Source organism: Zoogloea sp. (assembly GCF_030157465.1).
Lineage (GTDB): Bacteria > Pseudomonadota > Gammaproteobacteria > Burkholderiales > Rhodocyclaceae > Zoogloea.
In genome coordinates this window covers 1-56,099 of sequence record NZ_JAOAUU010000003.1, presented here as the reverse complement: position 1 = coordinate 56,099, position 56,099 = coordinate 1, and the positions used below count along the sequence as shown (strand labels likewise).

At 63.8% G+C, this 56,099-nt stretch carries 53 protein-coding genes (1 of these 53 running past the window's edge); 32 read left to right on the top strand and 21 right to left on the bottom strand.

Annotated features, from left to right (window positions below; translation table 11 throughout):
• Positions 1-70 carry the 5' portion of a bifunctional [glutamate--ammonia ligase]-adenylyl-L-tyrosine phosphorylase/[glutamate--ammonia-ligase] adenylyltransferase gene (gene glnE / locus Q1W26_RS00640; protein WP_300434492.1) on the bottom strand. 2,624 nt of this gene lie to the left of the window's left edge, so only the first 70 of its 2,694 coding nucleotides appear in the window; it begins with the start codon at positions 68-70; its stop codon lies off the left edge, out of view.
• A 149-nt stretch (positions 71-219) separates the two neighbouring features.
• Here glnE and Q1W26_RS00635 point away from each other — a divergent pair, with 149 nt between their 5' ends.
• The 6 genes from Q1W26_RS00635 (at position 220) to aroG (ending at position 9,013) form a co-directional block, all read left to right on the top strand.
• Positions 220-4,098: a YhdP family protein gene (locus Q1W26_RS00635; RefSeq protein WP_300434489.1), complete on the top strand. Its 3,879-nt coding sequence runs from the start codon at positions 220-222 to the stop codon at positions 4,096-4,098.
• Between the two features lie 38 nt (positions 4,099-4,136).
• Positions 4,137-4,952, top strand: coding sequence for a carbon-nitrogen hydrolase family protein (locus Q1W26_RS00630; RefSeq protein WP_300434503.1), 816 nt, complete (start codon positions 4,137-4,139; stop codon positions 4,950-4,952).
• A gap of 29 nt (positions 4,953-4,981) precedes the next feature.
• Positions 4,982-6,439, top strand: a complete 1,458-nt coding sequence (gene tldD / locus Q1W26_RS00625; RefSeq protein ID WP_300434486.1) for a metalloprotease TldD — start codon at positions 4,982-4,984, stop codon at positions 6,437-6,439.
• 13 nt (positions 6,440-6,452) lie between these two features.
• The gene (locus Q1W26_RS00620) at positions 6,453-7,250 is read left to right on the top strand and encodes a type IV pili methyl-accepting chemotaxis transducer N-terminal domain-containing protein (protein ID WP_300434483.1); all 798 of its coding nucleotides are present in this window, start codon (positions 6,453-6,455) and stop codon (positions 7,248-7,250) included.
• Positions 7,251-7,263: 13 nt separating this feature from the next.
• Complete coding sequence (locus tag Q1W26_RS00615; RefSeq protein ID WP_300434480.1) at positions 7,264-7,842, top strand: hypothetical protein; 579 nt, start codon at positions 7,264-7,266, stop codon at positions 7,840-7,842.
• Between the two features lie 88 nt (positions 7,843-7,930).
• Positions 7,931-9,013, top strand: coding sequence for a 3-deoxy-7-phosphoheptulonate synthase AroG (aroG, locus tag Q1W26_RS00610; protein WP_300434477.1), 1,083 nt, complete (start codon positions 7,931-7,933; stop codon positions 9,011-9,013).
• A gap of 28 nt (positions 9,014-9,041) precedes the next feature.
• On the opposite strand, the gene Q1W26_RS00605 is transcribed toward aroG, so the two are convergent.
• Positions 9,042-10,973, bottom strand: a complete 1,932-nt coding sequence (locus Q1W26_RS00605; RefSeq protein ID WP_300434472.1) for a diguanylate cyclase — start codon at positions 10,971-10,973, stop codon at positions 9,042-9,044.
• A gap of 248 nt (positions 10,974-11,221) precedes the next feature.
• Here Q1W26_RS00605 and gluQRS point away from each other — a divergent pair, with 248 nt between their 5' ends.
• Positions 11,222-12,136, top strand: coding sequence for a tRNA glutamyl-Q(34) synthetase GluQRS (gene gluQRS, locus Q1W26_RS00600; RefSeq protein WP_300434469.1), 915 nt, complete (start codon positions 11,222-11,224; stop codon positions 12,134-12,136).
• Here gluQRS and Q1W26_RS00595 read toward each other — a convergent pair.
• Positions 12,127-13,062: a MerR family transcriptional regulator gene (locus Q1W26_RS00595; protein WP_300434466.1), complete on the bottom strand. Its 936-nt coding sequence runs from the start codon at positions 13,060-13,062 to the stop codon at positions 12,127-12,129. The two genes, gluQRS and Q1W26_RS00595, sit on opposite strands and share 10 nt — an antisense overlap.
• 80 nt (positions 13,063-13,142) lie before the next feature.
• Here Q1W26_RS00595 and Q1W26_RS00590 point away from each other — a divergent pair, with 80 nt between their 5' ends.
• The 11 genes from Q1W26_RS00590 to Q1W26_RS00540 all read left to right on the top strand — a co-directional run bounded on the left by Q1W26_RS00590 (position 13,143) and on the right by Q1W26_RS00540 (position 21,222).
• Positions 13,143-13,361, top strand: coding sequence for a hypothetical protein (locus Q1W26_RS00590; RefSeq protein ID WP_300434463.1), 219 nt, complete (start codon positions 13,143-13,145; stop codon positions 13,359-13,361).
• A gap of 11 nt (positions 13,362-13,372) precedes the next feature.
• Positions 13,373-13,939, top strand: coding sequence for a glutathione peroxidase (locus tag Q1W26_RS00585; protein ID WP_300434461.1), 567 nt, complete (start codon positions 13,373-13,375; stop codon positions 13,937-13,939).
• Position 13,940: 1 nt separating this feature from the next.
• A complete protein-coding gene (locus Q1W26_RS00580; protein ID WP_300434458.1) occupies positions 13,941-15,281 on the top strand; it encodes an FAD-dependent oxidoreductase in 1,341 nt (446 codons plus the stop codon).
• Positions 15,281-16,051, top strand: coding sequence for a DUF1365 domain-containing protein (locus Q1W26_RS00575; protein WP_300434455.1), 771 nt, complete (start codon positions 15,281-15,283; stop codon positions 16,049-16,051). The genes Q1W26_RS00580 and Q1W26_RS00575 overlap by 1 nt, the downstream gene beginning before the upstream one ends.
• Positions 16,048-17,274 (top strand): cyclopropane-fatty-acyl-phospholipid synthase family protein, encoded by a 1,227-nt coding sequence (locus tag Q1W26_RS00570; protein ID WP_300434453.1) that lies wholly within the window; start codon positions 16,048-16,050, stop codon positions 17,272-17,274. The genes Q1W26_RS00575 and Q1W26_RS00570 overlap by 4 nt, the downstream gene beginning before the upstream one ends.
• Positions 17,261-17,827 (top strand): chalcone isomerase family protein, encoded by a 567-nt coding sequence (locus tag Q1W26_RS00565; protein ID WP_300434451.1) that lies wholly within the window; start codon positions 17,261-17,263, stop codon positions 17,825-17,827. Before Q1W26_RS00570 ends, Q1W26_RS00565 begins: the two co-directional genes overlap by 14 nt.
• A complete protein-coding gene (locus Q1W26_RS00560) occupies positions 17,824-19,086 on the top strand; it encodes an MFS transporter (RefSeq protein ID WP_300434448.1) in 1,263 nt (420 codons plus the stop codon). Before Q1W26_RS00565 ends, Q1W26_RS00560 begins: the two co-directional genes overlap by 4 nt.
• Positions 19,083-19,610, top strand: a complete 528-nt coding sequence (locus tag Q1W26_RS00555; RefSeq protein ID WP_300434446.1) for a DUF3833 domain-containing protein — start codon at positions 19,083-19,085, stop codon at positions 19,608-19,610. Before Q1W26_RS00560 ends, Q1W26_RS00555 begins: the two co-directional genes overlap by 4 nt.
• 2 nt (positions 19,611-19,612) lie before the next feature.
• Positions 19,613-20,398, top strand: coding sequence for an SDR family NAD(P)-dependent oxidoreductase (locus Q1W26_RS00550; RefSeq protein WP_300434444.1), 786 nt, complete (start codon positions 19,613-19,615; stop codon positions 20,396-20,398).
• Positions 20,395-20,850 (top strand): nuclear transport factor 2 family protein, encoded by a 456-nt coding sequence (locus Q1W26_RS00545; protein ID WP_300434442.1) that lies wholly within the window; start codon positions 20,395-20,397, stop codon positions 20,848-20,850. The genes Q1W26_RS00550 and Q1W26_RS00545 overlap by 4 nt, the downstream gene beginning before the upstream one ends.
• Before the next feature lie 138 nt (positions 20,851-20,988).
• Positions 20,989-21,222, top strand: coding sequence for a hypothetical protein (locus Q1W26_RS00540; protein WP_300434440.1), 234 nt, complete (start codon positions 20,989-20,991; stop codon positions 21,220-21,222).
• On the opposite strand, the gene Q1W26_RS00535 is transcribed toward Q1W26_RS00540, so the two are convergent.
• A complete protein-coding gene (locus Q1W26_RS00535; RefSeq protein WP_300434437.1) occupies positions 21,219-23,093 on the bottom strand; it encodes a potassium transporter Kup in 1,875 nt (624 codons plus the stop codon). The two genes, Q1W26_RS00540 and Q1W26_RS00535, sit on opposite strands and share 4 nt — an antisense overlap.
• A gap of 320 nt (positions 23,094-23,413) precedes the next feature.
• On the opposite strand from Q1W26_RS00535, the gene Q1W26_RS00530 reads away from it, so the two are divergent.
• Positions 23,414-24,286 carry a DUF3365 domain-containing protein gene (locus tag Q1W26_RS00530; RefSeq protein WP_300434434.1) on the top strand — a complete coding sequence of 291 codons (873 nt, stop codon included), beginning with the start codon at positions 23,414-23,416 and terminating at the stop codon, positions 24,284-24,286.
• Positions 24,287-24,302: 16 nt separating this feature from the next.
• The gene (locus Q1W26_RS00525) at positions 24,303-26,312 is read left to right on the top strand and encodes a protein kinase (protein ID WP_300434432.1); all 2,010 of its coding nucleotides are present in this window, start codon (positions 24,303-24,305) and stop codon (positions 26,310-26,312) included.
• On the opposite strand, the gene Q1W26_RS00520 is transcribed toward Q1W26_RS00525, so the two are convergent.
• The 6 genes from Q1W26_RS00520 to Q1W26_RS00495 all read right to left on the bottom strand — a co-directional run bounded on the left by Q1W26_RS00520 (position 26,306) and on the right by Q1W26_RS00495 (position 29,553).
• Positions 26,306-26,941: an Hpt domain-containing protein gene (locus Q1W26_RS00520; protein ID WP_300434430.1), complete on the bottom strand. Its 636-nt coding sequence runs from the start codon at positions 26,939-26,941 to the stop codon at positions 26,306-26,308. The two genes, Q1W26_RS00525 and Q1W26_RS00520, sit on opposite strands and share 7 nt — an antisense overlap.
• A 57-nt stretch (positions 26,942-26,998) precedes the next feature.
• Positions 26,999-27,430 carry a four-helix bundle copper-binding protein gene (locus Q1W26_RS00515; protein WP_300434428.1) on the bottom strand — a complete coding sequence of 144 codons (432 nt, stop codon included), beginning with the start codon at positions 27,428-27,430 and terminating at the stop codon, positions 26,999-27,001.
• Positions 27,431-27,444: 14 nt separating this feature from the next.
• Positions 27,445-28,083 carry a BON domain-containing protein gene (locus Q1W26_RS00510; protein ID WP_300434426.1) on the bottom strand — a complete coding sequence of 213 codons (639 nt, stop codon included), beginning with the start codon at positions 28,081-28,083 and terminating at the stop codon, positions 27,445-27,447.
• The gene (locus Q1W26_RS00505; RefSeq protein ID WP_300434424.1) at positions 28,080-28,673 is read right to left on the bottom strand and encodes a phosphoheptose isomerase; all 594 of its coding nucleotides are present in this window, start codon (positions 28,671-28,673) and stop codon (positions 28,080-28,082) included. The genes Q1W26_RS00510 and Q1W26_RS00505 overlap by 4 nt, the downstream gene beginning before the upstream one ends.
• Positions 28,674-28,745: 72 nt before the next feature.
• A complete protein-coding gene (locus Q1W26_RS00500; RefSeq protein WP_300434422.1) occupies positions 28,746-29,114 on the bottom strand; it encodes an HIRAN domain-containing protein in 369 nt (122 codons plus the stop codon).
• Positions 29,104-29,553 (bottom strand): YraN family protein, encoded by a 450-nt coding sequence (locus Q1W26_RS00495; RefSeq protein WP_300434419.1) that lies wholly within the window; start codon positions 29,551-29,553, stop codon positions 29,104-29,106. Before Q1W26_RS00495 ends, Q1W26_RS00500 begins: the two co-directional genes overlap by 11 nt.
• Positions 29,554-29,624: 71 nt before the next feature.
• Between Q1W26_RS00495 and rsmI the strand changes: the two genes are divergently transcribed.
• Positions 29,625-30,410 carry a 16S rRNA (cytidine(1402)-2'-O)-methyltransferase gene (gene rsmI / locus Q1W26_RS00490; RefSeq protein ID WP_300434417.1) on the top strand — a complete coding sequence of 262 codons (786 nt, stop codon included), beginning with the start codon at positions 29,625-29,627 and terminating at the stop codon, positions 30,408-30,410.
• 109 nt (positions 30,411-30,519) lie between these two features.
• Here the strand turns inward: rsmI and Q1W26_RS00485 are convergent, their stop codons facing one another.
• Positions 30,520-30,783: a Txe/YoeB family addiction module toxin gene (locus tag Q1W26_RS00485; protein WP_296408467.1), complete on the bottom strand. Its 264-nt coding sequence runs from the start codon at positions 30,781-30,783 to the stop codon at positions 30,520-30,522.
• Positions 30,780-31,022, bottom strand: a complete 243-nt coding sequence (locus Q1W26_RS00480; protein WP_296408466.1) for a type II toxin-antitoxin system Phd/YefM family antitoxin — start codon at positions 31,020-31,022, stop codon at positions 30,780-30,782. The genes Q1W26_RS00485 and Q1W26_RS00480 overlap by 4 nt, the downstream gene beginning before the upstream one ends.
• Positions 31,023-31,308: 286 nt before the next feature.
• Between Q1W26_RS00480 and Q1W26_RS00475 the strand changes: the two genes are divergently transcribed.
• The 11 genes from Q1W26_RS00475 to Q1W26_RS00425 all read left to right on the top strand — a co-directional run bounded on the left by Q1W26_RS00475 (position 31,309) and on the right by Q1W26_RS00425 (position 45,670).
• Positions 31,309-32,181, top strand: a complete 873-nt coding sequence (locus tag Q1W26_RS00475) for a branched-chain amino acid ABC transporter permease (protein ID WP_300434415.1) — start codon at positions 31,309-31,311, stop codon at positions 32,179-32,181.
• Entirely contained in the window at positions 32,178-33,077 is a 900-nt protein-coding gene (locus Q1W26_RS00470) for a branched-chain amino acid ABC transporter permease (protein WP_300434412.1), read from the top strand. The genes Q1W26_RS00475 and Q1W26_RS00470 overlap by 4 nt, the downstream gene beginning before the upstream one ends.
• The gene (locus tag Q1W26_RS00465) at positions 33,074-34,624 is read left to right on the top strand and encodes an ATP-binding cassette domain-containing protein (protein WP_300434410.1); all 1,551 of its coding nucleotides are present in this window, start codon (positions 33,074-33,076) and stop codon (positions 34,622-34,624) included. Before Q1W26_RS00470 ends, Q1W26_RS00465 begins: the two co-directional genes overlap by 4 nt.
• 28 nt (positions 34,625-34,652) lie before the next feature.
• Complete coding sequence (locus tag Q1W26_RS00460; protein ID WP_300434409.1) at positions 34,653-35,807, top strand: ABC transporter substrate-binding protein; 1,155 nt, start codon at positions 34,653-34,655, stop codon at positions 35,805-35,807.
• Positions 35,808-35,838: 31 nt separating this feature from the next.
• Positions 35,839-38,451 carry a 50S ribosomal protein L11 methyltransferase gene (locus Q1W26_RS00455; RefSeq protein ID WP_300434406.1) on the top strand — a complete coding sequence of 871 codons (2,613 nt, stop codon included), beginning with the start codon at positions 35,839-35,841 and terminating at the stop codon, positions 38,449-38,451.
• Positions 38,448-39,695, top strand: a complete 1,248-nt coding sequence (locus tag Q1W26_RS00450) for a hypothetical protein (protein WP_300434403.1) — start codon at positions 38,448-38,450, stop codon at positions 39,693-39,695. Before Q1W26_RS00455 ends, Q1W26_RS00450 begins: the two co-directional genes overlap by 4 nt.
• Positions 39,696-39,705: 10 nt before the next feature.
• Positions 39,706-40,530, top strand: coding sequence for a hypothetical protein (locus Q1W26_RS00445; protein WP_300434400.1), 825 nt, complete (start codon positions 39,706-39,708; stop codon positions 40,528-40,530).
• 134 nt (positions 40,531-40,664) lie between these two features.
• Positions 40,665-41,054, top strand: a complete 390-nt coding sequence (locus Q1W26_RS00440) for a hypothetical protein (RefSeq protein WP_300434397.1) — start codon at positions 40,665-40,667, stop codon at positions 41,052-41,054.
• Positions 41,020-41,946 (top strand): methyltransferase, encoded by a 927-nt coding sequence (locus Q1W26_RS00435; protein WP_300434395.1) that lies wholly within the window; start codon positions 41,020-41,022, stop codon positions 41,944-41,946. Before Q1W26_RS00440 ends, Q1W26_RS00435 begins: the two co-directional genes overlap by 35 nt.
• Positions 41,947-41,954: 8 nt before the next feature.
• Positions 41,955-43,793 carry a sigma 54-interacting transcriptional regulator gene (locus Q1W26_RS00430; protein WP_300434392.1) on the top strand — a complete coding sequence of 613 codons (1,839 nt, stop codon included), beginning with the start codon at positions 41,955-41,957 and terminating at the stop codon, positions 43,791-43,793.
• Between the two features lie 11 nt (positions 43,794-43,804).
• Positions 43,805-45,670, top strand: a complete 1,866-nt coding sequence (locus Q1W26_RS00425) for a hypothetical protein (protein WP_300434389.1) — start codon at positions 43,805-43,807, stop codon at positions 45,668-45,670.
• A gap of 75 nt (positions 45,671-45,745) precedes the next feature.
• Here Q1W26_RS00425 and Q1W26_RS00420 read toward each other — a convergent pair whose 3' ends face one another.
• From Q1W26_RS00420 to Q1W26_RS00380, 9 genes are all read right to left on the bottom strand, one after another.
• On the bottom strand, positions 45,746-46,879 hold the full coding sequence (locus Q1W26_RS00420; protein ID WP_300434386.1) for an ABC transporter substrate-binding protein: 1,134 nt from the start codon (positions 46,877-46,879) through the stop codon (positions 45,746-45,748).
• Positions 46,880-47,004: 125 nt separating this feature from the next.
• Complete coding sequence (locus Q1W26_RS00415; protein WP_300434383.1) at positions 47,005-48,342, bottom strand: sigma-54 dependent transcriptional regulator; 1,338 nt, start codon at positions 48,340-48,342, stop codon at positions 47,005-47,007.
• A 162-nt stretch (positions 48,343-48,504) separates the two neighbouring features.
• Complete coding sequence (locus Q1W26_RS00410; RefSeq protein WP_300434380.1) at positions 48,505-50,415, bottom strand: ATP-binding protein; 1,911 nt, start codon at positions 50,413-50,415, stop codon at positions 48,505-48,507.
• A 92-nt stretch (positions 50,416-50,507) separates the two neighbouring features.
• Entirely contained in the window at positions 50,508-51,791 is a 1,284-nt protein-coding gene (locus tag Q1W26_RS00405; RefSeq protein WP_300434377.1) for a Glu/Leu/Phe/Val dehydrogenase, read from the bottom strand.
• 32 nt (positions 51,792-51,823) lie between these two features.
• A complete protein-coding gene (locus Q1W26_RS00400; RefSeq protein WP_300434374.1) occupies positions 51,824-52,552 on the bottom strand; it encodes an amino acid ABC transporter ATP-binding protein in 729 nt (242 codons plus the stop codon).
• 16 nt (positions 52,553-52,568) lie between these two features.
• On the bottom strand, positions 52,569-53,258 hold the full coding sequence (gene gltK / locus Q1W26_RS00395; protein ID WP_300434371.1) for a glutamate/aspartate ABC transporter permease GltK: 690 nt from the start codon (positions 53,256-53,258) through the stop codon (positions 52,569-52,571).
• A 1-nt stretch (position 53,259) separates the two neighbouring features.
• Positions 53,260-54,000, bottom strand: a complete 741-nt coding sequence (locus Q1W26_RS00390) for an amino acid ABC transporter permease (protein ID WP_300434368.1) — start codon at positions 53,998-54,000, stop codon at positions 53,260-53,262.
• 119 nt (positions 54,001-54,119) lie between these two features.
• Positions 54,120-55,187 carry an asparaginase gene (locus tag Q1W26_RS00385; RefSeq protein ID WP_300434365.1) on the bottom strand — a complete coding sequence of 356 codons (1,068 nt, stop codon included), beginning with the start codon at positions 55,185-55,187 and terminating at the stop codon, positions 54,120-54,122.
• 54 nt (positions 55,188-55,241) lie between these two features.
• The gene (locus Q1W26_RS00380) at positions 55,242-56,093 is read right to left on the bottom strand and encodes a glutamate/aspartate ABC transporter substrate-binding protein (protein WP_300434501.1); all 852 of its coding nucleotides are present in this window, start codon (positions 56,091-56,093) and stop codon (positions 55,242-55,244) included.
• Positions 56,094-56,099 lie beyond the last annotated feature (6 nt).

Genomic DNA, 56,099 nt, shown 5'->3' with positions numbered 1-56,099 from the left:
GGCGCAGAAAGCGCGAGCAGGCGAGGGCGTCAAGAATGGCTTGGGGCAGGGCGGTGGGCTGTTCGGACATGGCAGGGGCCGATTGGTAGAATGCGAAATTGTCTATGTTCGCCCCGAGTTATGTCTGTCGGACTGATTTTCGTCAAGCCTGATGCCGGATGCGTCCCGTCCGGGCCGCTGTTGCCATGAACCCTGTTGCGGCCGTGCGCCGCCCCGCGCGTGACTGAGCGGCGTTTTTCGCTCCTTCATCTGCCCCGTTTCTGCCTGCGCAGGCTGGTTTGGCTGGGGGTGGTGGCGTATTTCGTCTGCGGCCTGCTGGTCCTTGGCCTGCGCCACGGGGTGTTGCCCAACGTGCCGGCCTACCGGGGCGAGGTGGAGCAGGTCTTGTCGCGGGCGATCGGCCTGCCGGTGGAGATATCCAGCCTGTCGGCCGAGTGGCGGGGGCTGCACCCGAGTTTCCGGATCGGCGGGCTGACCATCAAGGATGCCGCCGGCCAGCCTGCGCTCACCCTTCAGCATGTCGAAGCCGAACCCGCCTGGCGCTCGCTGCTGCTGTTTCGTCTGCGCCTCAACCGGCTGGAGATCGATTCGCCCGATCTGTCGATCCGTCGCCTCGCCGACGGGCAGATCTTCGTGGCCGGTCTGCCGGTCAAAACCGACGGCGGCAGCGGTGGTTTCGCCGACTGGCTGCTCGACCAGCGCCAGATCGTGATCCGCAACGCGCGCCTCGAATGGTGCGACGGGCTGCGCGGGGCCGACGACCTGGTGCTCGACAAGCTCGAATTCCGCCTTGAAAACAGCGGCGCCCATCATCGTTTCGGACTTCGCGCGCAGCCGCCGGCCCGCCTTGCCGCCGCGCTCGAAGTCCGCGGCGATTTGCGCGGGCGCAATCCGGCCCGGCCGGCCGAGTGGCGCGGCGAGCTTTACGCCAGCCTCGATTACGCCGCCCTTGGCGCCTGGCGCCAGTGGGTCGATTACCCGCTGGATGCTGACGGCGCGGGCGGGGTGCGGGCGTGGCTCGAATTTGCCGACGGGCGGGTGAGCGGCGTGACCACCGATTTTGCCGTGCGCGATGCCCACGTGCGGCTGGCCAGTGATCTGGCCGACATTCCGCTCGTCCGCGCCGAGGGGCGCTTGCGCTACCGCGACGAAGGCGGCGTGACCGAAGCGAGCGGCAATCGTTTGTCGCTGCAAACGGGCGACGGCATGACGCTTGCGCCGACCGATTTCTTCCTGCGTCTCGAGGACCGTCGCGGCAGTGCGCCGGCCAGGGGCGAATTCGTCGCCAGCCAGCTCGATCTCGACGTGCTGTCGCGGCTTGCCGGGCGCCTGCCGTTTGCGCCGGCCTTGCGCCAGCGCCTAGCAGCCTTTGCGCCGGCCGGAAATGTGGCACCGCTCAACGTCAAATGGAGCGCCGATGCGGACGAACTGGCGAGCTATTCGGTGGACGCGCGCTTTGTGCGCCTGGGCATCGAGCCGGTGGGGGCGTGGCCGGGTTTTTCGGGGCTGTCCGGGCGCATCGAAGGCACGGAGCGGGGCGGGCGCTTCAGCCTGACCGGCAAGGATGCCGCGCTCGAGTTGCCGCAGATCTTCCCCGAGCCGCGCCTCAGCATTGAAGAGCTGGCCGCCGAAGGCGCATGGAGCCATCCTGGCGGCGAACTGGAAGTGAGCCTTGCCAGTGCCAATTTTGCCAACCGGGACGCCCGTGGCTCGGCCGCCGGACGCTACCGGGCGCGGGCCGACACGCCCGGTGAGATCGACTTGCAGGCGCGGATTTCCGAGGCCGACAGCCGCGCGGTGTGGCGTTACATGCCAACCGTGGTCGGCAAGAGCGCCCGCGACTGGTTGCAGAGCAGCCTGAGCGGTGGCCGCGCGGCGGATGCGCGGCTGGTGTTGAAAGGCAATCTGGCGAAATTTCCGTTTCGCAACCCGAAGGACGGCAGCTTCCGCGTCACCGCGAAGATCGAGGACGGCCAGCTGGATTACGCGCCGGGCTGGCCGAAGATCGAGGGGGTTTCAGGCGACCTGATTTTTGAAGGCGCCGGCATGACCGTGAAGGCCCGGCGCGGGCGCATCTTTGGCGCCGAGCTGAAGGATGTCGTGGCCGTGTTGCCGGATTTCGAAACCGACAACGTGCTCACCATTCACGGCAGCGCCCACGGCCAGAGCCAGGATTTTCTGCGTTTCATCGCCGAAAGCCCGGTCGCCGAAAGCATCAACCACTTCACCGACCCCTTCCGTGTCGAGGGCGGCGGCAGCCTCGATCTGCAGCTGGTGCTGCCGCTGCACAAGCTCACCGATTCGCGGGTCAAGGGCGAGTACCAGTTCACCCGCAACCGCCTTCAGGTCGACCCGGCACTGCCGCCCTTCACCGAGGCGGGCGGGCGCGTCGGTTTTACCGAAAGCCAGCTCACCGTCAAAAACGGCGTTGCGAAGGTTTTTGGCGATGCGATCAGTGTCGCGGGCGGGAGTCGTCCGGACGGCAGCGTGGTGCTCAATGCCCAGGGCAGTTTGAGCGTTGTGGCGCTGCGCCAGGCGCTCGAGTTGCCGTTGCTCGACCACCTTTCGGGCAGCGCGGCGTGGAAGGGCGCGGTGACGGTGCCCAAGAAGGGCGGGGTCGAGTTTGCGCTCGACAGCACTCTGCAGGGCGTGGTCTCCAGCCTGCCCGATCCGCTCAACAAGTCGTCGGCGGCAAGCCTGCCTTTCCGCTTCGAGATCGAGGTGCCGCCCGGCACGGGGGGCGTGTCGGGCGACGTCATCAGGCTTTTTGCCGGATCGATCTTCAGCGCACAGTTTCAGCGCAGTCACGAGGGTGGCCGGACGCGGGTCACCCGCGGCGGGCTGGCGCTGGGCGAGCCGGTGCGCCTGGCCGACAAGGGCGTGCAGGTGACCGCCCGGGCCGACTCCCTCGATGCCGACGCCTGGCGCAAGGCGCTGGCCGGTAATCCCGAACGTTCCGCCGGTGAGGGCGCGGCGGCCGGCAAGGCGGCTGACGACGAGGCGTTTCCGATTTCCAGCGTGGCGCTACGGGCTGGCGAACTCCGCATGCTCGGCCAGCGTCTTACGGATGTGAGCCTGCGCGCCGTGATGGAAGAGGGCGGCTGGCAGGCCAAGGTTACGAGCAAGGAGGCCAGCGGCGATGTCGTGTGGCGCGACCAGGGGCGCGGGCGCCTGCAGGCGCGCTTCCGCCATCTGGCGCTGGGCAGTGCCGGCACCGAAGGCGCGGCAGATACGGCGCGGCCGGACGAGGAACGCCTGTCCGAGCTGCCGGGTCTGGATGTGACGGCCGACAGCTTCGTGCTCCGCGGGCATGCGCTCGGCCGGCTCGAGCTGAAGGCGGCAAACCGGGGCGAGAGCTGGCGCCTGGAGCATCTCGGCATTGCCAGCCCGGACGGCACGCTGTCGGGCAGCGGCGTGTGGCGGCCCGGTGTGAAGGAGGAAACCCGGCTCAATTTCAAGCTCGACGTGAGCAGCGTCGAGAAAATGCTGACCCGTCTCGGCTACCCGGAGGCGGTACGGCGCGGCAAGGGCGTGCTGGAGGGCGAACTGGCCTGGCACGGCCCGCCCACTGCGCTGCACATGCCGAGCCTTGGAGGAAAAATGAGCGTGCAGGTGGAAAGCGGCCAGTTTGCCCAGCTCGACCCCGGCGTCGGGCGCCTGCTTGGGGTGCTCAGCCTGCAGGCGCTGCCGCGGCGCATCACCCTCGACTTTCGCGACGTGTTTTCCCAAGGATTCGCCTTCGACAGCATTTCCGGTAGCATCCAGATGAATAACGGTGTGCTGCGCACCGACGACCTCGAACTCTTCGGGCCGGCGGCGCGGGTCTTCATGAGCGGCGAAGCCGACGCGGTGAAGGAAACCCAGAACCTGCGGGTCAAGGTCCAGCCGACCCTCTCCGAATCGGTGGCCGTCGGGTCTGCCATTGCGGCCACCGGCGCAATCCATCCGGTGGTCGGTCTGGCCGCCTACCTGGTCCAGAAGGCTTTGCGCGATCCGGTGGAAAAGCTGTTCAGCTTCGAATACGCCGTGACCGGGGGCTGGTCCGATCCCAAGGTCGAAAAACTGGCGGCCCGGCCTGTCGCCGTGCCGTCGCCATGAATCCCCAACCTGCAGCCCAGCTCCGCGAGGACATTCCCATGACAAGCAGCCAGGCCTGCCGCATCGCCGCCGTCCAGATGGTTTCCGGCCCCGACGTGGCCGCCAATCTCGCCGAGGCCGACCGCCTGATCGGAGAGGCCGCGGCCGCCGGCGCCGGCCTGGTCGTGCTGCCCGAGTATTTCCCGCTCATCAGCACCGACGAGCGCGCCAAGCTGCGCATCTGCGAGCGTGACGGCGAAGGGCCGATCCAGGCTTTCCTGAAGGATGCCGCGCGCCGCCACAAGGTGTGGCTGGTGGGCGGCTCCTGCCCGCTGACGGCCGACGTGCCGGACAAGGTGCGCAATTCAACGCTGGTTTTCGACGACACCGGCCGGCGCGTTGCCCGCTACGACAAGATCCACCTGTTCGGTTTTCAGCAGGGTGTTGAGCGCTACGACGAATCGGCCACCATCGAGGCCGGCAGCGACGTGGTCACCTTCGAGGCGCCCTGCGGCAGCGTGGGCCTGTCGATCTGCTACGACCTGCGTTTTCCGGAGATCTTCCGGGCGATGGGCGAGGTGAGCCTGATCGTCCTGCCCGCCGCCTTCACCTACACCACGGGGCGCGCCCACTGGGACGTATTGCTGCGCGCCCGCGCCATCGAAAACCAGTGCTATGTGCTGGCCAGCGCCCAGGGCGGCGTGCATGCCGGCGGCCGCCGCACCTGGGGCGACAGCCTCATCATCGACCCCTGGGGCGAGGTGCTGGCGCGCCGGGCCGAGGGCCCCGGCGTGGTCGTGGCCGACATCGATCCGGCACGCATCGCCGAAGTCCGCGCCAGCCTGCCGGCACTCAAGCACCGCAAGATCAGCTGAACCGAACGAACACTTCTCTCCGAGACACCATGAGCCAGAACCTGCACACCAATCCGTTGAAAATCGCCAGCAAGCTGCTGCTCAAACCCTACGATCTGGATTTCGAGGATCTGGACAAGGTTTTCGGCAAGCTCTTCCGCCACAAGCTCGACTACGCCGACCTGTACTTTCAGTACCACCGTTCCGAGGCCTGGAGCCTTGAAGAAGGCATCGTCAAGTCGGGCAGCTTCAACATCGAGCAGGGCGTTGGCGTGCGCGCCATCACCGGCGAGAAAACCGCCTTCGCCTACTCCGACGACATCAGCCTGAAGGCCTTGAAGGACGCCGCCGACGCGACCCGCGCGATCGCCGACAGCGGGCGCCGCAAGCATGCCCAGATCAAGGCGGTCAAAAAGCCGCCGCTGGCGCTTTACCGGGGCGACAACCCCCACGATTCCCTCGATGACGTGACCAAGGTGAGGCTGCTGGAGCGCCTCGAAGCCATGGCCCGCGCTGAAGATCCGCGGGTCAAGGAAGTCATGGCCAGCCTCGTCGGCACCTGGGAAGTCATCATGGTGGCGCGCAGCGACGGCCATCTGGCGGCCGACGTGCGCCCGCTGGTGCGCGTCTCGGTTACGGTGATCATGGAAGAAAACGGCCACCGGGAGCAGGGCTCCAGCGGCGGCGGCGGGCGTTACGACTACGGCTACTTCAGCGATGAAGTGCTCACCGGCTTTGCCAGGGCGGCCGTGCATCAGGCGCGGGTGAACCTGCACGCCAGCCCGGCCCCGGCCGGCAGCATGACGGTGGTGCTCGGCAACGGCTGGCCCGGCATCCTGCTTCACGAAGCCATCGGCCACGGCCTCGAGGGCGACTTCAACCGCAAGGAAAGCTCGGCTTTCTGCGGCCGCATCGGCGAGCGGGTGGCGGCCAAGGGCGTCACCGTGGTCGATGACGGCACCCTGCCGGATCGCCGCGGCTCGCTCACCATCGACGACGAAGGCAACCCGACCCAGCGCACCGTGCTGATCGAGGACGGCATTCTCGTCGGCTACATGCAGGACATGCTCAATGCCCGCCTGATGGGCGTGGCACCCACCGGCAACGGCCGTCGTGAATCCTTCGCCCACCTGCCGCTGCCGCGCATGACCAACACCATCATGCTGGCGGGCCAGCACGAGCCCGCCGAGATCATCGCGTCGGTGAAGAACGGCCTCTACGCGGCCAATTTCGGTGGCGGCCAGGTGGACATCACTTCGGGCAAGTTCGTGTTCTCCACGTCCGAGTGCTACCTCATCGAAGACGGCAAGGTGACCCGCCCGGTGAAGGGTGCCACCCTGATCGGCAACGGCCCGGATTGCCTGACCCGGGTGTCGATGATCGGCAACGACCTGGCCCTCGACCCCGGCGTGGGAACCTGCGGCAAGGAAGGGCAGAGCGTGCCGGTCGGGGTCGGCCAGCCCACTTTGCGTATCGACGGGCTGACCGTCGGCGGAACCGGAAGCTAAGGGAGACCGAACCATGGATCGACGCGATTTTCTCACCCTGGCCTGCCTGCTGCCGGCCGGAGCGGTACTGGCGGCGCCGGCCGCGCCGGTTGCCGCGGGACTATCGCTGCCGGCGGCGATCAACAAGGCCGGGCGCCAGCGTCTGTTGTCCCAGCGCACGGCCAAGGCCTGGCTGATGCTGGTGCAGGGGGTGCTCTCCGAGAAAGCCAAGTCCATCCTCGGGCAGTCGACCCAGCTGTTCGAGCAGCAACTGGTGGAGCTGAAAACCCTGCAGCCCAATGACGATTGCCGTGCCGCATGGCTGCTGCTGGAGCAGGAGTGGGCACGCTACCGTCCGCAGCTCGCCGATATCCGCAGTGATGCCAAAGCGGTGTGGACCGGCAGCGAAGCCGTGCTTGCCGCGGCGCAAAAGCTCACGGTGGCCTACGAGCGGGCCTCAGGTACGGCGGCTGGCCGCCTGGTGAACCTGGCCGGCCGTCAGCGCATGTTGTCCCAGCGCGCGGCCAAGGCTTATTTCTTCCGCAACATGGGGGTCAATGCCGGTGAGGCCGGGCAGATGCTCGACGGGGCGATGAAGGAGTTCGTCAAGGGTCATGAAGAACTCAAGGCTGCGCCCCAGAACACGGCCCAGATCAAGTCCGATCTGGCTCTGGTCGAACAGCAGTGGTTCTTCTTCCAGCATGCCCTGAGCCTGCGCGAAGCCTACGACCAGAAAAAGGGTGCCAGCGACGTGGCCACCACCAGCGAGCGCATTCTCGAACAGATGGAAGCGGTGGTCGGGCAATACGAGAAAGTCGCCCGGGACAGCTGAGCAGGGGGACGCCGTGAATCGCCGAACAGTGCAATTTCTGCTGCCCGTGATGGGGTCGTTGTTGCTGGCAGCGTGCGTCGCACCATCGGCTTCGCCGCAGGCCATCCAGCGTCTCGAACCTGCCGAGTTCGCCGCCAGGGTGGCTGCGATCGACGCGGCGCGCCCGGCCGCGCCGCTTTCCCTCGACGAGATCGTGCGCAAGTGGAAGGCGGGCGCAGGCAGCTCTGCACTGGTCGATGAGATCCGCCGCACCGGAACCCGTCACGCCTTGACGCCGCAGGACGTCGAGCGCCTGCGCGGGCAGGGCGTGGCGCCGGAGGTGATCGACGAGATCCGTGCCGCCCAGGCGCGCTGGGCCGCCGACCAGGCAAGCGCCGACAAGGTGCGCAAGCTCACCGCCGAGGCCGCTGCCGAAGACCGCGCCCGCGCGGAGGCCGCGCGCCGCCGCGCCCTTGCGCCTCACTACTATCCACCCTACGGCTCGCCCTTCTACGATCCGATGCGGCCTTACGGCTACGGGCAGCCTTTCGGTTACCCGGGGTCTTTTGGCCCCCGCGGCGGGTTCGGCTGGGGCATCGGAATCCGGCGCTGAACCGGCTGCGCCGGCCTGTGGCGTGGCCCCGGGGGCGGTCAATGGGCTAGAATTGTCGGCTCATTCAAGACCGCCCACAGGATTCACCATGCCCGCCTCCTCGAAAGTCCATATCGATGATGTCCGTATCAAGGAGATCAAGGAACTGGCCCCGCCAGCCCATGTGCTGAGGGAATTCCCCGCCACCCCCAAGGCCGCGGAAACCGCTTTCGAGGCGCGCGGCGCGATCCACCGTATCCTGTTTGGTGCCGACGACCGCCTGCTTGTGGTGATCGGACCGTGCTCGATCCACGATTACGAAGCGGCGATGGAATATGCCCGTCGCCTCAAGGGCGAGGCTGACCGCCTCAAGAACGACCTGCTGGTGGTGATGCGCGTGTACTTCGAGAAGCCGCGTACCACGGTAGGCTGGAAGGGCCTGATCAACGACCCGCACCTGGATGGCACCTTCGCGATCAACGAAGGCCTGCGCCTGGCGCGCAAGCTGCTGTGGGACGTGAACGAGCTGGGCGTACCGGCCGGCACCGAATTCCTCGACATGATCACGCCCCAGTACATCGCCGACCTGATTTCCTGGGGCGCCATCGGCGCGCGTACCACCGAGAGCCAGGTGCATCGCGAACTGGCGTCCGGGCTGTCATGCCCGGTGGGTTTCAAGAACGGCACCGATGGCAGCATCCGCATCGCCGTCGACGCGATCAAGGCGGCCCAGTCGCCGCACCACTTCCTGTCGGTGACCAAGGCCGGTCATTCGGCCATTGTGTCCACCACCGGCAACGAGGATTGCCATCTGATCCTGCGTGGCGGCAAGGGTCCCAACTTTGACGCGGCCAGTGTTGCCGCGGCCTGCTCCGAGCTGTCGGCCTCCGGCGTGCAGGGCAAGCTGATGGTTGATTTCTCCCACGCCAACAGCAGCAAGCAGTTCAAGCGGCAGGTGGAAGTGGCGCGCGATGTGGCCGGCCAGCTGGCGGCGGGCAACGAGCGCATCATGGGCGTGATGGTGGAGTCGCACCTCAAGGAGGGCCGCCAGGATCTCAAGCCTGGCGTCGAACTCGAATACGGCAAGAGCCTTACCGATGCCTGCATCGGCTGGGAGGACAGCCTGACGGTGCTCGACGTGCTGGCCGAGGCTGTGCGCCAGCGTCGCGTGCGTCGCGCCGAGGCCGAGTAAGTTTGTAAATCCCGGGGGAAACCCCGGTTTAACGGTAGATGAAGTCGGGGGCGGGCGAGGACGGGGAGCTGGCCGCTGCCCCGTCACGGCTTTCGATGCGTTGTCCGCCACGCCGTTTGGCGCGGTACATGCGGGCGTCTGCCATTTCGATCAGGCTGGCGGCGCTTCCGGCGTCTTCCGGAAAAACCGCCACGCCGATGCTGGTGGAAAGCGAGTTGCGCGAACCCTGGAAGGCCAGCGGTGTGTGCAGCGTGGTGAGGATCTTGGCGGCCACCTGCTCGGCTGCCGGAGCGTGTTCCAGTTCGGCCAGCAAAATCACGAACTCGTCGCTGCCCAGGCGTGCCACGGTGTCGCAGGAGCGCACGCAACTGCGCAGCAGGTCGGAAATTTCGAGCAGGGCCTGATCGCCGGCCGCATGCCCGCCCAGATCGTTGATGCGCCTGAAGTCATCGAGGTCGATGAGGATCAGGCCGACCCGCTCGCGGTAACGCTGGGCCCGTGAGATGGCCTGGGTCAGCCGGTCGGTGAGCAGGCGCCGGTTGGGCAGGCCGGTGAGTGCGTCGTGGTAGGCGAGGTGGCGAATCCGCTCGGTCCGGCGGACTTCTTCGGTGACATTGATGGCGATGCCATGGTGGCCCAGAAAGGCGCCGTGCTCGTCGAATCGCGGGGTGCCGCAGATCGACAGCCACAGCGGTGCGGTGTCGCCGTCGGGAAGCTCCACGGTCAGGTTGCGGAAGCCCTTGGCGTTTTCGAAGGCTTCGCGCAGTTCGCTCTGCCGGGCCCGCGCGCCGCGGCCGGGGCGGTGGAATTGCCACCATTTGCGGCCGAGCTTGCGCTTGAGGGTGTCGTCGCTCATGTCGATATGGCGGGTGACATGCATCAGGCGGTGCTGGGTGTCGGTTTGCCAGTACCAGTCGGCGCTCTTGCCGATGAGGGCGTGCAGCTGGGCGCCGACGAGTTCTTCGCGCGCGGTGGCCATCATCCGGTCGGTGATGTCGAAGGCGACCCATACGATCTGCGCTGGACTGTCACCGGAGTCGACCACCTGCCCGGTGATTTCGGCCCAGAAGGCGCTGCCGTCGTGGCGCTGCAGCCGGGTCGAGCAGTGATAGGTGCCGCCCCGGCGAAGGGTGTTGCTGGCGGCCCGGGCATGGCGACGCCAGTCCGAGCGGCTCTCGAAGGCGTCGGCCAGGCGCCGGCCGGTGATGCCTTCCTCGTTGTGGTTCATCAACTCGGCAAAACGCCGGTTGCAGATTTCGACGCGATTGCCGCGGGACAGCACGATGGCGGCGTTGGCATTGGCGTTGTCGAGCAGGGTCTGGCGGGTTTCGGGCAGGCTGGCGCCATCAAGGTGGGTACCCGGGGTGGTTTCGTGCCCCCGCTGGAAATCACTTACGCCAAAGGCAAAGAGCGCAAATGCCATGAGCCAAAGTCCGGCCTCCGGCAGGGCCGAGGGTGGGCTGACGACCGACAGGATGAACAGCGGCAGCAGGCACGCGGCGATGAAAACCGCGCTGGCGCTGCGGCCGTGGCGGATGACGCCTGCGCCGGCCAGCGTGATGCTGCACAGGATCATGAAGAGAATCGCCTGGGACTGCGGCGTGGCGTGGTAGGGGCCGACCAGCGCCAGCGAGCCCCAGGCGGCACCGCCGGCCAGGGTTCCGGCCGACGAGACGTAATGCTGCAGTGCAATGTCGTCGTGCGGGCTGCCGTCGTGCTGAATAAGCAGGGGACGGGTGAGGTGCTGAAGCACGGTCAGCGTGATCGTCAGGCCCATCCACCAGGCGGCCAGCTGGAGCGGGTTGTCCACGTGCGGCCACAGGGCCATGACGGCCGCAATGCTGGTCAGCTGGGCGACAATCTGGATGCGGCGGGCGTGATCAAGCGCCACGGTGTTTCCGCGGTCGGGACGTGCGCGTGACGAATCCTGGCGAAAGAGGGAAAGGCTGCCAAGTTTCATGCGGTGCGAATCAGGTTTTCGATGTCGATGAGTGTTGCTGTCGGATGGGTGCTGCCGGGTGAGCGCAGAGAGGGCGTCTGCGCGTAATTTGCTGCATTGCGTTTACTTGCACGATTATCAATGTCGTGCCGGTTTGGTGAAATATGCCAAAAGGCATAGGTTTATCAGTGTCTTGCAGTAACTTGATGATTTATAAGGGAATGTCAAATATTGTTAAAGAATTTATTTCTTTGCAACGGGGTGGGGCGGTGAGGCCTCTGCCGGCCGATCCGGTTGGCCGCTTTGCGCCTTCGCCGACCGGGCCGCTGCATTTCGGCTCGATCGTGGCGGCGGTCGGCAGCTACCTGTCGGCCCGGCACGGCGGCGGGCGCTGGCTGCTGCGCATCGAGGATGTGGATGTTCCGCGCTCGGTGCCCGGGGCGGCCGACGGGATCCTGCGCACGCTGGAGCGTTTCGGCTTTGAATGGGACGGGCCGGTGGTCTGGCAGAGCGCACGGACACCGGCTTACGAAGAGGCTTTCGCGCGGCTGCGGGCGGATGGCCGGGTGTTTGGCTGCGCCTGCACGCGCAAGGAAATGGCCGATTCCATGCTGGCCCGTGACGGCACCCGGCGCTATCCGGGCACCTGCCGCACCGGCTTGCCGCCGGGGCGGGCGGCGCGGGCCTGGCGCCTGCGGGTGGAGCCGGGCGTGGTGGCGTTCGACGACGCGGTGCAGGGGTGTGCCGAGGAAGAACTCGCTGCCGACGTCGGGGATTTTGTGCTGCTGCGGGCCGACGGCCTGTTCGCCTACCAGCTTGCGGTGGTGGTGGATGACGCCGAGGCGGGGGTGACCGAGGTGGTGCGCGGCGCCGACCTGCTCGACTCGACGGCCCGCCAGATTCTGCTGCAGCGCCTGCTCGGCTACCCGACGCCGGCCTACGCGCACCTGCCGGTGGCGAGCAATGCGGCCGGCGAAAAGCTGTCCAAGCAAACTCTGGCGCATGCCGTGGAGGGCGTCGAGCCGGCGGGTGTGCTGGTGGATGCGCTGGATTTTCTGGGCCAGGGCCCGCCGCCCGGCCTTGCCGCATCAGGTCTCGCGGCGGTGTGGGCGTGGGCGCGGCAAAACTGGGCTATGGCCCGGGTTCCGCACCGGCGCGTGGTGCCGGCGCCGCGCTACGGCTGAATACCCGCGGCCTTCCGCCATTCATTCACCGCCGCAGGAATTCCCTCCAGGGAGGTGAAGACCTGGATGCCCGGCAATTTGCGCCCGGCGGTGCGCAGGCCGGCGCCGCCCGCCCAGAGTTCCACCGTGGGCGGCAGGTTGGCGCGCAGGCTGCGCAGCCCGTCGATGGCATGACGCAGTGGATAGGCGCTGCTGAATGACACCGCGACGATGTCATAGTGCCCGGCCGCCGCGGCGCTGCAGATATCGTCGAGGGGCGTCTGCACCCCCAGCGAAACGCAACAGGTGCCTTCGGGCGTGAGCATCGCCTCCACCATCAACAGGCCGAGGGCGTGCTGTTCTTCGGGAAACGTGGTGAGCAGCACCGCCGGACGGCCGCGGGCGGCGGTGCTGCGTACGCCGATGGCGGTGCGCAGGATGCCTTTTACCTGCTCGGTGTATAGATGCTCGGCGGGCACGTCGACGTAGCCGCGCAGCCAGGCCTCGCCGATCCGGGTGCACAGCGGCGCGACGATGTCGATCACGAAGGGCTGAAGCCCCATTTTCATCAGGAGTTGCTGCAGCCCGTCGCGCAATGCTTCGGGCTGGTGCAGGCGCACCAGTTCAAGCAGTGACTCGAGCCGTGCGCCGTGTTCCGAGGCGGCCGAGGCCGGTGCGCCTCCGAGTTCTTCCAGCATGCGGGTGAGCGCATCCGGATCGAGGTCAATGAGGCGCGCCGGGCGCATGCCCTGGTCGATGAGGCGCCGGATCAGGCGCAGCTTGTCCACCTGTTCGGCGGGGTAGACCCGTTCGCCCCGGCCGTCCCGCGCCGGGGCCGGAAAGCCGTAGCGCCGCTCCCAGACCCGCAGGGTGTCCTTGGCCAGGCCCGTGTCCCGTTCCACTGCGGCGATGGAGAGTCCTGCCATTGGAATATCTGGTGTGTTCATGGGTTGTCCTGGACAAAACATTGACTTTTATATTGTTTGATTCTAATTTAGAGAGACGATAACACATTGTCCAGGACAAAATGATGCGAGCCAAAAATCTGAAACAGCGCCCGGCCCTGCTGTATGCAGTCCTTGGAATCGGCGCAATGGTGCTTGGAATCCAGTATATGGCCCATACCCCGATGGGTCTGATGACGTATGACGGCCTGCCCGCCGACGATCGCGGCCAGGTTTTTGTTCAAGCTGAAGACGTAGACGTGAAAGTGTTTGTCCACGTCAATTCCGGCTCCGGAAGCTGAGGAGAAACGATATGTCTGCACTCTTTCGTGCCGTGGCCCTGGCCCTGTTGATGGTTTCGGCGGCGCCGTCGGTGGCGGCTGATCCGGAATCCTGCCCGACGCTGCTCAAGCATACTTTTGCGCGCCTCCAGGACGAGGCGCCCCAGTCGCTGTGCCAGCATGCGGGCAAGGTTGTGCTTGTGGTGAATACGGCCAGCTACTGCGGCTTTACCGGCCAGTTCGACGGGCTGGAGAAGATGTACGCGAAGTACCGGGAGCAGGGGCTGGTGGTGATCGGCTTTCCGTCCAACGATTTCGGCAGCCAGGATCCGGGCAGCAACAAGGAAATCGCCGATTTCTGCCGCCTGACCTACGGCGTCAAGTTTCCGATGTTCGCCAAGTCGGAGGTGGTGGGGGCCGGCACCAATCCGCTTTACCGGCAACTGGCCGCAGCGACCGGCGAAAAGCCGAAGTGGAACTTCCACAAATACCTGATCGACCGCAGCGGGAAGAAGGTTTCCAGCTTCCCGAGCACCACCGCGCCGGACAGCCGCAGTTTTGTAGCGGCCGTCGAGAAGGCCCTCGCCGAGCGCCCGTGACATGGATCGAATCGACGAAAACCGGCTGCGCGCCCGCGCGCCGGATACCAAGCGCATCGCTGTGGTGGGGGGCGGAATCGCCGGCCTAGCCAGTGCCTGGCTGCTGAGCCGCAACCATCAGGTCACCCTCTTCGAGGCGGGCGATTATGTAGGCGGCCACACCCACACCGTGGATATCCGGGTGGATGGGCAGGATTTTCCGGTGGATACCGGCTTTCTCGTCTTCAACCGCGAGACCTATCCCAACCTGTGCGGGATGTTCCAGCACCTGGGTGTAGACGCGGTGAAAAGCGAAATGTCCTTCGGCGTGAGCCTGAGCTCGCCGGAGCTGGAATGGGCGGGCAGCGATGTGACGAGCCTCTTCGCCCAGCGCCGCAACCTCGCCCGGCCGGCCTTCTGGGGCATGCTGCGGGATATCCGCCGCTTCAACCGCGAAACCACCGTCATGGCGCAGACCGGACGGGTTCCGGCGCTGGCGCTGGGCGATTACCTGACGCTGCACGATTACGGCCACGCCTTTCGCGACTGGTATCTGATCCCCATGGCGGCGGCCATCTGGAGCTGCCCGACCGAAACCATGATGGCCTACCCGCTGGCCACCTTTGTGCGCTTTTGCCACAACCACGGCCTCTTGCGCATCCTCAACCGGCCTCAGTGGTACACCGTGAATCGGGGTGCGCGCAGCTACGTTGACAAGCTGCTTGCCGAAATCGGCGATGTGCGGGTTGCAACCCCCGTGTTCAGCGTGCTTCGCGATGACCCGCTGCGTGTGCAGGTGATGTCCGGCGATGGCGTCGAAGCGTTCGACGAGGTGGTTTTTGCCTGCCATTCGGACCAGACTCTGGCGATTCTCGGCGCTGGTGCCACGGCGGCCGAGCGGCAGGTTCTCGGTGCCGTCAAATACCAGGACAACGCTGCCTGGCTGCACACCGACATCGCCCTGATGCCGCGCCGCAAGGGCGTGTGGTCGGCCTGGAACTACCTCGCCGGACGCGGTGCGCCGGGCGACCAGCCGGTGTCGGTGTCCTACCTGCTCAATCGGCTGCAGCCCCTGCCGGTGACCACGCCGGTGGTGTTGTCCCTCAACCCGCTTTTCGAGCCGGCGCCTGAAACCGTGCTTGGTCAGTACCGCTACGCACACCCGGTTTTCGACCAGGCTGCCATCGATGCCCAGGCCCGCCTGCCGTCCATTCAGGGCCGGCAGCGCAGCTGGTTTGCCGGCGCCTGGACGGGCTACGGCTTTCACGAGGACGGTCTCAAGTCGGCCCTCGCCGTGGCCGGCGCCTTTGGCATTGCCGCGCCGTGGCGCAACCGCGCCGAAGCGCCGCTGGAGCTGGCCTGATGAGCGGCCGCTTTGCCGCGAGCGTGTGCCGGGGGGCGGTGATGCACGAACGCACGCTTCCGGCGCACAACCGCTTCACTTACCCGCTGGCCACGCTGCGCATCCCGCTGTCGCAGATGGAGAGCCTCCGCGCGCCGCTCCTTGGCATCGACCGGCCCAACGTTTTTTCGCTGCGCACCCGCGACCACGGCGCCCGCGACGGCTCGCCGCTGCTGCCGTGGATTCGCAGCCTGCTGGCCGGGCACCGGCTGGACGAGGCCGACGGCGAAGTCGTGCTGCAGACCATGCCGCGGATGTTCGGCTTCCTGTTCAACCCGGTGAGTTTCTGGTTCTGCCACGACCGCAGCGGCCAGCTGCGCGCCGTGCTGGCCGAAGTCAGCAACACCTTCGGCGAGCGCCACAACTATCTCGTCGCCCATCCCGATCGCCGGCCCATCCTGCCTGGCGAGATGCTTGGCGCGGCCAAGGTCTTTCATGTGTCGCCGTTTTTCCCGGTGAGCGGTGAATACCGTTTCCGTTTCGACAGCCACGGCCCGGTGGTCGGCATTTCCATCGACTACTGGGAAGACGGGCAGTGCCGGCTGGCCACCCGCCTGTCGGGCCGCGAAGAGCCGCTCGACGGTGCCGCCCTGTTGCGCTGGCTGGCCCACCTGCCGCTGATGACCTTTGGCGTCGTAGCCCGGATCCACTGGCAGGCCCTGCGCCTGGCCGTAAAACGCGTGCCCTTTTTCCGCAAACCGCTTCCGCCTTCCACGGGGATTTCCTCATGAGCCGACTCGAAAACACCCTGACCAGCAACCTGCCCGCGCGTGCCACCCGCCTGCGCCAGGGAACCCGCCTCGTGCTCGGCCTGCTCGACAGCCTCGAAGGCGGCGCTATCGACGTGAGCCTGCCGAGCGGCTTTTCACGCCGGGTGGGCCGCGGGCCGTGCGTGGCCAGCCTGATGGTGGCCGACGAACGGGTTTTCGACGAAATCCTGGCCAAGGGCGACATCGGTTTTGCCGAAACGTGGCTGGCGGGCGACTGGGAAACCCATGACCTGCCGGCGCTGCTGACCCTGCTGGCCAGGAACCGCGACAGCCTCCGGCGCGCCATCCACGGCAGCGCCTGGCGCCTGATCGGCCACCGCCTCACCCACCTGCTGCGCGCCAACACGCGGGCCGGCTCCAAGCGCAACATCGAAGCCCACTACGACCTCGGCAACGATTTTTACCGGCTGTGGCTCGACCCGACCATGACCTACTCCAGCGCATTGCAGCTGGCGCCGGACGAGCCGCTTGAAGACGCCCAGCGCCGCAAGTACCGCAACATTCTCGATCAGCTTGACGCGCAGCCCGGCCAGATCATTCTCGAGATCGGCTGCGGCTGGGGCGGCTTTGCCGAGGTGGCGATCACCGAATACGGCTGCCGCGTGTTCGGGCTCACGCTCTCCCGCGAGCAACTGGCCTGGGCGCGCCAGCGGGCCGAGGACGGCGGCTGGGCCGACCAGGTCAACTTCGAACTGTGCGACTACCGGGACGTGCGCGGCCAGTACGACCATATCGTGTCCGTCGAAATGCTCGAAGCCGTCGGCGAGCGTTTCTGGCCCGGCTACTTTGCCCAGCTGCGTGCCCGCCTGAAGCCCGGCGGCCGCGCGGTGGTGCAAACCATCACCATCGCCGATGCGCTCTTCGCCAACTACCGCAAGGGCACGGATTTCATCCAGCGCTACGTCTTTCCCGGCGGCATGCTGCCGAGCCCCGCGGTGGTGGCCGCCCAGGCCCGCCAGGCCGGGCTGGAAGTGGCCGGCGACCTGGCCTTCGGCCTCGACTACGCCGAAACCCTGGTGCGCTGGCGGCAGGGCTTCGAGGCCGCGCTGCCGCAGGTCGAGGCGCTCGGCTACGACACGCGTTTCGTGCGCCTGTGGCGTTTTTACCTGGCTTACTGCGAGGCCGGTTTCCGGGCCGGCAGCGTGGATGTGCATCAGTTCCGGCTCTGCCATGCGACGACGTAGTGCGCGGGGATTGCGCCCGCTGGCGATCACCCTGCTGACCTTTACCCTGCTCACCGGCTGGCCGCCGCCGGTGTGGGCGACGGCGCCAGATCTGCCCGCCCCGGTGCAATCCCTCAACCCCGACTGGCGCCTGCTGGGCACCGGCGAAGCCCGCTTTCTGGGGCTGCGGCTCTACGACGCCAGCCTGTGGGTCGCCGGCGCGGCGTATCGCGACGATGCGCCCTTTGCGCTGTCCCTCACCTACGCCCGGGGGTTTTCACGGGCGACGCTGGTGGACACCAGCCTCGACGAGATGCGTCGCCTCGGCGGCGCCGACGAAGCCCGGCTGGCGCGCTGGAAACTGCTGCTGGAGCAGGTTTTTCCGGACGTGGCGGCGGGTGAAACCATCGTCGGCGTGAACCTGCAGGGCGGCGGCGCGGCCTTCTATCACCAGGGGCGCCTGTCCGGCAAAGTCGCCGACCCGGCTTTCGCCCGCGCCTTCTTCGCCATCTGGCTTGACGCGCGCACCCGCGTTCCGGCCCTGCGCGCGCGCCTGCTCGGGCAGCCGTCGTGAAGCCCGTGTCGGCGCTGCCGACGGGCGCGGTGCTGCGCTACGGCGTGCTGGGTTTGCCGCTGGCCTTTGCCGCGCTGCCGATCTACGTGCATGTGCCCAAGCTTTATGCCGGCGAACTCGGCCTCAGCCTTTCACTGGTGGGCGCCATTCTGCTGGCCACGCGGATTGTCGACGCGCTGGCCGACCCGCTGATCGGCTGGGCCTCCGATCGCAGCGCCTCGCGCCTGCGCCTGATCCTTCTGGCGCTGCCGTTTCTGGCAGTGGGCATTGCCGGCCTGCTGGCGCCACCGGCCGGGGCGGGCGGCGTGTGGCTTGCGGCACTGCTGGTGCTGGTCACCTTTGGCTACTCGCTGGCCAGCATCAACTACGCGGCCTGGGGCGCCGAGCTGGGCACCGACTCCGACAGCCGCACGCGTCTGGTGGCCGGCCGCGAAGGTTTTGGCCTTGTCGGCGTAGTGCTGGCGGCGGCCCTGCCGGCGCTGCTGGCCGCCAGGCTGCCCGAAGGTCTGGCACGGCTGGGCTGGATTTTCGTGCCCTTGGCGCTGCTGGCGGCGCTGGCCCTTGGCAGCCTGCCGGCAGGCCGCCGGTCGGTGGTGCATCACGAGGCGCCGTGGCCGGCCCTGCGCGGGGCGCTCGGCAACCGGGCCTTCGCGGCGCTGCTGGCGGTGTTTGCGCTCAACGGCATCGCCGCGGCGGTGCCGGCGTCCACGGTGTTGTTCTTCGTGGCCGACGTGATTCAGCGAGACGATCTCGGCGGTTTCTTCCTGGCCTTGTATTTCGTGGCCGGCGCTGCGGGGCTGCCGCTGTGGGTGTGGCTGTCGCGGCGGATCGGCAAGCTCAGGGCCTGGCTTGCCGGCATGGGGCTGGCGGTGGGCGTGTTTGCGTGGGCCGGGCTGGTGGGGGCGGGCGATGTGCCGGCCTTTGCGGTGATCTGCGTGCTCTCCGGCCTCGCCCTCGGCGGCGATCTGGCCCTGCCGCCGGCGATTCTGGCCGACCTGCTGGCGCGGGATCGCAGCGGGGCCTTGCAGGCCGGAGCCTGCTTTGGCTGGTGGACCTTTGTCACCAAGGCCAACCTGGCGCTGGCGGCCGGCCTTGCATTACCCCTGCTGGCGCTGCTCGGCTACACGCCGGGCGCGCGCGGCGAGGCGCTGGCCGCGCTGTCGGCGGTGTATGCGTTTGTTCCCCTCGTACTCAAACTTGCCGCCGCGGCTGCCCTGTGGGCGCTGCGTCGGCGCATCGAAGCGGAGACTGCATCATGAAAAAACTGGCTGTCGTGCTGGCGGGCCTGGTGGGCCTGGCAGGGTGTGCGTCGGTGGAGGTGGCCGATTACGCGGCCGAAAAGCCGGAGCTGGATCTTGCCCGCTATTTCAACGGCACGCTCGACGCCGACGGCATGTTCCAGGATCGCGGGGGCAAGGTCGTGAAGCGTTTTCACGTGGTGATCGAAGCCCGCTGGGCGGGGGCGGTCGGCACGCTCGACGAGCGCTTCACGTACTCGGACGGCAGCACCCAGCGCCGCGTCTGGACGGTGACCCGCAAGGATGCCAATCACTACACCGGCCGCGCGGACGACGTGGTCGGTGAAGCGGTGGGCGAAGCCCGTGGCAATGCGCTACGCTGGAGATATGTGATGGCCCTGCCGGTGGATGGAAAAGTCTACAACGTGGATTTCGACGACTGGATGTTCCTGATGGACGACCGGGTAATGCTCAATCGTTCGGTGATGAGCAAGTTCGGGGTCCGGCTGGGTGAAGTCACCCTGAGTTTCCGCAAGCGGGAGTAACGATGGCCTGGTTCCGCAGCCTGAATACGCCGATCTCCGACTGGCAGGGTCGGCGGGTGTGGATCGTCGGCGCTTCCAGCGGCATCGGTGCGGCGCTGGCGGCCGATCTCGACGCCCGCGGTGCGCGGCTGGCCCTGTCGGCCCGCAGTGCCGGGCGCCTGCGCGACGTGGCCGAGGGCATGCGCGACGTGATGGTGCTGCCCCTGGATGTGACCGACGCCGGCGCCTTCACCCCGGCGATGATGCAGATCCTCGACGCCTGGGGCGGGCTTGATTTGGTGATTCTCAACGCCGGCACCTACACGCCGCTGCGGGCCTGGGATCTGACCACCGACACCGCCCGCCAGACGGTGCACACCAACCTCCTCGGGGTGATGGACGGGGTTGCCGCGGTAGTGCCGCAAATGCTCCGCCAGCAATGCGGGGCGATTGCCATCGTCGGCAGCGTGGCCGGCTACCGGGGCCTGCCCAAGGCGCTGGCCTACGGGCCGAGCAAGGCGGCGCTGATCAACTTTGCCGAAACCCTGTATCTCGACCTGGCGCCCCAGGGCGTGTCGGTGTTCATCATCAACCCGGGCTTTGTCGCCACGCCCCTCACCGCGCAAAACGATTTCGACATGCCGGCCCTCATTTCGGCCGAAGACGCCGCCCGGCGCATCGTCCGCGGCTTTGCTGGCGGGGCTTTCGAGATTCATTTTCCGCAGCGCTTCACCCGCGTCATGAAGCTGCTGCGCTGGCTGCCGGATCGGCTGTATTTCAGCCTCGTCTCGCGGGGCACGCGCCCATGAGCGAGGTGCGCCGGCTGGATGTCGAACGCGTCGTGCGTTTTTACGAAACCCTGTCGCCGGAAAGCCTGGCGCACATCGGCAACGTGTATGCCCCCGACGCGCGCTTCAAGGATCCGTTCAACGACGTGCAGGGCCTGGCGGCCATCGAGGCAGTCTTTCGCCACATGTTCCGGCAGGTGCAGGAGCCGCGCTTTTGCGTCACATCGCGCATGGCCGAGGGCCGGGAGGCCTGGCTGGAATGGGAGTTCCACTTTCGCTTTCGCGGCTGGCGCGAAACCGAAATCCAGGTTGTCCACGGCGCCACCCGCCTCGAACTGTCGCCGGAGGGGCACGTGCTGGTGCATCGGGATTACTGGGATACCGGGGAGGAACTCTTCGCCCGGCTGCCGGTGATGGGGGCGCTGGTGCGCTTTCTGCAACGACGCCTGTCAGCATCCGGCCCGAAGGGCTGAAAACCCGAATCGAATTGTTTCAGAGTGCTTCGCAGGGTCGATCTGTAACGATGTTTGACATTCTGGCCGGCTGGCCTGTCTAGAATCCGCGCATTCCGTGCACCGCTTCCCGGTGACTCGGACTACCAGGAGATTCGGATGTTGACGCAGGCCGCCGGTGATTTCGTCTTCCAGCCTTACGCCCTGCTGCGGCGCGGGCAGAACAAGTGGGACGGCTGGTACGACCTGCAGCACAAGAACGGCAGCCCGATCCGCAGCTTCGTGCGGGTTCCGTCGCTCGAGGGCTTCGCGGATGCGGCGCTGGCCTGCCAGGCCGCCGAGATCCTCGCCGAGTGGGACATGGCCCAGGGCCACGTGCACCCCACGCGTTAAATCACCAGCTGGGTTCCCAGCTCGACCACCCGGTTGTTCGGAATCTTGAAGAAGTCCGTCGCGCTGGTGGCGTTCTTCGACATGAAGGCGAACAGGCGCGCCCGCCACGGGTGGATGTTGCGTCCGATGACACCGGGAATCACGGTTTCACGCGACACGTAGAAGGTTGTTTCCATGATCTCGAAGGACTCGCCGAAGCGCTTGCAGCTCTCCAGCGCCAGCGGGATGTCCGGATCTTCCATGAAGCCGTAGCGGATCACGATGCGCATGAAGCCTTTTTCCATGCGGTGCAGGTACACGCGGTCGAAATTGTTCACATAAGGCGTGTCGGTGGTTTCGACGGTAACCAGCGCAACCCGCTCATGCAGGATCTGGTTGTGTTTCAGGTTGTGGAGGAGGGCGGCCGGCACGTCTTCCTTCGAGCTGGTCATGAACACCGCGGTGCCGCTCACCCGGTGGATGTCGCTGCCGAGCACGCCCAGGAAGGCCTGCATCGGGATGCCCTGCCGGGCCAGTTCGCGGCGCACCAGCCGGCGGCCGCGGCGCCAGGTGGTGAGCACCGTGAAGGCCACCAGCGCCATGACAATCGGAAACCATCCGCCCTGGGGAATCTTCAGCGCATTGGCGGCAAAGAACGCGATATCCACCGTCAGGAAGCTGCCGGCCACCAGGGCCACCAGCAGCGGGTGCCAGCGCCACAGCAGCACCATCACGAAAGCCACCAGCACCGTGTCGATGAGCATGGTGCCGGTGACTGCGATGCCGTAGGCGGCGGCCAGATTGGACGAGTTCTTGAAGCCCACGACCAGGGCTACCACGGCGATGTAGAGCGTCCAGTTGGTGAAGGGAATGTAGATCTGCCCTTCGGCCTTGCCGGAAGTGTGGATGATCAGCATGCGCGGCAGAAAGCCCATCTGCACCGCCTGGCGGGCCACCGAGAAGGCCCCCGAGATGACGGCCTGGGAGGCGATCACCGTGGCCAGCGTGGCAAGGATCACCATCGGCACAAGCGCCCACTGGGGGCCCAGATGGAAGAAGGGGCTTTCGATGGCGGCCGGTTCGTTGAGAAGCAGGGCGCCCTGGCCAAAATAATTGAGCACCAGCGCCGGCATCACAAAGCCAAACCACGCCAGGCGGATCGGAAAGCGTCCGAAGTGCCCCATGTCGGTGTAGAGCGCCTCGCCGCCGGTGACGGCCAGCACCACCGAGCCGAGGGCCAGGAAGGCCAGCGCCGTGTGGCTGCCGATGAAATGGATCGCGTACATGGGGTTGAGGGCCGCCAGCACGCTCGGGTGGCGGGCGATTTCCAGTGCGCCGAGCACCCCGAGCACGCTGAACCAGCCCACCATCACCGGCCCGAAGAATAGCCCCACGGTGTCGGTGCCGCGGTGCTGGATGAAGAACAGGCCGGTGAGGATCACCAGGGTGATGGGCAGCACGTAGGCCTTGAAGTCCGGCGAGATGATCTCCAGGCCTTCCACCGCCGAGAGCACCGAGATGGCCGGGGTGATCATGCTGTCGCCGTAGAACAAGGCCGCGGCGAAGATCCCCAGCAGCGAGATCACCCAGGTCACCACCCGGTTGTGCGACTTTTCGGTGATCAGCGCCAGCAGGGCCAGCGAGCCGCCTTCGCCGCGGTTGTCGGCGCGCATGATCACGCTGACGTACTTCACGGTGACCAGTGCCATGATCGACCAGAACACCATCGACAGGATGCCGAAGATGTTGTCCGGGGTGACGGGGATAGGGTGGTGCCCGTTGAAGATTTCCTTCAGCGCGTAGAGCGGGCTGGTGCCGATGTCGCCAAAGACAACGCCGATGGCGGCAATGACGATCGGCGCCGTGGCCTTGCGGGAGTGCTCGTGGGACATATTCCTGTTTTTCCGTTTGGGTGGGGTGTCCGGCCGGTCTGTTCAGCGCATTCGGAAAGCGAAGCAGGCAAGATTCCTTTTCGCCGGATTCGCGCAGGGCGATTGTCCGTGTTTTGCACTGCAGCACGTTGACCGTGCTCAACGCCGCCGGCGCGCCCCGGCGCTGCTGCCGGGGCGGTCGCCATGGTATCGCCCGACAGGCATTCCGGGCGAATTCCTTGTCGCGGATCAACACGCCGACATGTGCCCCGAATTGGGCTTGACCTGTGCAAGAATGCACGTTCTGTGCGGCCCTCGGGCCCTTTCTCGGGATGCCTTCCATGGGTTTGCGATTCAAGTTCAACCTGGTTCTGTTTGGGGTCTTCCTCGCCGGTTTCGGCGTGGCGGGCTATATCTCCCACGATCTGCTGCACCGCCAGGCCCGTGACCGGGTGCTGGGCGAGGGGCGCCTGGTCATGGAGGCGGCGCTGGCCATCCGCGGCTACACCGTCGGCCAGGTCAAGCCCCACCTCATCGGCTTGATGGACAGGGAGTTTTTGCCCCAGACCATCCCGGCCTACGCGGCCACCGAAACCCTCGCCGAGCTGCACAAAAAGTATCCCGACTACGACTACAAGGAAGCCACCCTCAACCCGACCAACCCGCGCGACCGGGCGGCAGACTGGGAGGCCGATCTGATCAATACCTTCCGCAACCGGGCCGACAGCCGCGAGATCAGCGGTCAGCGCGACACGCCCACCGGCCCGGCGCTGTACATCGCCCACCCGATCCGCATCGAATCGCCGGCCTGCCTGACCTGTCACAGCACCCCGGATGCCGCGCCGGCGAGCATGCTCAAAGTGTATGGCGCGGCCAACGGCTTTGGCTGGAAGCTCAATGAAGTGGTGGGCGCCCAGGTGGTTTCGGTGCCCATGTCGGTGCCGCTGGAGAACGCCGGGCAGGCCTTCCGCACCTTCATGGTGTCGCTGGCCGCGGTGTTCGTGGCGGTGTTCGTGGCGCTCAACCTGATGTTGTCGTGGCTGATCATCGGGCCGGTGTCGCGCATGTCCGCGGCCGCCGACAAGGTGAGCACCGGCGACTTCGACCAGCCCGAGTTCCCCGAGGGCGGCCGCGATGAAGTCGCCGTGCTGGCAAGCTCGTTCAACCGCATGCGCCGAAGTCTCGAAAAAGCCATGCAGATGATCGACAGCTGATCCGGGCCTGCACACCATGACGCACCCAGCAGGCCCGCCGCCCGCGCATCAGAACGACCCGCTCGCGCTGCCCGGCGGCTACACCCTCAACGAGTACCGCTTCGAGCGGGTGCTGGGCGGTGGCGGTTTTGGCATGACCTACCTGGCCCACGACACCAACCTGGATTGCCGCGTGGCGATCAAGGAATACCTGCCCCGCGACGTGGCGGTGCGCACCCCCGAGCTGAACGTGCGACCCCGCTCGGCCGACGCGGCGAAGACCTTCGACTGGGGGCTGCAGCGCTTCCTGCTCGAATCCCGCGCGCTGGCGAGCTTTCACCATGCCGGCATCGTGCGCGTGCTGCGCTACTTTCGCGCCAACGACACCGCCTACATGGTGATGGAGTACGAAACCGGCCAGCCGCTGCAGAACTGGCTGGTGGGGCGTCTGCCCCTCGACCGGGCAAGCCTGCTGCGCATCGTCCGCCCGCTGCTCGACGGGCTGGAGGTTGTGCACAGGGCCGGTTTTCTGCATCGCGACGTGAAGCCCGGCAACATCTACATGCGTGCCGACGGCTCACCGGTGCTGCTGGATTTCGGGTCGGCCCGGCGCATCGAGCACGACGCCGTGGACCAGGCCCTCACCGCCGTGGTGAGCCCGGGCTTCGCACCGGCCGAGCAATACCACCGCCACGGCAAGCAGGGGCCCTGGACCGACCTCTACGCGCTGGCCGGCGTGATGTACTGGATGGTGACCGGCAGGCTGCCGCTGGAGGCCCTGGCCCGCCTGCGCGAGGACGGCATGCCGGCGGCGGCGCGCATCGGCAATGTGACGGTGTTCGGGGTCGGGCTGCTCAACGCCATCGACTGGGCCCTCAAGCCCGACGAGAGCGCCCGCCCGCAGGATGTGGCCGCTTTTCGCCGGGCCTGCCTGGCGCCGCCCACCGGTGGCGAGGGGCCGGTCGAGCCGCCGCTCGAAGCCCCGCTGCCGCTGGGCGTGTCGGCTGCCGAGGCCCGCAGCTTCATCGCCGCGGTGCTGTTTGCCGACGTGGCGGTGGCGTCCGGCGACGCTGCCGCGCGCACCGAGGGGCGCACCCGCCTCGCCCGGATGCTGACCCAGACCGTGGCGTCGGTGTCGCCGGCCACGCGTCTGGCGGTCAATACCAAGGAAGGCTGCGCGGTGTGCTACGTGGGCGACCCCGAAGACGCACTGCGTGCCGCCAGCCATCTGGGCGACGCGGCCGCGGGCGAGGGGCTCGGCATCCAGATGGGCATCAACCTCGGCCCGGTGCAGGTGACGCCCGACGCCAACGGACGCTCGCGCATCCTGGGCGACGGCATCTCCACGGCTTTTCGCGTGATGCGTTTTGCCGAGCCCGGCCACGTGCTGGTTTCGCGCGCGTATTTCGAGGTGATCCACCACCTCAAGCGCAATGCCGCGGCGTGCTTCCAGCATCTGGGCGTGCGCCGGGATGCGCAGGACCGCGAGCACGAAATCTTTGCCTACTCGGGCGAGGGGCCGGCCGCTGCCGCGCGCGGCGGGGAGGCCTCGCTGCCGCGGCCGATGGCGGGCAGCGACCTGAGCCCGGAGATCATCGAGGCAGTCGAGCGGGGCCTGGCGCAGCACATCGGGCCGATGGCCAAGGTGCTCGTCCGCAAGACGGTTCCCCGGGCGGCGAGTCGCATCGAGCTGTATGAACTGCTGGCCCAGCTGATTCCTGATCCGGCGCCGCGGGCGGCGTTTATGTCAGGGCTCGCAGGGGGCACGACAGGCGCTGCTTCGGCTACCCGCAGCCGGCCGCTGGCAACGGGCGCGGCATCGGCGGCGACCCCGCCTGCCGACGGGGGCGTTGCCGGGGTGATTTCCGACGAACAGCTCGCGCAGATCGAAAAACTCTTCGCGCGCCACATCGGCCCGATGGCCAAGGTGCTCGTGCGCCGCGAGGCCCGCAACGCAGACTGCCCGGAAACCCTGTGCCGGGCACTCGCCGGCCACATCGACAAGCCTGCCGAGCGGCTGCGCTTCTTGAACGACGCCGGTTATTGAGCGTCGAGCTTGATGCCGTGCTGGCGGCAGGCTTCGGCCAGGGTTTCGGCTGCGTCGTCGAAGTCGAAGTTGCGCAGGGCCTGTTCCAGCCGCGGGGCGTGGTCGGGAAAGGCGGTCTGGAAAAGTCCGGCGCGCACACTCAGCAGGCGCCCGGCGGCCATGTCGTAGTCGGTCAGCAGTCCGGCCAGCTCGTGGCAGGTGCTTGCCAGAAAATGCGGGTCGACCGGGCCGGCGGGCTGCGTTTCGGGGGCGTCTTCGGGGGGGAGTTTTACGGCCAGTTCGCTCATCAGCGCATCCAGCTCGGCCGCGAAGGCCTGTAATTCGGCATCGGGCGCCTGCTGCGGCTCGGCGCTGCGCAGGGCCAGCTCGAGGGTGAGGGCGACGGGCTCAAGGCGAACGGCGCCGAAGGTGCCGGCAAGGCCCTTTACCGTGTGCGCGCGGCGGATGGCGGCGTTGCGGTCGCCCTGGGCCAGGGCTGCGGCAATCACCGTCGCGGCGTTCTGTTCGGTGCTGATGAAGTCGCGCAGGAGCGCGATGTAAAGCTCGGTATCACCGTCCAGCCGGCGGAGTCCGGCGGCAATGTCGAGGCCTTCGACGGGGGCGGGGAATCCGGGTATTTCAATGGCCATGAGGGCTCCGTCGGGGGGCGGCGAATCCGCGGGCCGGGCCGCGGATGCCGGGGACAATCAGCCGATCATGGCTTTGCAGGCCTTGGCGCATTCGGCGCAGCTGTCCATGCATTCCTTGCACGGTGTGTGCTTGGTCGCGTGTTTTTTGCACTCGGCTTCACAGTTCTTGCAGACATCCACGCACAGCGCGGCAAGTTTGGGCGCGAACTTCGATTCTGCGCCGGCCAGGGTGATCAGCGCGCGGCAGGAGGCGAGCATCTCGCGCACGCTGGTGGCACAGGCGGCCATGGTCTTGTCGCCCTCGCCGAGCAGCATGATGCAGTGGGTCAGGCAGATTTCGCCCTTCTCGATGCAGATGCCGGCGGTGTCGAGAACAGCCTGCCAGGGGTGGGTGCCAGCGTGATGATGGTGGCTGTGCTCTTCGGCTGCGACGGCCGCGCCGGCTGCGATCAGGGCGCCGGTGGCGAAAAGGGCTTCACGACGGTTCATGGGGACTCTCCGGGTTACGGGTTGGCAGGCTCGGCGGGCTTGATGGCGCCGTCGAGGCGCTTGGCTTCGTCTTCACTGATGTACTCGAAAACACGCACGACCTTTTGTACGCCGTTGGTGGTGCGGGCGATTTCAGTGGCGGCGTCGCCTTCGCGGCGGCTGACCAGGCCCATCAGGTAAACGGTGCCGGCTTCGGTGGTGACCTTGACCTGCTGGATGTGGAAATCCTTCTGGTCCACGAAGCGGGCCTTGACCTTGGAGCTGATGTAGCTGTCGTTGCTGCGGGCGCCGAAGGTGCTGGTCGGGGCGATGCGCAGCTCATTGACGACTTCGCGGACATTGTCGACGGCGGCGGCCAGGCGGCCGGCTTCGTCGCGGCTGGCCTCGTTGAAGGCTTCGCCGGTGATCAGCAGCTTGCGGTTAAACGAGGTGGCGTTGGCGTGAACCTTGTCGCCGAGGCGCTCGTTGATCCACTTGCCGGCCTTCCACTCGATGCCTTCGTCCTCGAGGTAGGTGCCGGAGCTGCGCCGGTCGGAGACCATGGCCACGGCCATGCCGGTGCCGCCGACGATGACCGGGATGCAGCCCTGGGCGGCGACGAGGGTGCCGATGGAAAGGGCGGCCCAGGCGAGCGGCTTGCGGATGGATTTCATTCTTCTACTCCGAGAAAGAGGCAGTCGATGCCGTCGCACAGACAATGCAGGGTGAGCAGGTGGACTTCCTGAATGCGCGCGGTGCGGTTGGCTGGCACGCAAAGGTGGATGTCGTCGGGGCCGAGAAGTTCGCCGATCTGTCCGCCGTCCTTGCCGGTCAGGGCCACGATGCGCATTTCGCGTTCGTGGGCGGCGTGGATGGCTTCGATGACGTTGGCCGAGTTGCCGCTGGTGGAAATGGCCAGCAGCACGTCGCCTTGCTGGCCGAGGGCGCGCACCTGCTTGGAAAAGATCTGGGTGAAATCGTAGTCGTTGGCGATCGAGGTGAGGATGGAGCTGTCGGTGGTGAGCGCGACGGCGGCCAGCGGCGGGCGCTCCATCTCGAAGCGATTCACCAGTTCGGCGGCAAAGTGCTGGGCGTCGGCGGCCGAGCCACCGTTGCCGCAGGCGAGGATCTTGCCGTTGGCCATCAGGCTGTGGGTCATGGCTTCGATGGCGGCGGCGATGGGTTCGGCCATGAACTCCAGCGCGGCCAGCTTGGTCTGGGCACTGTCGGTGAACTGCTGGGCGATGCGGGCTACAAGATCCATGGCGGACTCCGGGGTAAGTGCGGCGGATTCTAGCATTCGCACCCCGGGCCGAGCCGCGGGCGCCAAATCCGCTTACAAACCGACAAAGACATCCACGCGCAGACGCTTCCAGGGATTGGGGTTGTCGGCCATCCGGCCGATGCGCCCGGCAATCGGCGTGCCCTTGTCCATCTCGGCGGCCACGTCGCGGTTTTCGGCGCGGGGCAGGTAGCCGAGCTTGGTGCCGCGCCATTCGACCCGTATCGCCAGGGGATCATGGGGATTGTCCGGCTCGCGGATCAGGGCCAGGCGGTCGCCCTCGCGCATCTCGTCCCACAGGATCTTGCCGCCGTAATACTGAAAGCCGGCCAGCGGAGAGCTCTGGACGAGGATGCGTACTGTTGGCTGGGCCAGCGCCGGCAGGCTCAACAGGAGGGCCGCCAGGGCCAGCCTAGCCCGCATCGAAAGCCCCCCGCAACCACTCGATGCGCGGCGGATCCAGGCCTTCGAGCAGCACCGCGTCGAAGCGGCAGGGCGCGTTGGCGTAGGCCCGCCCGGCACCTGCAAGCCAGTAGCGCGCCGCCAGGATCACCCGCTGCTGCTTGGTAGCCGTGATGCTGGCCGCAGCGCCGCCGAAGCGCGGGTTGCTGCGCAGGCGCACCTCGACGAAGACGACGCTGTGGCGGTCACGGGCGATCAGATCCACCTCGCCGCCGCGGCAGCGCAGGTTGCGCACCAGGATGGCCAGCCCGTGGCTTTCCAGGTATGCCGCGGCCAGGGCCTCGGCGGCCGCCCCACGCCGCAGGTGTTCGGCTTGCGTCGGCGTGCCCCCGCCCCCACAATCGGGCTCCCCCGCCTTTCCGCACCACGCCTGCCATGCTTTCTGCACCGTCCGACGCATCTTCGGTTTCTCCGCTCTCTAAGACATCGTCATTGTATGTGGTGGCCACGCCCCTGGGAAACCTGCAGGACATGAGCCTGCGCGCCCTGGCCGTGCTGCGGGCGGTGGATGCGGTGGCCTGCGAGGACACCCGCCACAGCCAGCGCCTCCTCGATGCCTTCGGCATCAAGACCCGCCTGGTGGCCCTGCACGAACACAATGAACAGGCCGCCGCCGGGCTGGTGATCCGCATGCTGGAGGAGGGCAAGCAGGTGGCCCTGATCACCGATGCCGGCACCCCGGCCGTGTCCGACCCCGGCGCCCGCGCGGTGGCCCGCGTCCAGGACGCGGGCTTTCCGGTGGTCCCGGTACCCGGCGCCAGCGCGGTGATCACGGCCCTGTCCGCCTCCGGGCTGGCCGACGGGCATTTCCACTTCCACGGCTTTCTGCCCACCAAGAGCGCCGCCCGCCGCGCCAGCCTGGAAAGCCTGCGCAGCGTGCCCGGCACCCTGGTGTTCTACGAGGCACCCCACCGTATCGCCGAAACCCTCGACGATCTCGCCGCCGTCTTCGAGCCGGTCCGCGAGCTGGTGGTGGCCCGCGAGCTCACCAAGATGTTCGAGCAGATCGTGCGCATGCCCATCACCGAAGGCCCCGCCTGGCTCGCCGCCGACCCCAACCGGGCCCGGGGGGAGTTCGTGCTGCTGGTCTCGGCCGCGCCGGTGGCTGAAGGCCTGTCGCCCGAGGCGGAGCGGGTGCTGGGCCTGCTGCTGGCCGAGCTACCGGTGAAGCAGGCCGCCAAGCTGGCGGCGGCGATTACGGGGGAGTCGAAGAACGCGCTGTATGATAGGGCGCTGGAACTTAGAGACGAGGGCTGAGTGGGGTTGGGACGGGGGGCTTCCGAAGGCACTGTCCCCGCAGGAGTCGCTGAACTGGCTGTCAGATGACTTCAAACCGAGGAAAGCAGGTTCAATCGGCAGGCCGCCTTTACTCGTAGTGCGACCACATCCTGAGTACGCGAACAACGCGTTCTTCGACAAAGACTTCGTAGACCAAACGGTGCTGGATATTGATTCGCCGTGAGTATGCGCCTGCGAGATCACCAACGAGTTTCTCGTAGGGCGGCGGGTTCTGAAATGGATCGTTCGACAGAACGGCCAGCAACTCCTGGGCCTTTGACTTCAATCCCGCTGCCGCCAACCTCTTCGCATCTTTCCCCGCGTGCTTGGAGAAGACAAGCTGCCAGCTCACCAGTCGAGTTCCTTGACGCTCTCGCCAAGGGGTTCAGCCATGCCTTCCTTGATGGACTCGCGCATGCCGGGAACCGACAAGAGATACAGCGTTTCCTGAATGGACTGCCAATCCTCGGCTGACACCAGGACCGCGCTCGTGCGCTTGCCCGCGATGTGGATAGGCTGATGGGACTCCGCAGCCTGGTCGATGAGGCGATACAAGTTGGCCCGTGCTTCGCTTGCGGTGAGGGTGGTCATGGTTGCTCTCCGGTGAGAGTTGCTATGGTACGTATTTGCGTACGTTGTATCAATCGATACTTGAGTGGCCGGCGTGTAGGTCTGCGTAGATTTCGTTAGTATCAAATGCGATACTATAGATACCTATTTAATGTTCTTGTGTGTCGCTGCCAAGATTGAGTAGAACAATCTAGATGTGATGAGTACTGCAGAGGCTTGGTGGTTTTCCGGATAAGCGCGTTATCTTAACGGGCATCATATTTGTTAGAGTCCATCGAAAACAAGGTTTCTCAGACGCTCTGGCCACATGCAAATCCTGATTAACGGTTTTATTTCTGGAATTGCCATCGCCTTACTGGCCATGGCCTTCCAGATGGTCTACCTCCCAACCCGCGTGTTGTTCGTCGGCCTCGCGGGTCTCTACACATTGGCGCCCTATCTCTTTCAAATGGGAGCGTCTGAGCTGGGCGGATGGATGGGAGGGTTGCTGGTTTCCCTGTGCGGCGTAGTTACCTTGGCTGTCCTGTTCGAATGGGCTAATCATGCCCCGTTGACCCGCAAGCGCGCCTCCGAAGGCGCGCATCTGATCGCCTCGCTAGGACTCTATATCCTGGTCGTTCAGGTGGTGGCCATGATCTGGGGCAACGAGACGCGAACTTTGCGAACTGGGCTGGACGTGACCTATGCCATGGGCGACACAATCCTGACCCAATCCCAGCTCCTCATGGGTGGCGTGGGTTTGCTGCTCCTGTTGGCCGTGCTTGCCATGCTGTACCTGACCGACATCGGTCTGCGCCTGCGCGCCCTGGCGGACAACCCCACCCAATTCGCGCTCTACGGCTACAACGTGGATGCCCACCGGCTGCTTGCCTTTGCACTGGCCGGTGTCCTGGCCACGGCGGCATCACTGCTCACTGCCCGAGACATTGGTTTTGACCCGCACACCGGCCTGAACGCCACACTGCTGGCCATCGTGGCAGTCATCATCGGCGGCCGGACATCCCTGATCGGACCAATCATCGGCGGCTTGCTCCTGGGCCTCATCCGAGCACAGGTGGTATGGCAATTCTCGGCACGCTGGCAGGAAGCTGTTACCTTCCTTGTGTTGGCATTGTTCTTGCTGCTACGACCGCAAGGACTTTTCGGACGCGAAACCCGCATCGAAACCACCGTTAAATGAACTACCTCATCCACCTGCTCATCTACCTGGACATCTACGTGATCGTGGCCCTGAGCCTCAATCTCGTGGTGGGGTATTGCGGCATGCTCACACTCGCACATGCGGGCTATTTCGCCCTCGGCGGCTATGTCTACGCCCTGTTGGCCATAACTTTGGGCTGGAGCTTCTTTCCTGCGCTCCTGGCGGCCATCTTGATCGCCACCATAGTCAGTCTGGCTGTTTCACTGCCAGCCTGGCGGCTCAAAGGGGATTTCTTCGTGTTAGGCAGCCTGGCAGTGCAGGCTCTCCTCTTCAGCCTGTTCTACAACTGGTTCGACCCCCAGGCCCCCTTGGGCAGTTGGAGCAATCTGACCAACGGACCGTTCGGCATCGCTGGCATTCCCAAGCCGGACGTACTCGGTTACAACGTTGCCGATCCAATCAGCTTCCTTATTCTCGCCACTCTGCTGACCGTGATCTGCGCCGGTATTTTCTGGCGCTTGAAAGCATCTCCCTGGGGGCGGGTCCTGATCGCCATGCGCGAGGACGAACTCGCCGCCCGCGGCTTGGGCAAAAACACTCGTCTGCTCAAGGTCCAGGCCTTGGCCATCTCCTGCGGTCTGGTTGCCGTGGCCGGTGCTCTGTACGCGAGCTACATCGGCTATCTGGACCCCAGTTCTGCCACCCTGAATGAGAGCATCCTGATCCTGAGCATGGTGCTGGTCGGCGGGGTGGGCAACTTTCGTGGACCAATCGTGGGCGCCATCATCCTCATCACCTTGCCCGAACTGCTGCGCTTTCTGCATTTGCCCGATGCCCAGGCCGCCAACCTGCGCTTGGCCTGCTACGGTCTATTGCTGGTGCTCATGATGCACTTCCGTCCGCAGGGCATCAGCGGCGAATACCGGTTGAAATGATGCAAGCCACACGACAATCCTCCCATTCACCAACCGCCGCCACCACACATCAGACGGACAACCGGCAGGCACCGGTTATGCTGCGCGCAGAAGGGTTAAAGAAGCGCTTTGGTGGCCAAGTCGTGCTGGACGGCGTGGATCTGGAACTGCGGCGGGGTGAGGTCGTGCTGCTGCGCGGCGAAAACGGTTCCGGCAAGACCACCCTGCTCAACATCCTCACCGGCAACCTCGAGCCCGATGCTGGAACCATCCGCTACCAGGCCGACGACACGCCCCGTACCTACCGCTTCCCCCGCCACTGGTGGCAAGAGCTGAACCCTTTCGACCACTTCACGCCGGAATTCGTCGCCAAGGAAGGCGTGTGCCGTACCTGGCAGGATATTCGCCTTTTCAACGGCCAGACCCTGCGCGACAACATCGTAGTCGCTGAACCTGACCATGCCGGGGAAAGACCCTTGTTTGCGCTTTTCGCGCAGGGCCACGTCCAACGCACTGAACAAGAGATGCATCAAAGGGCTGATGCCATGCTCGTCCGTCTCGGGCTTGCTGGACGTGAAAGCTCGTCTGCGGACAAGATTTCCCTCGGTCAGGCAAAACGTGTAGCCATCGCGCGTGCTGTCGCCGCTGGCGCCCGCGTTCTCTTTCTAGATGAACCGCTTGCCGGACTGGATCATTCCGGCGTCACACAGATCCTGGAGTTGCTAGAGCGCCTTGTCCGTGAACAAGCCGTTACCCTTGTCATCATTGAGCATGCTTTTAACCATATCCACCTGCACGGCTTGGTCACTACCGACTGGCTGCTCGAGAACGGCAAGCTGGTACCAAACGGCCATGCGGCACAACGAACCGAAATTCATCATATCTATCCATGGATGGAGTTCTTTATCGACGATGCAAGTACCGTCATCGACGAGCCACTACCAAATGGTGCCAGACTAACGCGCATTCGACGTTCAGACCGAGCGGTGCAAAACGAAGAAGCCGTCCTGGATATCAGGCATCTCATACTCAAGCGCGGCTCCCGCGTCGTGATCGGTCTTGATGACGAACAACAGGAAACCGGATTCAACCTCCGGGTTTTCAAAGGTGAGATTGCCGTACTCCAGGCGCCGAATGGGTGGGGCAAGAGCTCTCTGTTGGCAGGCATAAGCGGCCTGATACCGGTATTCCAAGGCGACATTCTCCTTGGTGCCAAGCCGATAAACCGCCTCCCGGTCTGGGGTCGCGTCAGAGAGGGCTTGCATTTGATCCCATCGGATCACAACGTCTTCCCGGACCTAACGGCCCAAGAGGCGCTCAGGCTCGCCGGACAGCAGGATGCGATAGCCGAGTTGGGCATTCTTGCCCGGCGCCGCTCGTCCGAACTCAGCGGTGGTCAGAAACAACGCCTTGCCCTCCTAGCGGAACCGAACTGGGCTACCCCTCAGCTACGTATGTTCGACGAGCCTTTCGCCAACCTCGATATCGCTGCAATTCGTGCTGCTGCGCAACAAATCCTATCTCAAACCACGAACGCGGTGCTGATAGCGCTGCCCTCGACAACCTAATCAGCAACCATCCAGGAAATACACAGAAATGCTTAACAAGAAATCGTTCATTGCCTTAATAGGCATTGCGCTTTTCGCAGTGCTTGTCTCCGTGGCCATTCTCCCAACTAAGCCACAAGTCGGAGATGGCGGCTATAAGGTCACAGTTGCGGCGAACTACCCCTTGAGCGGGGAACTGGCGTTCTACGGTGAAGAATTTCGTGACGGCCTTTTAATGGCGGTCGCTGATAAAGGAAACACACTTGCCGCCGGAACGTCCATCGAGTTCGAGTGGGGCGACAACCGCTTCACCCCAAAAGATGCCGCCACTGTCCTTCAACGCCACTTGCAGAACCCCCCAACCATCTATACCTCGGCGTTAAAACCGCAAGTCATGGCAGTGGAAAAGGAGGTGGCCGCTGCCGGCATTCCCCACTTGGCATGGGTTCTCGACTTGACGCCCAACCCCGCCGGAACCACAAATAACTTCCGTACCTGGGTGAGTTTCAAGCTGGAAACGGATGTGTTCTTCGAATACGCGAAGAAGAAGAGTGCCAAGAACGTTGTCCTTTCGTACGTCAGCCTCCCCAGCAGCGAGGCCGCCTACGGCCAATACCTCGCGGACCGTCTGCGTAATGAACTAGGCGCCAGCGTCGTAATTGAGCGCTACAACCCGGATATAGGCGCCGGCGATTTCAAGAACATCGCTGTGCGTATCGCCTCGAAGAAGCCCGATTTGGTAATGATCAATGGATTCATTCCCCACATGGTGGGCCTCATCAAAGCCATGCGTCCTTTGGGGATCATCAAACAGGGCAAGACGATGGCTGCGCTGGACATGCTGGATGCCGCGGGTGCGCTGTCACCGGAGGAGTCGGAAGGCATTATGGTCGCAGCCCCGCCATTCATGGTCGATCCGGATTCGGAGCAAAAGGCTTGGGCATCACGCTTTGAACAGAAGTATGGCCGCAAACCCTCTTACCATGCCGCGTTTGCCTACGATGCGGGACTGACGATCGTCGACGCGGCGACACGACTGAAACTGCCGGCATCATCGCAGGATTGGCTTGCCGCCATCCTGCGCACAGATATCAAAGGCGTTACGGGCCCGGTCCGCTATGGTGCCGACCAGAGTGTCATTACATCGTTGCAGCCGGCGATCTATCGCAATGGCGTTCTCGTTCCCCTCATGGGTGACCAATGACGTCAAAGCTTAACCACGTCTCCCCTGACAGATGTTGAAACCCTCGCAAAACTGGCAACCCTGCTTCGTCGATCCCTGGCGAGGTGTGGCGCACTTCGATGGACTGACCATTGAAGCCGACCCCATCACTTCCCACAGGCAAGACCTCGTTCTCCCCTGCATCGAAGATGAGCAGGTGTATTTCTGCCGAATGCTCAAGGCTCTCCTTCCCAGCGACGAAGACAGAGTGGGCAGGCACGCGGTTGACCTTGGTATGGGGTCAGGCGTCTTATCTCTTTACGCGGCATCGCTGGGCATGCGGGTCACCGGAATTGACATCTGTGATCGAGCCCAGCACTTCGCGAGCTACAACCTGAGCAAGAACCGTCAAGTCTTTATCGACAGCATTGATGAGCGCGTCAAGTTTGAGCCTTTCGACTGGAATGATCCGACGCAATTACAACCGTTAAAGGGGCAGGCTGATTACGTCCTCGTCAACGCCCCATTCAGCCCCTGTCGGGATGGGCACCACCTTACTCGCTGCGTATCCGGTGGAGTCCTGGGCCAAGACGCCTTCTTGGAGACGCTGCCTATTGCGTATTCCTTGCTAAAGGAACAGGGGCGGGTTTATGCCATCCAGTTGTTGCTGACTGATGATCAAGGCAAGCCTAAGAACGACCTCTTTAATGTAACGGGGTCAGAAGTTGACCGTTGGTCGTCCGTACGTGTCTTCACTGCAATGGAGTCCATACCCGTGCGAGAGTTTCTGGACGACCAGTATCGTTCCGATTCCAACGCTGCAAGCAGTGTCGCCTCAGAAACGTACTCGAACGATTATTTCTGCCTTGCGTTCATTGAGTTGACTAAAGATAGGGATGCTCGGAAGCGTGAAGTTGAACTCGTCAAGCCAGCGTCCAATCCCCTGGCGCCTTTGCCAAACTGGACATGGCCGGCTCGCATACTGATGCATCGTCTGACATCTGAGAACCACTTACGCTTTCCGCAGATCACGCATGAACCTGGGAACGGCCCAATTGATGACGCAGCCGAAGCCAAGGCGCACCTTTGGATGTCCGCCATTGCCCTTTTCCTCCAGCGCACCAACCCGGACTCGGCTTTCCGGCCACCAACCGGCGATTCACTGCCTGACGAAGTTTCGAAGGTTCTTACGCAAACCCAGGTGCAGATCGATCACTGGATAAGGCACAACGACTTGTTGCGCGGCCCATCCAATCCGGACGGGTTCGACTGCCTCATGGTTGAGGCTGTGCCATGGCATTTCGCCACGAGTCGCCTCAGATTGCGAACGGAAACCGCGATCTGGGCGGGCACGGCAAACGGTGGTGACGAGATGCCCGTTTCCAGGGCACTAAACAGGGTTTTGCTCGAGATATCTCGCTTTGTCAAAGAAGATCGCTCGATATTCCTGCACCCGGAACATCTCAGGAAAAACAACGCGCAGGCTTGGCAGCAAGCTGTCTGCTTTCAACGATCAGAATGCGAGGACGACACACAGGAGCCGACACAGTTACCCGTACTTAAGCTCAACCCGCCCGCTATCCGCCATGGCCACGTGTCATGCAGCTCGCATTTACATGAGCTCAAGAAATTCGAGATGCGCATCGAGAATCCCAGCACTGCAACCTTCGAATCGTGTCTGCGGCGAGCGTTGCGGGCATACACAGGAATCATGCGTGTTGAGGGCTTGTTATCCGGGGGGAGCAGTCAATGCTATTTCATCTCGCTGCCGATGCCTTTGCTCAAGCCAAAAAGCAGTCATGCCGAGTCCGGTATTGTGTATGTGTACGCTTGGTGCGCCAAACCTTGGTCGACATCACATGAATGTCAGGTTGCCGATCTCGCGCGCCTGGCTTCATTTCTTTATGAAGAACGTTATTCGGAGAGCACTCGATCCCAACTAGACCTGTCTCTTCGTCAGGCCATGTTGGTCTCAGCAGCGCACGAGACGAAGAAGCTGATTGACCTGATCGAACCAGGCATCTCCAAGCCTTTTGCGCAGTTGGTGAAGGACTATTTACAGCTCCAATTGGAACAAACCCTCGGTCCGACGTTTGCTAAATTTTGTCATTTATTAGACTCCCATGTGGATCTACGGGCTACCTTAAGCGAACTGAGCGCATTGGCCTATGTTTTCGAGAAGCTACGTCATAAGAATGAATATGATCCCGAGACATTAAATGTGGAGCAAATCAGCGCCTGGAGAGAAGAAGCAAGCAGCACGATATCAATCGTTACTGAGACGGATTGCGTAATGGACACTTCTGTCAAACAACTCCACTTCGCTGCGGCATTTATTGCAGGTCTACGCAATACAATTGCACACTGCTCCAAGCGAGGTAATGACGCCCGCGCAATCAATATTACGGCCGTGGCTGGGTGCATTCAAATAATTAATAGTTATACCAATAGCAATAACGGAGATGAAGACAAAGAACCAATGAGGGTTAAGCGGGAACAAGGCGTCCCTGGGACAGAATCCGTGATTAAATACCACGAACGCCAGCTATTTATTGACAATCCTGATTATCAATCTCGTTCCGGGATCAAAAAATTGTCGTGTGAGGAACTTGGAAAGAGTATGTTTCGTCATACATGGGAAACAGATATTGTTGTCCCAAGGGCTGACAACGAGAAGATGGCATGAAGACGATATACCTGATAGACGATGATGCTGGTCGGCATCTTCAATTGGCAGCGCTTATCGACTCTCTTAATGCTTCGCTTCCAGACTTGCCAGAATATCAGGCGGATAATTGTCCGAATGATCGTAATGCCGCAGTTGCAGTTGCTGACAATAGTGTTAATTGCATTAACGTTTGGACCGCTATTACCGCAGCGCCGCCAGATTCAATTTTTCTTGTTGACCTCCATTTGGGTGATGTTAGCGAAGTCACATCGAGGAGGGAGTTATCTTGTTATATCAATAACAGCACTGAACCTTGGGGTGAGACGGCAAGATCGCTACTGAATGAAGCGACCGATATCCACAACCAATTACTGACCGAATACAGCACGGCAGTGCTGGCGTGCGCAGTACTGAAAGCGCGAGAAATCCCGGTCATATTGATATCAACGGCGGCGGGCAGCAGAGCCTTCCGGCCTTGGTGCGATAGCTGGCGAATTCCCTATGCTCCGGACCGTTATGACTATCAATGGAAGTCGTGGAAAGAAGAGATAATCAAACTACACCGTCACCCAGACTCAATAACGCGACAGATACTCGAACTATACGCACAACCAATAACTAGCGATTCTAATGCATGGCTCCATGATTGGTGCGAAGAGAATGTGGAGCTAGGTCAAAATATCTGGAATTGTTCATTCGGAGATGATATGAACACGGCCGACTGCCAAAACAAGGCCATCCATATTAGGCAGAAAGCATGGGGATTGTCTGATTCGCCGTCAAGACCGATGAACAAGTCTGTAGTGCTTGATGCTGTTAAGAAACTCAACTTCGATTTCTCCGTGGAATGCATATGCGATAATTTTGTTTTTCCACGAGAACCGGGAATTGTGTTTTTGCTGTCTCTTCGAGAATTAATTGTAGCTTTGGGCAAGAATAATCCGAAGCCGGAAGCTGTGCGCTTTGGTAATGAAAAAAACCGATACTTTGTTTCAGTGGAGCTGCAAGCCGCAAATCAATCCGAAATGATTGACCGCTTACTACGCAAGGACTGGATAGCGCATAAAACGTTTACCGGGCAAGATCCAATCTGTGAGCAGATACCCAGCGGAGGCTTCTCAGAGGCTATTTTCCATTTCTGTCATTCCCGTCTTGCCGGCATTTCAGGTGACGAGGATTGGGTGAAGTTGTTCAGAAACGGTTCCAGGAAATGGGTGGCGTGGCCCTGCTTGACCAACAAAGGCATTACCTTTTATTGGTAGGGCTAATAGCATGACAGCGAAGATCGGGTTTTTTGATAAGGATCAGGATCAATATGGGCTTGCAGGGTACGCAACAAGTTGCCGCCTTCAATTTTATGCGTCTGTTGATGATGCGCTTAAGTCCTCGGTAGATTGCCTATTTGTTCATGTGCGCGATTCTGACTGGACAAAGATTTGCGGCACATTGCCCAAAGAACGCGTTGCTCTGCGGTTTACCAGCTCGAGTGGGTACCCACGCTCACCGCCGGAAGGCAAGCACGGGAATTGCTTTCGCTGCCTCAAGCCGACAAAAAACGACGGAAAACTCACTGAACATGATTTCCATGCCCTCGTCGCAGCATTTGGCGATATCGAAATTGTCAACCAACTCAGTACATCCATACCGAGAGAAATTAGAGATCTTGTAGCATGGTCAACTGTTCACCGACTCCGGGCGCTCCACATACTCCTGCAAGCCTGCATGGCAGAGTTGGGAAACAACCCAAAACATGGAGCTGAAGCTATTAGTATACTTGGGTGTCTGCCCGTGCCCAGTTCGTCACACGCGAAGGTGAACCGCGTTGAATTGTTTTGCCGAGTTCTTGCCGACTTTCCTTGGCCTGATTCCAAATCATATTATGATGCGCAAGAAGAATTGTATGAAAGCGTAAACAAGGCGCTTCAACATGAATTGGGCGTAAGAGTCCTGAAAGACGAAGACCCGATTATTCATGATTTGGTTTGCGGGGTGTTCAATGCTGTAGACCCTGATGCCCCGCTGGCCTGGGAAACAATTAAAAAGGCATTTCAACGGTTAGATGTAGTACTGGGAATGCTCAGGCGCGATGCATCATGACGAACTCTGAGTGGGAAAACAAGCGTTCTACTTTCAACCATGGCTGGTTGAAGAACAGACTTATAGCCTGTCTTCTGAGGTGCAATCGGGTCGTGAGTGGATTGGTACAGGACGAAGACGCACGGAGTGACTTGTTGGATCTCTTAATTGGCTGGGAGGCGGTCCGTCCCTCCGCAGTCGAGGTTCTGTTGGTAATGGAGTCGCGTGCTCACAATGCACTCGACCCTTTGTCGAGCGATTCCCTGACACTTGGGGAAGTCACCTGCCGCTACCTTCTGGAGGTCGATCGCCTTCGTTGGATTCAGCTTACGAATGCCGAGAAACTTGTCAACGATGCGTCGAATGCCCTGGATGAATTCGACAATGCGATCCGGCGGACCTGCACGCGACTTCAGGGCTCTGGCACGATGCCGGATGCCGAACTGCTTGGGAACCTCGAAGAACGCGCCCGTCGTCTTGGGTCTCTGTTTTCGTCCCTCACACTCTGTCATGACTCCATCCTCGCCACCGATGAATACGTTTGATAGTCAGGCTGCCACACTTCGTCAGCGCTATGGCAAATGCGGTAAAGGGATCAGCCGTCTGATAGTCCATTTGGCAAAAAAACTCGAGTCGTCTGGTGGTGCGCAAGACCACCAAAATCAGCACTGCCAGAGTGACCATGAACTGCTCATGCAGATCAAGGTATTGGAACTGATCCATCTTACCCTTCATACCCACAGCGAGATGCCAAGTGTCACACTCGACAGCTACCGCGAATTGGCAGGGATGCAGGTGATGCGGGGGGTGTTCTCCCCTGAATTTGCGACCGATAGCTATCTGTGGGCTAACTATATTGCTCAAAGGGGTCTTGTAGATGGGAAGTCGGTGTTGGAGATGGGCGCCGGGAGCGGCATAATTTCCCTATACCTCTATAGGAATGCCACGCCTAGATACATTTGCGCAGCGGACGTGAGCAAGTACGCCGTGATCAACCTGCGTGCAAACGTCGATCGGTTCGGTATCGACGAGTCTCGGTTTGAAGTCATCGAAAGCGATCTTTTCAGTTGCATCCCTTCAGAGAAGCGCTTCGATGTGATCCTGTGGGCCATGCCATGGATTCTCAGTGAAGACCGGCTTGTACGGCAGGTGCTGGAGGATTGTGATGATCCGTGTGAGAAGGCCTTGCTGCGCTCGATTATCGATCCAGGAGGGGAATCTGTACGGAAAGTCATCTCCGACGCCAAGAGTTTTTTGAACCCGTGCGGAAAGGTGCTATTGATCTCGTCGGATTTCCTTCCAAACGAGATGATCCGGAGCCACGCGGAGGCTGAGGGTTTTCTCTATGAGCAAACGGTTTTCGCAAGGAATGTCACGGTGGTGGAAGCGACTGGCATGGCTTTGGATCTTTATCACCTTGAACTGACTCTGCAATGACAATGACAATGACAATGACCTTGCCGCGCCTGCTCATACTCGACGATCTCTTCGGTAGAGTCGTGCCCGATGGTCGGAATGCCGACCGCGAGAATCTGTGCGCGCATTTCCTCTGGCGCGATGTCACTGGCGATACCGCGGCAAGTGCCAGTCGGCAGAAGGTGCTCAAACCGATTGCCGATGCCGTATTTCACCGGGCGCAGTTCCCGCTCGAATCCCCTATCGGCACGGTGGTTGAGAATGATCTGGTCTCGGCGATGAATATGGTCCGTAGTGGTTGGCACATGGATGCGTACCAGGCTGGAAATGCCACCCCCACCTTGCCTTGGAGCATGGTTCTGCTCGATCTTTGCTTTTACACCGGCGAGGTCACTGAAGAGAGCCAAAAACGGGCGCCTGGAATGCCAGAGGGGCGGCAGGGCGATGACGATCCCCGTGGTTACTTCGGCCTCAAGCTCTTGGCCGAGATTTCTCGCGAGTTGCCAGATTTGCCGGTCGTCATTCTTTCCACCAAGCCAAGGGGGGATGTCAGCCTAGAGTTCAGTCGACAAGGCGCCCTTGGTTTCATTTCACGGGATGATCCCAATGGTGCGGATATCCTGAGAGAAATGCTCTGGCAACATGGGCTGCTGAGCGATCCTTCCGGTGAAGTGGTGGGGAGCTCTATTCCGGTCCTGATGGCATTACGAGAAGCCCGACGAGCGGCTTCGCATAGGGGGAGCCTGCTGATCCGGGGTGAGCGGGGAACTGGTAAAGAATTGCTTGCCGCGTATGCCCAAAGGGTATGTACGAGTGACCGTGCGAACCGTCCCTTCGTGACTGTGAATTCCGCGGTCTTACGCACGGAACTGTTCGCCTCGGAATTGTTCGGCATCGAGCCCAGGACGGCCAGCGGCGTGGACGGCAAGATCGGCCTAGTGGAAGCGGCAGATGGCGGAGACCTCTTCCTGGATGAGATAGCCGACATGCCACCCGAGGTTCAGGCCGCGATTCTGCGGGTTCTGCAGAACAAGCAGATCACCCGGGTCGGGGCACGTCAGCCCAGGGCAGTGGACGTGCGCTTCATTTCCGCCACCAATGCCGATCTGGAAAACGATCCGCGTGGCTTCCGCGCGGACCTGCTGGACCGTCTGCGCCTGGGGGGCACGCTCTGGTTGCCGCCGTTGCGTGAGCGGGTGACGGACATCCCGGTGCTGGTGGAGCGCTTCGTGCGCGAGGCGGAGGCCCAGCGTCCCGGCACACTGCATCGCGAGATCACCGCCGAGGCCCTGGACCGGCTGCGCACCTATGACTGGCTGGGCAACGTGCGCGAGTTGCGGACCTGTCTGTTCGATGCAGTGAACCGATTCCCCGATGTGGAGCACTTGGTACCCGGCCATCTTCGCTTGAAGGAAGGGGCGGTGTCGGTTGCGGCCAAACCGCCGGTAGTGGAGTCGTGGGATGCTCTCCTTTCCGTGCCATCTATTGAGAAGGAGTCCATCGATCTGGATGGCTGGTTTGCCGTGCAATCGGCATTGCGCTTCGATGCCCGCGAAGTCACCCGCTGGTCTTGTCGCCTGGGCGAACTCCAGCAGGCCCAGGCCTGGCTACTGGCGCGCTACCTGCTCGCCGCCCTGGAGGCCACCAAGCGGCGCACGCCGGAACACCCCGAGGGGGTGCTGCAAATCCACCCCGCAGTGCGGTTGATGACCGGTGACGCCACCCTGACGGCCTCGCGCGCCGCGGATGTGATCAAGCGTCTGCTCGGTCCACTGGAAGGGGAACTGTGGGGGGACCTACGGGAAGCGCTTGGCATTGCCTTGCGGCTGCGCCCACGATCTCCGCGCGCGGCTGCCATGAGGTCCTAAGAGGGTAAGCAATGCGACATTTGATCCTTGCCCATTCGAAACCTACCGCCCACGCACTTGGTGCATGGTTGGCATTGCGGGGTGAGCGGCCGATTGCAGAGCTTGATGACGACCAACGGGTGATCGTCTGGGAGGGGCGAGAAGGTTTGCCCGTCGTTCAAGCGTTTGATCGACTGGCTCGCGCCTTAGAGGAGGCCGCTTATGGAGGCGGCGAGATGCCTTCCCGTCATCGGGTGGTGGTGTTGGTCGATGGCATCGCGCGGCCGGATGACTTGAATGTCGTGGCCCAGGGCGGAGGATGGGAATCCCTGCTCTCCATGCTGATCCTAGCCTTCCCGGAGTTTCGCTGGGTGTTCGGTGTATGGGGCGCTTCGAATGCCGACGCGAAAAGGGTAACAGAACTGGCCAAGCACCATAGCCTCATATCGCTGTTTGGCCCGGGCGAGTCCGATCCGCTGTTCGATGCGACAGGCCTACGCGACTGGATTCGGGAGCGAACCAACCATTGTCTTGAGCATGAGCTGAAAGATGATCTACGTCTGCCCCTGCGCGAAGAGAGGGCCGCGATCATCGAGGAAGAACAGTCGTATCTCTATTTCAACGGCTATTGCGCCTATCGCTTCGGTTTCCGCGCCGATCTGATCGCCAGTTGGCAGCGGATGAAGAACACCTTCGGGAATAAGGGCAAACACCCCTATTGGCTGCTACTGGAGGACATGAGCTTGAATTTCCCGGATCGGGAAAAAGGGATCAAGCTGCATTGTTTGCGGGGGGAGCGTGCAAGAGAATGTCCTCAATTGGATTCCATCAATGCCGCGGTTGAACGGTCCCGCCAGCGCGTTCTCATCACGACCGGACAGACTCGGCCGGGGGATGACACGCTGAGCCGTAACCGGGATTATCTTAGGGAAAAGGCCCACGGGCGCGGCACCTTGGTGCTCAAGCCGGCCAGCGGCTTGTTCGACTTGTGGGAGCAGGCTGGGCTGATGCGCCGTTATGACGGAGTTTCGCATACTGATTTCGCCCCCTCCCATCGTTGGCCGCCAGAAAAGCCAGTTTTAGCCGGAAAGGCGGATGGGCATGGGGCGCCGGGAAAGTTGCTTCTGGTTGCGGAAAAGCTGATTGAGCGGGCAGAGGCGATCAAGTCACAGGTCAGGTCGGTTGGTGATGCGGTGCTCGGCGCCACGCTGGCCGCCGATGCCTTGGAGCTAACTGGATGCCGAACACCTACTTCTGCAATCCAGGCGCTGTCCCTTAAGCATCAGTTCGAAGTCATGGCGGAGTGCCAGTTTTCCGGGGTGGAGTACCACATCCACATTGAACCGCGTATCTCTGACATCACCCGTGACCTCGAAGCCATCTGTCTGTGGTTCGGCGAGGGTAAACGCGAGTCCGCACGTCTTAACGCACACATGCATATCCTAAACCAACTAGTTCGTATCCTGCGCGAATACAACCGGTTCGACGAGGAACAGATTTGCATGAACAAAGTACGTAGCCTCCACAGTACGCTATGGATGAAGTCTCGATCTTGGCGCTCTATCTTCTGGCTACCCATTCGCTATGTCGAATATCTACTGGAGTCGTTTCTGCGTTTCGTGGGCGTCTTAGGAATTTGGGTAGCTGTGCTGGCATTCCTCTTTGCCCTATATCCCGCAGACCCGAACCCGTCTGACTGTGGTCTGGTGCGCTTTGGGATAGGGTTGGAGAACGCCATTACGTCCTTCTTTTCCGTCGGTGCGCCGATGCAGCATTTAAAGATTGTGGACGATCCTTCGGTGGGTTTTGTGGTGGTGAGCATGATTTCCATCATCAGCGGTTTCCTACACCTTGGCGTGCTGATTTCGCATCTTTACAGCGTTGTATCGCGGAAGTGACAGATGACCACGTGAGGTAATGAAGGGGGATTTCATGATGGAAACTGTATCCGTGGGTCAACTACGAGCCACCCCTCACCGCACATGATTCCCATCCCTCCCCAGCAGCGTCACCTCCACATACCGTGACCCCACCCGTTCCCCCGGGCTGAAGCGCACCTTAAACCCCCCAAGGTCCAGATCCAGGTTCTCCAGCGACTGCATCACCGCCGCCGGGGTGGGGGTGCCTTTGCTGCGGCGGATGGCTTCGATCAGGACGCGGGCGCCGACGTATTCCTCGAAGCTGGTGTAGGACGGGGTGTCTTCGGGGGCGAAGCGTTTGAGGGCCTGGTGGTAGTCGCGGGCGATGCGGGTGACGCCGCTGAAGGGGGAGGGCATGACCTGCGTGATGCCGACGCCCCGGGCGGCGTCGCCGCCGGCGAGTTGGTGCAGTTCGCGTCCATTCACTACTGAGATGCTGAAGAGCTGGGTGCCGGGGTGGGCGGTCTGGTAGGCCTTGACGAAGGCGGCGGTGGGGCGCACCACGCCGATCATGATCACGGCCTGGGGTACGCCGCGGGCGATGTCTTCGACTGCCCGGGCTACGTCTTCGGTGTTCTTCTCGTAGCTGCCCTTGCTGACGATCTTCATGTTGTGGCGGGCCAGGGCCTTTTCGACGCCGGCGAGGCCGGCCTGGCCGAAGGGGTCGTTCTGGTGGAACACGGCGATGCGGGTGAGGCCGGTGCCGACAAACTGGCGCACCATGGCTTCGGTTTCGTCGCCGTAGCTGGCGCGGATGTGGAAGATCCAGGGGTTGAAGGGGCTGCGCAGGGGTTCGCCGCCGGTGTAGGGGGCGACCAGGGCAATGCCGCCCGTGGACAGCACGCCCTGCTTGAGCAGTTCGGCGATGTTGCCGGTGCCGGCATAGCCGATCAGCGCGGCGGCCTTGTCCTTGCGGATGAGTTCCTGGGTCAGGCGCAGGGTTTCGGCGGTCTGGTAGCCGTCATCCTTGAGCACGTGCTTCAGGGTGTGGCCATTGACGCCGCCGGCCGCGTTGGCGGCATCGATGGCGATGCGTACCCCCAGGGCCATGGCCTGGCCGGTGGAGGCCAGGCTGCCAGAGAGGGGGGCGCACTGGCCGATCACCACCGTGTCGGCCCGCGCCAGCCCTGATCCCAGTAGCGCAATGAACAGCAGGCAGCCGAGTCGCCGCCAAATCTCCGTGTGCATTTTTATCTCCCCATCGTAATTTCTGATGGCGGCAGTATGCAGCATGGAATGTTGATTTCCTGTGATCGGATGTTGCGCTGCAATGTGACTTACTTCTCAGCGCCTATCCCATTGTCCTTGTTGTGTCAGCCCTCGCCTCCCTGCAGCCCGTATTTGCGGATCTTGTCGTGCAGGGTGGTCTTGGGGATGCGCAGGGCTTCGGCGCTGCGTGCCAGGCTGCCGCCGTGGCGGCGCAGCTCGGCGGCGATGAGGCTGCGCTCGAAGCTCTCCACCGATTCCGCCAGGGACGCGGGCGCCGCCTCGCCCGTGGCAGTGCCGAGGATGTCCTTGCCGACGCCGAGCACGATGCAGTCGGCCACGTTGCGCAGCTCGCGCACATTGCCCGGCCAGGTGTGGGCCATCAGCTTGCGCATCTGCTCCGGCGGCACCGCCGGCAGCGGGCGTTCGTGGCGGTGGGCGGCGAGGAGCAGGAAGTGCTCGAGCAGCAGGGGGATGTCCTCGCGCCGTTCGCGCAGGGGCGGCAGGTCGATGGTCACCACGTTGAGGCGGTAGTACAGGTCGGCGCGGAAGGTCTGGCGCTCGGCACGGTCCTTCAGGTCGTCCTTGGTGGCGGCCACCACCCGGCAGTCCACCGGCAGTTGCTGGTTGGAGCCGAGGCGTTCCACCACGCGCTCCTGCAGCACCCGCAGCAGCTTGATCTGCACGCCCATGGGCATGCTCTCCAGCTCGTCCAGGAAGAGGGTGCCCTTGTTGGCGTATTCGATCTTGCCGATGCGCCGCTTCTGGGCGCCGGTGAAGGCACCGGCCTCGTGGCCGAAGAGCTCGCTGTCGAGCAGGTTGTCGGGCAGGCCGCCGCAGTTGAGGGCAACGAAGGGGCCGTCCTTGCGGGGTGAGAGTTCGTGCAGGCACTGGGCGATGAGCTCCTTGCCGGTGCCGGTCTCGCCGCGCACCAGCACGTCCACCCGGGTGCTGGCTACGTCGGTGACGAGCTGGCGCACCCGGGCCATCTGGGGCGAGCGGCCGATGAGCTTGGCCTCGGCGCCTTCGCGCTGTTCCAGGCGGCGGCGCAGGTCGAGCACCTCCAGGGTCAGGGCGCGTTTCTCCAGGGCGCGGCGCACCACGTCCACCAGCAGCTCCGGCGAGAAGGGCTTCTGGATGAAGTCGTAGGCGCCGGCGCGCATGGCCTCCACGGCCAGGGTCACGTCCCCGTGGCCGGTGATGATGATCACCGGCAGGTCGGCATCCATGGCCTGGCAGCGGTGCAGCACCTCCATGCCGTCGGCCTTGGGCAGGCGCATGTCGGTGACCACCACGCCGGGAAAGCCCGGCTTGAGGCGCTGGAAGCCTTCCTCGGCCGAGCCGACGCCCTCCACGGGGATGTCGGCGAGCATCATGGCCTGCTCACAGCCGAGGCGCACGTCGGGGTCGTCTTCGATGATGAGGGCGCGGAGTTCCGGAGTCATAGGGGCAGGAGGAGGGCCAGGGGTGGAAAGGCGGGCGACTTGCAGGGGCGATTTGTAGGGGCGACTTCAGTCGCCCGCGGACTCCGATCAACGAATGGTCGTGATTCGACGTGCGGATGGGCGACTGAAGTCGCCCCTACAGGCGCTCCAGTCATCGTCGTTTCATCGGGCATCGGGGGGCTCGTTCTCGCCTGGGGCGGCGGGCAGTTGCAGGATGAAGCGGGCGCCGCCTTCGGGGCGGTTCTCGGCGGTGAGTTCGCCACCGAACTCGCGCACGATGTCGCGGGAGATGGCGAGGCCCAGGCCGAGGCCTTCGCCGGCGGGCTTGGTGGTGAAGAAGGGCTCGAAGAGCTGGCCGTTTTCAGGCAGGCCGCTGCCGCTGTCGGCGATCGACAGCACGATGTGGCCGGCCTCGTCGGGGCCGGCTTCGATCAGCAGCTCGCGGTGTTCGGCGTCGGCCATGGCGTCGGCGGCGTTGCGGATCAGGTTGATGAGCACCTGCTCCAGGCGGTTCTGGTCGCACCAGGCAATGTCGCGGCCCGGCTCGCAGTGGTTGGTCACGGTGATGTCGGCCTTGGCGAGGCGCTGATCGAGCAGGAACAGGGCGGCGCCGACGGCGTGGGCCAGATCGGCGGGGGCGGGGATGGCCGGCGACTTGCGGGCGAAGGTCTTGAGCGGGGTGATGATGCGGCCCATCTGGTCGGCCAGGCGGGCAATGATGCCCAGGTTCTGTTCGACGGTGGCGAGGTTGCCGCGCTTCATGAATTCGATGGCGTTGCCCGACAGGGTGCGCATGGCGCCCAGCGGCTGGGCCAGTTCGTGGGTGATGCCGGCGGCCAGCTTGCCCAGCACGGCGAGCTTGGCGGCCTGCACCAGTTCGTCCTGGGCGGCGCGCAGGGTCTGCTCGGCCTGCTGGCGTTCGGTCACTTCCTTGCGCAAGCGGGCGTTGGTGTCGGTGAGGGCCTTGGTGCGCCGGGCGACCTTGCTTTCGAGCTGGGCGTTGGCCTGCTCCAGCAGGGTCTTGGCTTCCAGCTTTTGCCCGACGATGCGGCGGCGCTGGGCGACGACGAGCAGCAAGAGCAGCACGAAGCCGGTGGCCACCGCCGCCAGCGCGGCATGGCCGAAGGCCTGGGCACGCACCGGGTGCAGGTCGGAAAAAATGTGCAGGCGCCAGCCCAGCTCGGGGAGCGGCCGGCCATGCACCAGGTAGCTGCCGGCAATGTCCTGGCGCGAGCGTGGCGGGTGCTGGCGCAGGTTCATGTGCACGATCTGGCCTTCCGGCCCCACGGTCTGGTCGATGCGCACCGGAAAATCGCCAATCAGGCCGTCGTTGTAGAGGCGGCTCATCTTGATGTCCACCAGGGTGTCGAGGGGCAGCGGGCTGAGGGCCGTGTAGCGCCATTCGGGCACCGAGGACAGGATCACCACGCCGTTGCCGTCGGCGATCAGGGCCGGCGCGCCGAGCAGCTCCCAGGCCTTGTCGAGCTGGCCGAGGCTGATCTTGATGACCGCCACGCCCACCACCCGTTCGCCGTCGCGGATCGGGTGGGACACGAAGTAGCCCGGCTCGCCGCGGGTGATGCCGATGGCGAAGTGGCGCCCTACGCGCCCGGCGAGGCCGTCGAGGTAGTAGCTGCGAAAGGACAGATCCTCGCCGATGAAGCTGTCGTCCGGGTGATCCCAGTTGCTGGAGGCCAGCACGATGCCGCGCTGGTCCACCACGAAGATGGCGATGCTGCCGATGTGTCCGTTGAGGCGCTGCAAGAAGCGGTTGGCCGCCAGCACGCTGGCCGGGCTGCGCGGCGTGTGCATCACGTTGAGCACTTCCTCGTTGAGCTGGATGGTGGCCGGGATGTGGGCATAGCGGTTGACGATGCCGTCCACCGCGGCGGCAAACAGGTCGAGCCGGTGGCCGGCGTCGGTGCGCAGGGTTTGCATGCCCTGGTACTCGCTGGCCCGGTAGCCGCCAAAGCCGATCAGGCCGATCGCCAGCAGGAAGGCGAGGACGATGAAGGGGTTTGGCGACAGCTGCCGCGACGGCGGCGTCTGGGGCGTGGAGGAGGGCTCGGGCATGGGCTGGCGTTGGGCGACCGGGTTTCAGGCTGCCTTCATGATAGTGCCGGGCACCGGACATGGCACGGGCTGCCGTGCCGGTGCCCGGTGGGTCAGGGGTAGATGCCGCGCATGGCGCGGGCTTCGAGCACGCGGGAGCAGGCCATGATGTAGGTGGCGGTACGCAGGTTCACGTTGCGGGCGGCGGCCAGATCCCAGATGCCCTGGAAGGCTTCGGTGAGCACCCGGTCGAGGCGGTCGTTGATGTCCTTCTCGGTCCAGAAGAAGCTCGAGGCGTTCTGTACCCATTCGAAGTAGCTCACCGTAACGCCGCCGGCGTTGGCCAGCACGTCGGGCAGCACGATGCAGCCATTGGCATTGAGGATGTCCTCGGCCTGCGGCGTGGTGGGGCCGTTGGCGCCTTCGACGATCAGCTTCGCGCGAACCTGCCCGGCGTTGGCGGCGGTGATCTGGTTTTCCAGCGCGGCGGGCAGCAGCAGGTCGCAATCGACGCCCCAGAAATCGGCGTTGGCGATGACCTCGGCCTCCGGGTAGTCGAGCAGGGCGCGCGGGTTGCCATTGAGAAAGCCGAGCAGCGCGTGGGGGTTGATGCCCTTGCTGTTGGCAATGGTGCCGGCGGCGTCCTGGATGGCGACGATTTTGGCGCCGGCGTCGTGGAAGATCCGCGCCGCCGCGTTGCCCACGTTGCCGAAGCCCTGGATGGCGATACGCGCGCCTTCCATCGGCATGCCGAGGCGCTGCATGGCCTCCCGCGCCACCACGTAGCAGCCGCGCCCGGTGGCGTCCTTGCGGCCTAGGCTGCCGCCCATGGAGATCGGCTTGCCGGTAACGACGCCGGTCTGGGTGCTGCCCTGGTTGATGGAGTAGGTGTCCATCATCCAGGCCATGATCTGCTCGTTGGTGTTCACGTCGGGGGCGGGGATGTCCCGGTCCGGCCCGATGATGCTGCCGATCTCGCTGATGTAGCGGCGGGTCAGGCGTTCGAGTTCGGGCATCGACAGTTCGGCCGGATTGACCCGCACGCCACCCTTGGCGCCGCCGTAGGGCAGGTTCACCGCCGCGTTCTTTACGGTCATCCACGCCGACAGGGCCATGACTTCGGACAGCGTCACGTCCGGGTGAAAGCGCACGCCGCCCTTGCCGGGCCCGCGGGACAGGTTGTGCTGGACACGGAAGCCCTCGAAGTGACGGATGCGCCCGTCGTCCATGCGCACCGGCACATCCACGATGAGGCAGCGCTTGGGATGGCGCAGGGTGTCGATCCACGCGGCCAGCGGGCCGAGATGGGGTTCGACCCGTTCGAGCTGTTCGAGAAACATGCCCCACGGGCCGATGTGGGCGGGGTCGAGGAAGGAGGGCAGGGTGGCGGTGGTCATGGTTTGTCTCCGGCGGTTTTAGTTGTGGTGAATCAGTGCTGCAGGATCTTGGCGAGGAACTGGCGGGCGCGCTCGGAGCGCGGCGCGCCGAAGAAGGCGTCCTTGCTGTCGTCCTCGACGATCTGCCCCTTGTCCATGAAGATCACCCGGTTGGCGACCTTCCGCGCGAAGCCCATTTCGTGGGTGACGCACATCATCGTCATGCCCTCCTGGGCGAGTTCGACCATCACGTCGAGCACCTCGTTGATCATCTCGGGGTCGAGGGCCGAGGTGGGCTCGTCGAAGAGCATGCAGATCGGGTCCATGCACAGGGCGCGGGCGATGGCGACGCGCTGCTGCTGGCCGCCGGAGAGCTGGCCGGGAAACTTCTCGGCGTGGGCCTTGAGGCCGACCCGTTCGAGCAGCTTGAGGCCCTTGGCGCGGGCTTCGTCCCGGTTGCGGCCGAGGACTTTCTCCTGGGCGATGGAGAGGTTGTCGGTGATGCTCATGTGCGGAAACAGCTCGAAGTGCTGGAACACCATGCCGACCCGGCTGCGCAGCTTGGAGAGCTTGGTCTTCGGGTCGCCCACCGAAATGCCATCCACGATGATGCTGCCGGACTGGAAGGGCTCCAGCCCGTTCACACATTTGATGAGGGTGGACTTGCCGCTGCCGGACGGGCCGCAGACGACGATGACTTCGCCCTTCTTGACCTGGGTGGTGCAGTCGGTAAGAACCTGGAAGCTGCCGTAGTGCTTGGAAACGTTGTCGATGGAGATCATGTCGGGCTCCTTGGGGTCAGTGCGCCACGTGGGCGTTGAGTTTCTTTTGGTAGCGGCGCACCAGTTGCGAGGCCGCAAAGCAGATGAAGAAGTAAACCGCGCCGGCAAACAGCAGCAATTCCACCAGCCGGCCATCCCGGTCGCCGACCTTGTAGGCCGCGCCGAAGAAGTCGGCGAGGGCCGACATGTAGACCAGCGAGGTGTCCTGGAACAGCACGATGGCCTGGGTGAGCAGCAGCGGAACCATGTTGCGGAAGGCCTGGGGCAACACCACCAGACGCATCGCCTGCGCGTAGGTCATGCCCAGCGCCGAGGCGGCGGCCACCTGGCCCTTGGGCACGCTCTGGATGCCGGCGCGGATGATTTCCGAGTAATAGGCCGACTCGAACAGCGCGAAGCCGATCATCGCCGACGTAAGACGCACGTCGGTGTTGGGGTCGAGGTTGAAGAAGCTCCGCAGCAGCTGCGGCACGATCAGGAAGAACCACAGCAGCACCATCACCAGCGGAATGGAGCGGAACAGGTTCACGTAGCCGGCGGCAAACCACGCCAGCGGCTTGACCGGTGCGAGCCGCATCATGGCCAGCAAGGTGCCCCACACGACGCCGAAGATGACGGCGCTGACGGTGATCTCCAGCGAGATCTTCATGCCCTCCCACAGGAAGGGCAGGGCGCCGGGGATGGAAGACCAGTCGAAGTCGTACATCTCATTTACCTCCCAGGTAGCCCGGCACGCGGGTCTTGTTTTCGAGGTGGCGCATCAGCGTCATGACCACCACGTTGATGAGCACGTAAAGCAGGGTTACGGCGATGAAGGATTCGTAGGGCTGGGCGGTGTAATCCACCAGCTGGCGGCCCTGCGCGGCGAGTTCGAGCAGGCCGATGGTCGAGCACACGGCGGAGTTCTTGAAGATGTTGAGGAACTCGGAAGTGAGCGGCGGCACGACCAGCCGGAAGGCCATCGGCAAGAGCACGTGGCGATAGGTTTGCGGCAGCGTGAAGCCCAGCGCCAGGCCGGCGTTCTTCTGGCCGCGGGGCAGGCTGTTGATGCCGGAGCGCACCTGTTCGCACACCCGTGCGCTGGTGAAGAAGCCCAGGCACACCATCGCCGAGACGAACTGCTGGGTGACCGGATCGAGCTTTTGCTTGAAGGCATCGCCGAGGCTGGCCGGCAAAAGCTCGGGCAGCACGAAATACCAGATGAAGAGCTGCACCAGCAGCGGGATGTTGCGGAAAATTTCGACGTAGGCGCTGGCGAGGCCCGACAGCCATTTGTTGGGCACGGTGCGCAGCACGCCCATCAGGCTGCCCAGCGCCAGCGCGATGAGCCACGCCGACAGGGACAGCAGCACGGTGGTCTGCAGCCCCGACAGCATCCAGCCCAGGTAGGTGCTGTCGCCCGAGGCGGCGGGGCTGAGGAAGATGCCCCAGTTCCATTGGTAATTCATGTTGGTTTCCTTGTTTGCAGGGGCGACTTCAGTCGCCCATCCGCGCGTTCAATCATCGGCATGTAGTTGACCGAAGTCCGCGGGCGACTGAAGTCGCCCCTACAGATCCGCCGGTCCGATCAGTACTCCATGAACATCCGCTGCAGCTCCCTGGTGTCGCTGGTTCTGGTCAGGGCCACCGAGGCGAGGATGCGGGCCTTCTGGGGGTTGAGGTCGTGGGCGACGACCCAGTCGTACTTGTCGTCGGGCTGCTCGGCGTTGCGCAGCACGAAGCCGCCGCCCGTCACGCGGGACGAGCGGATGATCTGCACGCCCTTGCCGCGCAGCGCCTGCAGGGCCGGCACCACCGCGCCGCTCACCGAACCGTTGCCGGTGCCGGCGTGAATCAGCGCCCTGGCGCCGCCCTGGGCGAAGGCCCGGTAGGCGGTGGGGGTGGCGTTGCCGTAGCCGTAGGCGATGTCCACCGGGGCCAGCGTGTCGATCGCATCGATGTCGAACTCGGTGCCGCGGGTGTGACGCTTGGCCGGGGCGCGGAACCAGTAGGTCTTGCCCTCGACGATCATGCCCAGCGGGCCCCACGGGCTCTTGAAGGCTTCGGTCTTGATGTTGACCGTCTTGGCCACGTCGCGGCCGGTGTGGATCTCGTCGTTCAGGGTGACGAGCACGCCCTTGCCGGCGGAATCCTTGCTGCCGGCCACGGCTACCGCGTTGTAGAGGTTGAGCATGCCGTCGGCCGACATGGCGGTGCCGGGGCGCATGGAGCCGACCACCACCACCGGCTTGTCGGTCTTGAGCACGAGGTTGAGGAAGAAGGCGGTTTCTTCCAGCGTGTCGGTGCCGTGGGTGATGACGATGCCGTCCACGTCCGGCTGGCGGGCCAGCGCCGCGACGCGCTTGCCGAGGGTGACCAGATGCGCGTTGGTCATGCTCTCGGAGGCGATCTGGAAGACCTGCTCGCCGCGCACCTGGGCAATCCCGGCGAGTTCCGGCACGCCGGCGATGAGCGCGTCCACCGGCACCCTGGCGGCCTGGTAGGTGGCGCTGTTGGCAACGCTGGCGCCGGCGCCGGCAATGGTGCCGCCGGTGGCCAGGATGACGACGTGGGGCTTGTCGGCGCCGAAAGCGGCCGAACAGGCGACAAACAGCGCGCTGGCGGCAAAGAGGCTGCGGATCGTGACGGGTTTCATGATCTCGGATTCCTTGTGGGCATTGGGGTGGAGGCGATCAGACGGGGTGGCGGCTTATTCGAACGCCTTGTCGTTGGGCGCCTTCAAGAGCTTCTGCATGGCTTCGGAGATCGGGAAGTTGAGGTTCAGGCCCTTGGGGGGAATGGGCTGGGTGAACCACTTCTTGTAGATGGCCTCGGCCTCGCCGGAGGTCATGGCCTTGGCCAGCGCCGCGTCGGCCACCTTCTTGAAGGCCGGATCGTCCTTGCGCATCATGCAGCCGTAGGCCTCGAAGCTCTGGGGCGTGCCGACGATGGTCCATTCGGCGGGGCGCCGGGCCTTGGCCAGCTCGCCGTAGAGCAGGGCGTCGTCCATCATGAAGGCGACGGCGCGGCCGGTTTCGAGGGTGAGGAAGGCCTCGCCGTGATCCTTGGCGCTGATGATGTTCATCGCGAGCTTCTTGTCCTCGTTCATCTTGCGGATGAGGCGCTCGGACGTGGTGCCGGCGGTGGTCACCACGTTCTTGCCGGCGAGGTCGGGGAAATCCTTGATGCCGGAATCCTTCTTGGTCATCAGGCGCGTGCCGATGACGAAGATGGTGTTGGAGAAGGCCACCTGGCGGGCGCGTTCGGCGTTGTGGGTGGTGGAGCCGCACTCGATATCGACGGTGCCGTTCTGGACCAGTGGAATGCGGTTCTGCGAGGTGACGGGGGTGAGCTTGACCTGCAGGTTCGGCATTTTCAGCTCGGCCTTCACGGCGTCGACCACCTTGAGCATCAGCTCCTGGCTGTATCCGACCACCTGCTGCTTGTCGTCGTAGTACGAGAAGGGGATGGAGGATTCCCGGTGGCCGAGGGCGATGGTGCCGCTGTCCTTGATCTTCTTGAGGGTCGGCGATTCCTGGGCCAGGACGGGCTGGGCGAGCAGGGTGGC

What these genes read in the sequence shown, in the direction of transcription:
- Q1W26_RS00420 (WP_300434386.1), bottom strand. Translation starts at nt 46,879, where the DNA reads ATGCACACGGAGATTTGGCGGCGACTCGGCTGCCTGCTGTTCATTGCG.
- Q1W26_RS00390 (WP_300434368.1), bottom strand. Translation starts at nt 54,000, where the DNA reads ATGAATTACCAATGGAACTGGGGCATCTTCCTCAGCCCCGCCGCCTCG.
- Q1W26_RS00605 (WP_300434472.1), bottom strand. Translation starts at nt 10,973, where the DNA reads ATGAAACTTGGCAGCCTTTCCCTCTTTCGCCAGGATTCGTCACGCGCA.
- Q1W26_RS00400 (WP_300434374.1), bottom strand. Translation starts at nt 52,552, where the DNA reads ATGATCTCCATCGACAACGTTTCCAAGCACTACGGCAGCTTCCAGGTT.
- Q1W26_RS00545 (WP_300434442.1), top strand. Translation starts at nt 20,395, where the DNA reads ATGAGCGAGGTGCGCCGGCTGGATGTCGAACGCGTCGTGCGTTTTTAC.
- Q1W26_RS00455 (WP_300434406.1), top strand. Translation starts at nt 35,839, where the DNA reads ATGTTGAAACCCTCGCAAAACTGGCAACCCTGCTTCGTCGATCCCTGG.
- Q1W26_RS00580 (WP_300434458.1), top strand. Translation starts at nt 13,941, where the DNA reads ATGGATCGAATCGACGAAAACCGGCTGCGCGCCCGCGCGCCGGATACC.
- Q1W26_RS00450 (WP_300434403.1), top strand. Translation starts at nt 38,448, where the DNA reads ATGAAGACGATATACCTGATAGACGATGATGCTGGTCGGCATCTTCAA.
- Q1W26_RS00445 (WP_300434400.1), top strand. Translation starts at nt 39,706, where the DNA reads ATGACAGCGAAGATCGGGTTTTTTGATAAGGATCAGGATCAATATGGG.
- Q1W26_RS00570 (WP_300434453.1), top strand. Translation starts at nt 16,048, where the DNA reads ATGAGCCGACTCGAAAACACCCTGACCAGCAACCTGCCCGCGCGTGCC.
- Q1W26_RS00630 (WP_300434503.1), top strand. Translation starts at nt 4,137, where the DNA reads ATGACAAGCAGCCAGGCCTGCCGCATCGCCGCCGTCCAGATGGTTTCC.
- Q1W26_RS00405 (WP_300434377.1), bottom strand. Translation starts at nt 51,791, where the DNA reads ATGACCACCGCCACCCTGCCCTCCTTCCTCGACCCCGCCCACATCGGC.
- gltK (WP_300434371.1), bottom strand. Translation starts at nt 53,258, where the DNA reads ATGTACGACTTCGACTGGTCTTCCATCCCCGGCGCCCTGCCCTTCCTG.
- Q1W26_RS00595 (WP_300434466.1), bottom strand. Translation starts at nt 13,062, where the DNA reads ATGAACACACCAGATATTCCAATGGCAGGACTCTCCATCGCCGCAGTG.
- Q1W26_RS00510 (WP_300434426.1), bottom strand. Translation starts at nt 28,083, where the DNA reads ATGAAATCCATCCGCAAGCCGCTCGCCTGGGCCGCCCTTTCCATCGGC.
- Q1W26_RS00515 (WP_300434428.1), bottom strand. Translation starts at nt 27,430, where the DNA reads ATGAACCGTCGTGAAGCCCTTTTCGCCACCGGCGCCCTGATCGCAGCC.
- Q1W26_RS00550 (WP_300434444.1), top strand. Translation starts at nt 19,613, where the DNA reads ATGGCCTGGTTCCGCAGCCTGAATACGCCGATCTCCGACTGGCAGGGT.
- Q1W26_RS00470 (WP_300434412.1), top strand. Translation starts at nt 32,178, where the DNA reads ATGAACTACCTCATCCACCTGCTCATCTACCTGGACATCTACGTGATC.
- Q1W26_RS00535 (WP_300434437.1), bottom strand. Translation starts at nt 23,093, where the DNA reads ATGTCCCACGAGCACTCCCGCAAGGCCACGGCGCCGATCGTCATTGCC.
- Q1W26_RS00435 (WP_300434395.1), top strand. Translation starts at nt 41,020, where the DNA reads ATGACTCCATCCTCGCCACCGATGAATACGTTTGATAGTCAGGCTGCC.
- Q1W26_RS00565 (WP_300434451.1), top strand. Translation starts at nt 17,261, where the DNA reads ATGCGACGACGTAGTGCGCGGGGATTGCGCCCGCTGGCGATCACCCTG.
- Q1W26_RS00480 (WP_296408466.1), bottom strand. Translation starts at nt 31,022, where the DNA reads ATGACCACCCTCACCGCAAGCGAAGCACGGGCCAACTTGTATCGCCTC.
- rsmI (WP_300434417.1), top strand. Translation starts at nt 29,625, where the DNA reads ATGAGCCTGCGCGCCCTGGCCGTGCTGCGGGCGGTGGATGCGGTGGCC.
- Q1W26_RS00495 (WP_300434419.1), bottom strand. Translation starts at nt 29,553, where the DNA reads ATGCGTCGGACGGTGCAGAAAGCATGGCAGGCGTGGTGCGGAAAGGCG.
- Q1W26_RS00555 (WP_300434446.1), top strand. Translation starts at nt 19,083, where the DNA reads ATGAAAAAACTGGCTGTCGTGCTGGCGGGCCTGGTGGGCCTGGCAGGG.
- Q1W26_RS00620 (WP_300434483.1), top strand. Translation starts at nt 6,453, where the DNA reads ATGGATCGACGCGATTTTCTCACCCTGGCCTGCCTGCTGCCGGCCGGA.
- Q1W26_RS00460 (WP_300434409.1), top strand. Translation starts at nt 34,653, where the DNA reads ATGCTTAACAAGAAATCGTTCATTGCCTTAATAGGCATTGCGCTTTTC.
- Q1W26_RS00590 (WP_300434463.1), top strand. Translation starts at nt 13,143, where the DNA reads ATGATGCGAGCCAAAAATCTGAAACAGCGCCCGGCCCTGCTGTATGCA.
- Q1W26_RS00505 (WP_300434424.1), bottom strand. Translation starts at nt 28,673, where the DNA reads ATGGATCTTGTAGCCCGCATCGCCCAGCAGTTCACCGACAGTGCCCAG.
- Q1W26_RS00475 (WP_300434415.1), top strand. Translation starts at nt 31,309, where the DNA reads ATGCAAATCCTGATTAACGGTTTTATTTCTGGAATTGCCATCGCCTTA.
- Q1W26_RS00465 (WP_300434410.1), top strand. Translation starts at nt 33,074, where the DNA reads ATGATGCAAGCCACACGACAATCCTCCCATTCACCAACCGCCGCCACC.
- Q1W26_RS00520 (WP_300434430.1), bottom strand. Translation starts at nt 26,941, where the DNA reads ATGGCCATTGAAATACCCGGATTCCCCGCCCCCGTCGAAGGCCTCGAC.
- tldD (WP_300434486.1), top strand. Translation starts at nt 4,982, where the DNA reads ATGAGCCAGAACCTGCACACCAATCCGTTGAAAATCGCCAGCAAGCTG.
- Q1W26_RS00500 (WP_300434422.1), bottom strand. Translation starts at nt 29,114, where the DNA reads ATGCGGGCTAGGCTGGCCCTGGCGGCCCTCCTGTTGAGCCTGCCGGCG.
- Q1W26_RS00415 (WP_300434383.1), bottom strand. Translation starts at nt 48,342, where the DNA reads ATGACTCCGGAACTCCGCGCCCTCATCATCGAAGACGACCCCGACGTG.
- Q1W26_RS00410 (WP_300434380.1), bottom strand. Translation starts at nt 50,415, where the DNA reads ATGCCCGAGCCCTCCTCCACGCCCCAGACGCCGCCGTCGCGGCAGCTG.
- aroG (WP_300434477.1), top strand. Translation starts at nt 7,931, where the DNA reads ATGCCCGCCTCCTCGAAAGTCCATATCGATGATGTCCGTATCAAGGAG.
- Q1W26_RS00425 (WP_300434389.1), top strand. Translation starts at nt 43,805, where the DNA reads ATGCGACATTTGATCCTTGCCCATTCGAAACCTACCGCCCACGCACTT.
- Q1W26_RS00525 (WP_300434432.1), top strand. Translation starts at nt 24,303, where the DNA reads ATGACGCACCCAGCAGGCCCGCCGCCCGCGCATCAGAACGACCCGCTC.
- Q1W26_RS00575 (WP_300434455.1), top strand. Translation starts at nt 15,281, where the DNA reads ATGAGCGGCCGCTTTGCCGCGAGCGTGTGCCGGGGGGCGGTGATGCAC.
- Q1W26_RS00430 (WP_300434392.1), top strand. Translation starts at nt 41,955, where the DNA reads ATGACAATGACCTTGCCGCGCCTGCTCATACTCGACGATCTCTTCGGT.
- Q1W26_RS00585 (WP_300434461.1), top strand. Translation starts at nt 13,373, where the DNA reads ATGTCTGCACTCTTTCGTGCCGTGGCCCTGGCCCTGTTGATGGTTTCG.
- Q1W26_RS00385 (WP_300434365.1), bottom strand. Translation starts at nt 55,187, where the DNA reads ATGAAACCCGTCACGATCCGCAGCCTCTTTGCCGCCAGCGCGCTGTTT.
- Q1W26_RS00530 (WP_300434434.1), top strand. Translation starts at nt 23,414, where the DNA reads ATGGGTTTGCGATTCAAGTTCAACCTGGTTCTGTTTGGGGTCTTCCTC.
- Q1W26_RS00540 (WP_300434440.1), top strand. Translation starts at nt 20,989, where the DNA reads ATGTTGACGCAGGCCGCCGGTGATTTCGTCTTCCAGCCTTACGCCCTG.